The sequence below is a fragment of the Streptomyces paradoxus genome (genome assembly GCF_014202475.1).
Taxonomy (GTDB): Bacteria; Actinomycetota; Actinomycetes; order Streptomycetales; family Streptomycetaceae; genus Streptomyces; species Streptomyces paradoxus.
This window is the reverse complement of sequence record NZ_JACHGV010000014.1, coordinates 1-56310: the sequence shown is the minus strand read 5'-3', so window position 1 is coordinate 56310 and position 56310 is coordinate 1. Positions and strand designations below refer to the sequence as shown.

The 56310-nt window shown below is 72.8% G+C and carries 51 protein-coding genes and 2 pseudogenes (1 of these 53 only partly in view); 17 read left to right on the top strand and 36 right to left on the bottom strand.

The features are described 5' to 3' along the window. Nucleotides 1-883, top strand: the 3' portion of a protein-coding gene (locus tag HNR57_RS33420; protein ID WP_184566123.1) for a serine hydrolase domain-containing protein. It extends 569 nt beyond the left edge of the window; only the last 883 of its 1452 coding nucleotides appear in the window; its start codon lies beyond the left edge, outside the window; it ends in the stop codon at nucleotides 881-883. Here the strand turns inward: HNR57_RS33420 and HNR57_RS33415 are convergent. The 6 genes from HNR57_RS33415 to HNR57_RS33390 form a co-directional block, all read right to left on the bottom strand. Beyond that, entirely contained in the window at nucleotides 875-2521 is a 1647-nt protein-coding gene (locus tag HNR57_RS33415) for a serine/threonine-protein kinase (RefSeq protein ID WP_184566121.1), read from the bottom strand. The genes HNR57_RS33420 and HNR57_RS33415 overlap by 9 nt on opposite strands. A gap of 341 nt (nucleotides 2522-2862) precedes the next feature. Then, nucleotides 2863-3822, bottom strand: coding sequence for a threonine/serine dehydratase family protein (locus HNR57_RS33410; protein WP_184566119.1), 960 nt, complete (start codon nucleotides 3820-3822; stop codon nucleotides 2863-2865). Nucleotides 3823-4160: 338 nt separating this feature from the next. Further along, a complete protein-coding gene (locus HNR57_RS33405; protein WP_313675473.1) occupies nucleotides 4161-5249 on the bottom strand; it encodes a polyprenyl synthetase family protein in 1089 nt (362 codons plus the stop codon). Continuing rightward, a complete protein-coding gene (locus tag HNR57_RS33400) occupies nucleotides 5246-6301 on the bottom strand; it encodes a tetratricopeptide repeat protein (RefSeq protein ID WP_184566323.1) in 1056 nt (351 codons plus the stop codon). Before HNR57_RS33400 ends, HNR57_RS33405 begins: the two co-directional genes overlap by 4 nt. A gap of 172 nt (nucleotides 6302-6473) precedes the next feature. Further along, a complete protein-coding gene (locus HNR57_RS33395; RefSeq protein ID WP_184566117.1) occupies nucleotides 6474-7151 on the bottom strand; it encodes an AIM24 family protein in 678 nt (225 codons plus the stop codon). Between the two features lie 76 nt (nucleotides 7152-7227). Further along, entirely contained in the window at nucleotides 7228-8511 is a 1284-nt protein-coding gene (locus HNR57_RS33390; protein WP_184566116.1) for a CAP domain-containing protein, read from the bottom strand. Between the two features lie 265 nt (nucleotides 8512-8776). On the opposite strand from HNR57_RS33390, the gene HNR57_RS33385 reads away from it, so the two are divergent. Next, nucleotides 8777-10018, top strand: coding sequence for an SGNH/GDSL hydrolase family protein (locus HNR57_RS33385; RefSeq protein ID WP_184566114.1), 1242 nt, complete (start codon nucleotides 8777-8779; stop codon nucleotides 10016-10018). 27 nt (nucleotides 10019-10045) lie between these two features. Here HNR57_RS33385 and HNR57_RS33380 read toward each other — a convergent pair whose 3' ends face one another. The 4 genes from HNR57_RS33380 to HNR57_RS33365 form a co-directional block, all read right to left on the bottom strand. Next, nucleotides 10046-12982: a helix-turn-helix transcriptional regulator gene (locus tag HNR57_RS33380; protein WP_184566112.1), complete on the bottom strand. Its 2937-nt coding sequence runs from the start codon at nucleotides 12980-12982 to the stop codon at nucleotides 10046-10048. Between the two features lie 112 nt (nucleotides 12983-13094). After that, on the bottom strand, nucleotides 13095-13448 hold the full coding sequence (locus tag HNR57_RS33375) for a UBP-type zinc finger domain-containing protein (protein ID WP_184566110.1): 354 nt from the start codon (nucleotides 13446-13448) through the stop codon (nucleotides 13095-13097). Next, the gene (locus HNR57_RS33370; protein WP_184566108.1) at nucleotides 13445-14890 is read right to left on the bottom strand and encodes an ATP-binding protein; all 1446 of its coding nucleotides are present in this window, start codon (nucleotides 14888-14890) and stop codon (nucleotides 13445-13447) included. Before HNR57_RS33370 ends, HNR57_RS33375 begins: the two co-directional genes overlap by 4 nt. Continuing rightward, the gene (locus tag HNR57_RS33365; RefSeq protein WP_184566106.1) at nucleotides 14887-16563 is read right to left on the bottom strand and encodes an NAD(P)/FAD-dependent oxidoreductase; all 1677 of its coding nucleotides are present in this window, start codon (nucleotides 16561-16563) and stop codon (nucleotides 14887-14889) included. The genes HNR57_RS33370 and HNR57_RS33365 overlap by 4 nt, the downstream gene beginning before the upstream one ends. A 174-nt stretch (nucleotides 16564-16737) precedes the next feature. On the opposite strand from HNR57_RS33365, the gene HNR57_RS33360 reads away from it, so the two are divergent. Next, a complete protein-coding gene (locus HNR57_RS33360) occupies nucleotides 16738-17619 on the top strand; it encodes a universal stress protein (RefSeq protein ID WP_184566104.1) in 882 nt (293 codons plus the stop codon). Nucleotides 17620-17632: 13 nt separating this feature from the next. Here HNR57_RS33360 and HNR57_RS33355 read toward each other — a convergent pair whose 3' ends face one another. The 3 genes from HNR57_RS33355 to HNR57_RS33345 form a co-directional block, all read right to left on the bottom strand. Next, nucleotides 17633-18865 carry a DUF4032 domain-containing protein gene (locus tag HNR57_RS33355; protein WP_184566102.1) on the bottom strand — a complete coding sequence of 411 codons (1233 nt, stop codon included), beginning with the start codon at nucleotides 18863-18865 and terminating at the stop codon, nucleotides 17633-17635. A gap of 41 nt (nucleotides 18866-18906) precedes the next feature. Continuing rightward, nucleotides 18907-19653: an MBL fold metallo-hydrolase gene (locus tag HNR57_RS33350; RefSeq protein ID WP_184566100.1), complete on the bottom strand. Its 747-nt coding sequence runs from the start codon at nucleotides 19651-19653 to the stop codon at nucleotides 18907-18909. A 122-nt stretch (nucleotides 19654-19775) separates the two neighbouring features. Beyond that, the gene (locus HNR57_RS33345) at nucleotides 19776-20399 is read right to left on the bottom strand and encodes an alpha-ketoglutarate-dependent dioxygenase AlkB (protein ID WP_184566098.1); all 624 of its coding nucleotides are present in this window, start codon (nucleotides 20397-20399) and stop codon (nucleotides 19776-19778) included. Nucleotides 20400-20501: 102 nt separating this feature from the next. On the opposite strand from HNR57_RS33345, the gene HNR57_RS33340 reads away from it, so the two are divergent. Together HNR57_RS33340 and HNR57_RS33335 are read left to right on the top strand one after the other, a co-directional pair. Further along, on the top strand, nucleotides 20502-21137 hold the full coding sequence (locus HNR57_RS33340) for a TetR/AcrR family transcriptional regulator (RefSeq protein WP_184566096.1): 636 nt from the start codon (nucleotides 20502-20504) through the stop codon (nucleotides 21135-21137). Between the two features lie 17 nt (nucleotides 21138-21154). After that, nucleotides 21155-22828: an FAD-binding dehydrogenase gene (locus tag HNR57_RS33335; RefSeq protein WP_184566094.1), complete on the top strand. Its 1674-nt coding sequence runs from the start codon at nucleotides 21155-21157 to the stop codon at nucleotides 22826-22828. A gap of 19 nt (nucleotides 22829-22847) precedes the next feature. On the opposite strand, the gene HNR57_RS33330 is transcribed toward HNR57_RS33335, so the two are convergent. Further along, nucleotides 22848-23198: a DUF488 domain-containing protein gene (locus tag HNR57_RS33330; RefSeq protein ID WP_184566092.1), complete on the bottom strand. Its 351-nt coding sequence runs from the start codon at nucleotides 23196-23198 to the stop codon at nucleotides 22848-22850. A gap of 146 nt (nucleotides 23199-23344) precedes the next feature. On the opposite strand from HNR57_RS33330, the gene HNR57_RS33325 reads away from it, so the two are divergent. Further along, the gene (locus HNR57_RS33325; RefSeq protein WP_184566090.1) at nucleotides 23345-23788 is read left to right on the top strand and encodes a DUF6098 family protein; all 444 of its coding nucleotides are present in this window, start codon (nucleotides 23345-23347) and stop codon (nucleotides 23786-23788) included. Between the two features lie 23 nt (nucleotides 23789-23811). Here the strand turns inward: HNR57_RS33325 and HNR57_RS33320 are convergent, their stop codons facing one another. Both HNR57_RS33320 and HNR57_RS33315 read right to left on the bottom strand, forming a co-directional pair. Beyond that, the gene (locus HNR57_RS33320) at nucleotides 23812-24066 is read right to left on the bottom strand and encodes a WhiB family transcriptional regulator (RefSeq protein ID WP_062931244.1); all 255 of its coding nucleotides are present in this window, start codon (nucleotides 24064-24066) and stop codon (nucleotides 23812-23814) included. Between the two features lie 102 nt (nucleotides 24067-24168). Beyond that, nucleotides 24169-25386 (bottom strand): saccharopine dehydrogenase family protein, encoded by a 1218-nt coding sequence (locus tag HNR57_RS33315; RefSeq protein ID WP_184566088.1) that lies wholly within the window; start codon nucleotides 25384-25386, stop codon nucleotides 24169-24171. A gap of 124 nt (nucleotides 25387-25510) precedes the next feature. Here HNR57_RS33315 and HNR57_RS33310 point away from each other — a divergent pair, with 124 nt between their 5' ends. After that, nucleotides 25511-26218, top strand: a complete 708-nt coding sequence (locus HNR57_RS33310; protein WP_184566086.1) for a TetR/AcrR family transcriptional regulator — start codon at nucleotides 25511-25513, stop codon at nucleotides 26216-26218. A gap of 4 nt (nucleotides 26219-26222) precedes the next feature. On the opposite strand, the gene HNR57_RS33305 is transcribed toward HNR57_RS33310, so the two are convergent. After that, nucleotides 26223-27122, bottom strand: a complete 900-nt coding sequence (locus HNR57_RS33305; protein WP_184566084.1) for a LysR family transcriptional regulator ArgP — start codon at nucleotides 27120-27122, stop codon at nucleotides 26223-26225. Nucleotides 27123-27191: 69 nt separating this feature from the next. Between HNR57_RS33305 and HNR57_RS33300 the strand changes: the two genes are divergently transcribed. Both HNR57_RS33300 and HNR57_RS33295 read left to right on the top strand, forming a co-directional pair. Continuing rightward, nucleotides 27192-27809 carry a LysE/ArgO family amino acid transporter gene (locus tag HNR57_RS33300; protein WP_184566321.1) on the top strand — a complete coding sequence of 206 codons (618 nt, stop codon included), beginning with the start codon at nucleotides 27192-27194 and terminating at the stop codon, nucleotides 27807-27809. Nucleotides 27810-27889: 80 nt separating this feature from the next. Beyond that, entirely contained in the window at nucleotides 27890-29182 is a 1293-nt protein-coding gene (locus HNR57_RS33295; protein ID WP_184566082.1) for an MFS transporter, read from the top strand. Nucleotides 29183-29186: 4 nt separating this feature from the next. On the opposite strand, the gene HNR57_RS33290 is transcribed toward HNR57_RS33295, so the two are convergent. The 3 genes from HNR57_RS33290 to HNR57_RS33280 all read right to left on the bottom strand — a co-directional run bounded on the left by HNR57_RS33290 (nucleotide 29187) and on the right by HNR57_RS33280 (nucleotide 31698). After that, nucleotides 29187-29642: a cyclic nucleotide-binding domain-containing protein gene (locus tag HNR57_RS33290; protein ID WP_161368419.1), complete on the bottom strand. Its 456-nt coding sequence runs from the start codon at nucleotides 29640-29642 to the stop codon at nucleotides 29187-29189. Between the two features lie 295 nt (nucleotides 29643-29937). Next, nucleotides 29938-31407 carry an aminotransferase class I/II-fold pyridoxal phosphate-dependent enzyme gene (locus HNR57_RS33285; protein ID WP_184566080.1) on the bottom strand — a complete coding sequence of 490 codons (1470 nt, stop codon included), beginning with the start codon at nucleotides 31405-31407 and terminating at the stop codon, nucleotides 29938-29940. Nucleotides 31408-31476: 69 nt separating this feature from the next. Beyond that, complete coding sequence (locus HNR57_RS33280) at nucleotides 31477-31698, bottom strand: hypothetical protein (RefSeq protein ID WP_184566078.1); 222 nt, start codon at nucleotides 31696-31698, stop codon at nucleotides 31477-31479. Nucleotides 31699-31969: 271 nt separating this feature from the next. Here HNR57_RS33280 and HNR57_RS33275 point away from each other — a divergent pair, with 271 nt between their 5' ends. The 6 genes from HNR57_RS33275 (at nucleotide 31970) to HNR57_RS33250 (ending at nucleotide 36162) form a co-directional block, all read left to right on the top strand. Further along, nucleotides 31970-32404, top strand: a complete 435-nt coding sequence (locus tag HNR57_RS33275) for an ATP-binding protein (RefSeq protein ID WP_062924912.1) — start codon at nucleotides 31970-31972, stop codon at nucleotides 32402-32404. Between the two features lie 199 nt (nucleotides 32405-32603). After that, complete coding sequence (locus HNR57_RS33270; protein ID WP_184566076.1) at nucleotides 32604-33467, top strand: SigB/SigF/SigG family RNA polymerase sigma factor; 864 nt, start codon at nucleotides 32604-32606, stop codon at nucleotides 33465-33467. 29 nt (nucleotides 33468-33496) lie between these two features. Then, nucleotides 33497-33760 (top strand): DUF5133 domain-containing protein, encoded by a 264-nt coding sequence (locus tag HNR57_RS33265; RefSeq protein ID WP_184566074.1) that lies wholly within the window; start codon nucleotides 33497-33499, stop codon nucleotides 33758-33760. Nucleotides 33761-33871: 111 nt separating this feature from the next. Then, a complete protein-coding gene (locus HNR57_RS33260) occupies nucleotides 33872-34729 on the top strand; it encodes an ANTAR domain-containing protein (protein ID WP_184566072.1) in 858 nt (285 codons plus the stop codon). Between the two features lie 133 nt (nucleotides 34730-34862). Continuing rightward, a complete protein-coding gene (locus HNR57_RS33255; protein WP_184566070.1) occupies nucleotides 34863-35699 on the top strand; it encodes a DUF1206 domain-containing protein in 837 nt (278 codons plus the stop codon). A 28-nt stretch (nucleotides 35700-35727) separates the two neighbouring features. Then, on the top strand, nucleotides 35728-36162 hold the full coding sequence (locus tag HNR57_RS33250; RefSeq protein WP_062924908.1) for a hypothetical protein: 435 nt from the start codon (nucleotides 35728-35730) through the stop codon (nucleotides 36160-36162). 25 nt (nucleotides 36163-36187) lie between these two features. Here the strand turns inward: HNR57_RS33250 and HNR57_RS33245 are convergent, their stop codons facing one another. The 9 genes and pseudogenes from HNR57_RS33245 to HNR57_RS33205 form a co-directional block, all read right to left on the bottom strand. Further along, entirely contained in the window at nucleotides 36188-38431 is a 2244-nt protein-coding gene (locus tag HNR57_RS33245; protein ID WP_184566068.1) for an FUSC family protein, read from the bottom strand. A gap of 84 nt (nucleotides 38432-38515) precedes the next feature. Then, entirely contained in the window at nucleotides 38516-39886 is a 1371-nt protein-coding gene (locus tag HNR57_RS33240; RefSeq protein WP_033309384.1) for an NAD(P)/FAD-dependent oxidoreductase, read from the bottom strand. Nucleotides 39887-40103: 217 nt separating this feature from the next. After that, complete coding sequence (locus HNR57_RS33235; RefSeq protein WP_184566066.1) at nucleotides 40104-41831, bottom strand: PP2C family protein-serine/threonine phosphatase; 1728 nt, start codon at nucleotides 41829-41831, stop codon at nucleotides 40104-40106. After that, a pseudogene (locus HNR57_RS33230) lies at nucleotides 41828-42451 on the bottom strand (SpoIIE family protein phosphatase); the annotation flags it as partial. The pseudogene HNR57_RS33230 and the gene HNR57_RS33235, both read right to left, overlap by 4 nt. 408 nt (nucleotides 42452-42859) lie before the next feature. Next, nucleotides 42860-43330: pseudogene (locus HNR57_RS33225) on the bottom strand (ATP-binding protein); the annotation flags it as partial. Then, nucleotides 43330-43770, bottom strand: a complete 441-nt coding sequence (locus tag HNR57_RS33220; RefSeq protein WP_184566064.1) for an anti-sigma regulatory factor — start codon at nucleotides 43768-43770, stop codon at nucleotides 43330-43332. The gene HNR57_RS33220 and the pseudogene HNR57_RS33225, both read right to left, overlap by 1 nt. Next, a complete protein-coding gene (locus HNR57_RS33215; RefSeq protein ID WP_184566062.1) occupies nucleotides 43770-44189 on the bottom strand; it encodes an STAS domain-containing protein in 420 nt (139 codons plus the stop codon). The genes HNR57_RS33220 and HNR57_RS33215 overlap by 1 nt, the downstream gene beginning before the upstream one ends. Then, nucleotides 44186-45073 (bottom strand): STAS domain-containing protein, encoded by an 888-nt coding sequence (locus HNR57_RS33210; protein WP_184566060.1) that lies wholly within the window; start codon nucleotides 45071-45073, stop codon nucleotides 44186-44188. The genes HNR57_RS33215 and HNR57_RS33210 overlap by 4 nt, the downstream gene beginning before the upstream one ends. Nucleotides 45074-45338: 265 nt before the next feature. Beyond that, the gene (locus HNR57_RS33205; protein ID WP_184566058.1) at nucleotides 45339-45740 is read right to left on the bottom strand and encodes an STAS domain-containing protein; all 402 of its coding nucleotides are present in this window, start codon (nucleotides 45738-45740) and stop codon (nucleotides 45339-45341) included. A gap of 348 nt (nucleotides 45741-46088) precedes the next feature. Here HNR57_RS33205 and HNR57_RS33200 point away from each other — a divergent pair, with 348 nt between their 5' ends. Next, nucleotides 46089-46460, top strand: a complete 372-nt coding sequence (locus tag HNR57_RS33200) for a PRC-barrel domain containing protein (protein ID WP_184566056.1) — start codon at nucleotides 46089-46091, stop codon at nucleotides 46458-46460. Between the two features lie 49 nt (nucleotides 46461-46509). Here the strand turns inward: HNR57_RS33200 and HNR57_RS33195 are convergent, their stop codons facing one another. Both HNR57_RS33195 and HNR57_RS33190 read right to left on the bottom strand, forming a co-directional pair. After that, nucleotides 46510-46944 carry an ATP-binding protein gene (locus HNR57_RS33195; protein WP_184566038.1) on the bottom strand — a complete coding sequence of 145 codons (435 nt, stop codon included), beginning with the start codon at nucleotides 46942-46944 and terminating at the stop codon, nucleotides 46510-46512. Nucleotides 46945-47061: 117 nt separating this feature from the next. Continuing rightward, the gene (locus tag HNR57_RS33190) at nucleotides 47062-48960 is read right to left on the bottom strand and encodes an AMP-dependent synthetase/ligase (RefSeq protein ID WP_184566036.1); all 1899 of its coding nucleotides are present in this window, start codon (nucleotides 48958-48960) and stop codon (nucleotides 47062-47064) included. A 151-nt stretch (nucleotides 48961-49111) separates the two neighbouring features. On the opposite strand from HNR57_RS33190, the gene HNR57_RS33185 reads away from it, so the two are divergent. Further along, nucleotides 49112-49345 carry a DUF6480 family protein gene (locus HNR57_RS33185; protein WP_107460137.1) on the top strand — a complete coding sequence of 78 codons (234 nt, stop codon included), beginning with the start codon at nucleotides 49112-49114 and terminating at the stop codon, nucleotides 49343-49345. 28 nt (nucleotides 49346-49373) lie between these two features. On the opposite strand, the gene HNR57_RS33180 is transcribed toward HNR57_RS33185, so the two are convergent. From HNR57_RS33180 to HNR57_RS33160, 5 genes are all read right to left on the bottom strand, one after another. After that, complete coding sequence (locus HNR57_RS33180; protein WP_184566034.1) at nucleotides 49374-50462, bottom strand: glutamate--cysteine ligase 2; 1089 nt, start codon at nucleotides 50460-50462, stop codon at nucleotides 49374-49376. Nucleotides 50463-50572: 110 nt separating this feature from the next. Next, a complete protein-coding gene (glgB, locus tag HNR57_RS33175; RefSeq protein WP_184566032.1) occupies nucleotides 50573-52780 on the bottom strand; it encodes a 1,4-alpha-glucan branching protein GlgB in 2208 nt (735 codons plus the stop codon). A gap of 3 nt (nucleotides 52781-52783) precedes the next feature. Continuing rightward, nucleotides 52784-54145, bottom strand: coding sequence for a maltokinase N-terminal cap-like domain-containing protein (locus tag HNR57_RS33170; protein WP_184566030.1), 1362 nt, complete (start codon nucleotides 54143-54145; stop codon nucleotides 52784-52786). Between the two features lie 28 nt (nucleotides 54146-54173). Then, on the bottom strand, nucleotides 54174-55892 hold the full coding sequence (gene treS, locus HNR57_RS33165; RefSeq protein ID WP_062924895.1) for a maltose alpha-D-glucosyltransferase: 1719 nt from the start codon (nucleotides 55890-55892) through the stop codon (nucleotides 54174-54176). Next, a partial coding sequence (locus HNR57_RS33160; protein ID WP_184566028.1) for an alpha-glucosidase C-terminal domain-containing protein occupies nucleotides 55889-56310 on the bottom strand: 422 nt, incomplete at its 5' end. The genes HNR57_RS33160 and treS, both read right to left, overlap by 4 nt.

Genomic DNA, 56310 nt, shown 5'->3' with positions numbered 1-56310 from the left:
GATCGGCGAGGTGGCCTGGCGGTGCGACCGCACCGGCCGCGAACTCGGCTTCAGCGGTCTGCACGCCACCACCGACGCCGTGGCCCGCCTGGGCCAGTTGTATCTGCGCGACGGGCTCTGGGAGGGCGAACGGCTGCTGCCGCGGGGATGGGCGGCCCGTGCCTCGCGACCCCGGATACCCACCGCCGGGGCCATGGGAGACGTGGACCGGCAGGACTGGGACCAGGGTTACGGCTACCAGTTCTGGACGTCCCGGCACGGCTACCGGGGCGACGGCGCGTACGGCCAGTTCTGCCTGGTGCTGCCGGAGCAGGACGTGGTGATCGCGTCGACCGCGGCGACCGAGCGGATGCAGCAGTACCTGAACCTCGTCTGGGAACATCTGCTGCCCGCTTTCGGCCCCGGGCCGCTGACCGGACGTGAGGCCGCCGACGCGGAGCTGGCCGAGCGCCTCGGCCGGCTCGCCCTGCCGCCCGCCCCCGGCCGCTCCGCGCCCCCGGACCGGGACCGGGACTGGGCCACCGCCACGTTCGCGCCCCTGGCGGGGTCGGGGCCGGTCCGGTCCGCCGGGCTCACCCGGGACGGGGACGGCTGGACGCTCACACTCACCGGACAAGGGGACCGGCCGGACCGGCCGGACCGGCTCGGCCTGCGCCTCGCACCGGAGGGCTGGACGGTCGCCGAGGAACCCGTCCCGACCGCGGTGAGCGGCGGCTGGACCGACGCCGGCACGCTGGCCGTCGAGGTGGTGTTCCTGGAGACCCCGCACCGTCTGGCGCTGACCTGCTCCCTGGCGGACGGGACGCTCACCGCGCACTGGCTCACCGAGCCGCTGCACGGCGACCGGCTCACCGGTCTGCGCGCCCCGCGCGGCTCAGTCTGACTCCACCCGGAAGGTCTTGAAGAACGTGCGCAGGGCCTGCTGGTTGGCGGCGTCGTCCCAGTCGGCGTCCGGGGTCGTCCAGCGCAGCGAGAAACTCCGGCCGCCGCCCAGCAGGATGCCCCGGCCGAGAGTGTGCACCCGGGTGCCGTCGATGTCTGCCGTCCACTCCATGTCGGCGGCCTTGCGGCCCAGGTACGTCGTCGCGCGGATCGCCCCGATCCGGTCGTAGTCGTCGGCCTGCTTGAGGTTGGGCTCGACGTCGTCCCGCCACACGGCCACGGGGTCGGGTCCCGCCTGCTCGCTGTAGGTGACGGCCAGCGTCCGGCCGTCCCCCTCGCCGCCGAAGACGACCCGGTACGCATCGCCGTCACGGTCGGTGTCCAGCCGCTTGAAACCTTCGGGGAGCGCGACGGAGAAGCCCTCCGGCGCCCGGTAGCGCTGGAAGCCGGGCGGCAGGGCCGTGGCCGGGGCGGACGGCGTGGGCGTGGGAGTGGAGGACGGGGACGACGGAGTGGGGGTGGGGGAGGGGGACGGGGGCGGGCTGGGCGGTCCGGAAGGATCGGGACCGTCGCCGCCGGTGCTCTCGCCCGGCGTGGCGGCGGAGGCCGGCGGCCGGGCCGGCGATTCGGCCGCGTCGCTGCCGCCGTCCGTGCCGGGCAGCCCCTGGGTCGCGGCGAGCACGGCGACCGCGACGGTGACGACCGCCAGGGCCGTCCCCGCCACCATGGTCCGTCTGCTCCACGCCGGGCTCCCCGGGCGCAGCGCGGCGTAGGCGCCGCGCAGCCGCGGGACCGGCGCCGAGGCCAGGGCCGCCTCGGGGTCCTCGCTGAGCGCGCGGGTCAGTGCCTCATGCACCACCGGGCGGGTCAGCCGCTCCCGTGAGTCCTTGCGGAGCAGTCCCTGCACGGCCTGCGTGAGCGGTCCGGCGCGCACCGGCGTGCGCAGCGGCAGCCGGTCCACGCCCTTCAGCGTGTTCTCCGGACGCCCCCGGTCCCGGAACGGCGGGCGCCCCTCGACCATCGTGTACAGGATCGCGCCCAGCGCCCACAGATCGGCCGCGGGACCGATGCGCTGGTCACGGGCCTGCTCCGGGGACGCGTACGCCGGTGCCGTCAGACGGGGCGCGAGCGTCGCGCCGGCCAGGCCGAAGCCGGTGACGACGACCGAGTGGTCCTCGCGCACGAACACCTGGCCCGGGCTGAGCTCGCCGTGTGTGATGCCCTGGGCGTGCGCGGCGTCCAGCACGTCGAGCAGCTCCAGGCCGATACGCGCCGCCCGCACGTAGTTGAACGTGCCCTGTTCCGAGAGGAGTTCGCCGAGCGGAGTGCCGTCGATCCACTCGTTGACGGTCCACAGGGCGCCGGCCTCCTCCACGGCGTCGACGACCGTGGCGATCCGGCCGGGGCACAGCAGCGCCATGTTCTCGGTCGTGCGCAGCAGGCGGGCGGCGGCCCGGCGCTCGGACCCGCGCGGGTCCTCCGGAAGCCCGACCTGGGTCACGAGGCACGGGCGGGAGAACTCGCCGTTCCCGGTGTCCTCGGCGTACCAGCAGATGCGGTTGGTCTCCCGCTGGATGATCTCGAGCAGCCGGTACCGGCCGGCGACCAACTGGTGTGTGGAGACGTGCGCCCTGCCCATGGCCATCCCTCGCTGGAAACCTGGCTCTCACCTTTTCCAGAGGTACGGGGGGTGAGCCCGCCCGCGTTCAATCCGATCGCAACTCCGTGTTCATTCTTGTCTTTTGTTCAAGAGATGGGGTCAAGTGTGCGAGGGAAAACGGTCTTTCGCGCGCTCTGGTGCGGTTCACCTCGGCTGCCCGGGGCTGCCACGGGCGCGAGGAATTCGCCCGCGGCAGGCCTGGATTAGTAAATTACGGCCCGGCCTGGAGGTAACCGTCGGTAAATGCGGACGTGTACAACGTCTGAACTCGGAGCCCTCCGATGAATTCCGCGACGGATTCCCCGACAGCGGCCGGAGCGTCAGCGCAGACCGAAGCGGCGTGACCAGTCGAACAGGTCGCCCGTCGTCACGTTGCCCCCGCACACCACCAGGCCGAGCCGGGCACCGTCGCCGACCCGCTCCAGGACCTGCCGGGCGGCGGGAAGCAGGCAGCCGGCCGCCGGTTCGGCCCACACCTTGGCGTGGTCGGCCAGGTCGAGGGAGCCCTGCACGGCCTCCCGGTCCGGGACCACGAGAACCTCCGTGACCAGGGCCGAGACATGGTCGTAGGTCAGCTGCGACACGGACGGGGCGCTGAGGGTGGAGACGATCGACGACAGGGCGACCGGCAGCGGGCCGCCCGCGGCCAGCGCCTCGGACATGGCCTGCGCGCCCTCGGTCTCCACGCCCCACACCCGCACCCCCGGCCGGCAGGCCCGCAGCGCGGCGGCGACACCGGCGATCAGGCCGCCGCCCCCGATGCTCACGAGGACGTCCGTGAGCTCACCGGCGTCGGCGGCGAACTCCAGCCCGACCGTGCCCTGCCCGGCGATCACCACCGGGTCGTCGAAGGGGTGGACCAGGGTCAGCCCCTCCTGCTGGAGCCGTGTCATGAGCGCGAACGCGCCGTCCATGTCGTCGGTCAGCCGCACCGACGCCCCGGCCGCCTCCGCGATCTCCACGGCGCGGGCGGGTGCCGAACGCGGCATCACCACCGTGGCCTTCACATCGAGGGCCGCGGCCATGACCGCCAGGGCGATCCCGTGGTTGCCGCCGCTGACCGCCACCACCCCGGCGGCCCGTTCGGCTTCGCCCAGCGACAGCAGCTTCGCCGTCGCCCCGCGCGCCTTGAAGGAGCCGGTGCGCTGCAGCAGTTCCAGCTTGGCGGTCACCGATGCGCCGAGCAGCTCAGACAGTCCCGGGCTGTCCACCGTCGGGGTGCGCACCACGTGCCCGGCGATCCGCCCGGCCACCGCCTCGATCTCCGAGATGCCGATCATGGCAGCCATCCTTCCGGCGCGGGGTCGAGGAACGCGCCGTGTCGAACCCTGACGCGCGGAAGGGGGCGAGGTCAAAAGCGGTGCGAGCGGTGGAGCGCGGGCCGGCGGATCCGGCAGGGCGGATCGGTGGCCGTGGGGGAAGTCCCCGCTGTCACGGGGGCCCATCGCACGAACCGCCCCAGCCTGACCCGCAGGCCGTTTCACATCGGCTCAGGACCGCCTTGCCCGACCCGCAGGCCATCTCGCGTTCACTCACGTGTCGCCTCCGGTGCCTGCCCCGCGCTGTCGGCCTCGCCGGAGCACCCCCGCCCGCCCGGAGGGCGGTCCGTTCGCGCCGGTCAGGTGTCGCGCCGTACCAGGTAGGCGAGCAGCGACCGCAGGTCGCCGGTGGCGTGCGCGGCCAACGGCGCCCCGGCGAGCGCCGCCTCGACGGTGCCGATGTGCCGCCGGGCCTCCGCCAGCGCCGCCGAGCGGCCGCCCGCCTCCTCGATCAGCGCCGCCGTCTCCGGCGCGTCACCCGTCTCCAGAAGCGCGGCGACACGGCCACCCAGCGGGGAGCCGAGTGCCACCAGCACCGGGAACGTCTTCTTCCGCTCCCGCAGATCGCCGTGGACCGGTTTACCGGTGACACCGGGATCGCCCCAGATCCCCAGCACGTCGTCGACGATCTGGAACGCGACTCCGAGGTGCCGGCCCGCCCGGTCGAGCGCGGCGGCCGTCTCGGGGCCGGCACCCCCGAGCACGGCACCCAGCGCTGCCGCGCAGCCCAGCAGCGCACCCGTCTTGCGTTCCGCGAGCGCCCGGTACTCGTCCGGCCTCACCCGCTCCGGCCCCGTCCACGGGCGGTCGGCGAACAGCAGGTCGTCCGCCTGCCCGCGCACCAGGTCACCCAGCGCCACGGACAGAGTCCGTACGGCTCCCGCGCCTCCCGGCTGCGCGGCGAGGGTCTCGACGGCCAAGGCGAACAGCGCGTCGCCCGCGAGCACCGCGGGCCCCGTGCCGTAGGCCTTCCACACGGTCGGGCGGCCCCGCCGGTCCGCGTCGCCGTCCATGATGTCGTCGTGCAACAGGGAGAAGGTGTGCACCAGTTCCACCGCGACGGCCGCAGCCACCCCGGCCCGCCCCGGAGCACCCGCCGCCTCCGCCCCGAGCACCGCGAGCGCCTGCCGTACGCCCTTGCCGCCGGAGGCGACGGCCGGCGCACCGCCGACCTCGCACCAGCCGAAGGAGTACGCGGCCATCTCGCCGACCCACGGGTGCAGCCGCCCGACGGCTTCCTCCAGGGCCGGCCGGACCAGGGCGCGGCAGCGGTCGAGGACCCGGAGGGCGCCGTCCGCGCCGGTCGCCGGATCGCGCCGCGCGGCCGGTGGCGCTGCCGTCGCGGTGCCCCGACGGGCCGCCTCCAGTGTCGTCGGCAGCGCCGTCACCGTGCCGCCTCCGTCGCCCGCCCGGCGGCCGGTATGCCGAGTTCCTCGTGGGCCCGGGCCACCATCCGCCGGGCGTGCTGCAGGCCGATGCGCTCCAGCAGGCCGGCCAGATCGGCCAGCTCGGCCGCCGTCTCGTCGGGGTCGCGGCCCAGGCGGGCCAGGGACTTGGCGAGCCCCAGCCGCGACAGTGCCTCCCCGCGCGGCTCGCTCATCTCGCGGAACTCCTCCAGAGCCTGCTCGTACATCTCGCGCGCCTGCGCGTAACGCCCCGCGCGGTACAGGACGTTGCCGCGCATCTTGTGGTTGTAGGCCAGCGCGCTGGACAGCCGCATCGCGCGGCACGTCGTCTCCGCCTCGCTCAGCAGCTCCAGGGCCCGCTCGGTGTCGCCGTCGCGCACCGACACCACATCGGCCAGCCCGCGCAGCGCCCAGGCGTGGCCGCGCCGGTCGTCGGCACGAGCGGCGATCTCGGCGGCCTCCTCGAACAGCGCGTACGCCGTGTCGTAGCGGCCGGTGTTGCGGTGCATCTGCGCGATGCCCTCCAGCGCCCACACCGTGTGCCGCGCCTCCCCGCGCCGCCGGGCCTCGGCGAGCAACTGCTCGTGCAGCCGCCCGACGGCCTCGTAGTCGCCCTGGATGCGGCCGGTCTCGGCCAGGCCGGCCAGCGAGTAGCCGCGGACGACGATGTCCCCGCCCTGTTCGCCCAGGTCGGCGGCGAGCTGGAGCAGCCTGCGGGCCAGCGGGAGCGCGCCGCGCTGCCGGGCCAGCGTGCCGCCGCTCCACAGGGCCCAGGCCATTGCCCCGACGTCCCCGGCCTGCCGGGCCGCGCGGTAGCTCGCCTTCCACGCACGGTCCGCGTCCTCGACCCGGCCCAGCCGGCGGTGCGCCTCGGCCACCGCGAGCCCGGAACGCGCCGCCTCGCCGGGCTGTCCGGCGCGCTCGGCCGCTCTCAACTGCTCGGTACCGGCGGCCAGGACGTCGGTCAGTGAGGAGTTGACGGACAGAGTGGTGAGCGCGCCCTGGTACTCCGGGGCGAATGCCTTGCCGTACATCGAAGCCTTTCGGTCCATATACGCCCCATGTATACACAGTGCGTATACATGACGTGTATAGAAGGGTGGAAACCTGCCCTGGCCACAAGGGCCAGGGCATCACCTGTTGCCGATCAAGACGTCGGCGGCACGGACCGGGTTGCCTCTGAGGCGCAGATCACCTGACGGGCATTCAGTGCTGGCCGGCTTTGTGCGGTGTCGCCTCGCTCGGCCGGACGACGACGTACCCCTCGCCCTGGAGCAGCAGTTGCACGGCTTCGCCGGAGCCGCCGCGCAGCATGGAGCCGATGGACTGGGAGCGGTGCAGCGAGGTCTGCAGGCCCGCGGTCCAGCCGACGATCGCGTCCGTGTCGACGTACACCGGGTACTGCGGCGAGACGGGAATGACCAGGGGATTGCCCTCGCACACCAGGCCCAGCTTGCCGTGCCCCGTGAAGACGCTGTTGAACAGGCCGCCGCCGGTCATGCCGGCGCCCTTCACGGTCGCGATGCGGTACGACAACGTGGCGTCGAAACACAGGACGTTGCGGCCGTTGACCGTGAACTCGTCGCCGGGCTCGACGTCGACGATGAAGCAGTTCTGCGCCTCGTGCGCGAACCAGGCCTCGCCCTGTCCGCGCACCGCCATCAGCGGCAGCCCCTCGCCGGTGACGGCGCGCTTGAGCATGCCGCCCACGCCCTGGCCCTTGCGCTCGAACTGGAGGTTGCCGCGGTAGGAGATCATCGCGCCCTGCCGGGCGAGCATCTCACCGTTCACCGTGTACCGGACGCACTTGGAGTTCTCGATCGACATGCCCGGCGCCACGGCCGGCTGCACCATGTGCTCACTGGAAAAGAGGTCACCCTTCATACCGGCATCCTCGCCCGGAGCGTCTCCCTCCGCCAAGATCGGGCGGGAGGCCCGGCCTGCGGCGCGGTCGCCGGGGTCAACCGCCGAAGAGCTGCGTCCAGTACGTGCCCGCCCGGCCGCCGCCGGCGAAGCCGATGCCGATGTGGGTCAAGCCGGGTTTCAGGATGTTGGCCCGATGGCCGGGGCTGTTCATCCAGCCCTCCACGACGTCGGCGGGGGAGCGCTGGCCGCAGGCGATGTTCTCGCCGATGGCACGCCGGGTCGAACCGGCCGCGGCGGCCCGGTCCCAGGGCCGGGAGCCGTCGGGGGCGGTGTGCGCGTAGAAGGCGCGGGCCACCATGTCCGCGCTGTGCGCCTGGGCGGCCGTGGTGAGCAACGGGTCGGGGGCCAGGGGCGGGAGCCCGGCCCGGGCTCGCTCCCGGTTGGTGAGGTCGGTGACGGCCGCCGCCGTGCCGGCCAGCCCGTCCGGCGTGAACGGCCTGGCCCACAGCGCTGTCCAGAAGGTGTCACCCGACGGCCCGTCGTGCACGTAGGCCAATCCGGCGTGGGTGAACGCCGGGTCGTGCAGGGTGCGCCGGGGCCCGTCCGTGCGCACGCAGTACGCGACGAACTCGGCGGCCGTGCGCGGTCCGGACACCAGGTGCTCGCCGATGGCGAGGTACGTGAATCCGGAGCCGACGACGCGCTGGTAGACGGAGACGCCGTCGCGCGTCTCGACGCCGAGACGCCCGGCGGCGGCCATGGCGGCGGCGTGCTCCCGGGCCGCCGACACCAGGCGGGCGTCCAGGCAAAGGGGTGGTGAACCGGCCGCGCTCCGGGCCGAGTTGACCAAGGACAGGAAGCCGTCGGGATCAGGCGCGGGGGAGGCGCCGGGCGGTGTGCCGTCCATGACGTCGACGCCGAAGTCCCGGGCGAGTCCCGCCAGTCCGTCGGCGTACCCCTGGCCCAGGGCGCGCAGCTTCCAGCGGCCGCCGCGCCGGTAGAGCTCCGCGAGCAGCAGTACCGTCTCCGGCCCGGGGCGCGGCGGGGTGAAGCGGGCGAGCGGGCTGCCGTTCGCGTCGGCGACGTGGAGCGTGGGGGAGGGGAGGCCGCCCAGAGCGGTTGCCGGATCGGCGGGGCTGACGACGACGGTGACCCGGGTCGCGCCGGTGCGCAGTCCCGGCGGATCCACGGTCAGCGTGTCGCCCCGCAGCACGGCTCCCGGCGCCGACGGCTGGTTGTAGAAGACGAAGTCGCCGTCGTCCCGTACCTTTCCGCCGTCGTCCGTCACGAGCGCGGACACGTCGAACGGCCCGGGCACCCGGACGCTCACCGCACCGCCCGGGAGCGTCAGATTTCCCCCGGGAACCAACTCGTTCATCGTGCCGCCCTGCCCTCCCCGCGCGGGACCGGTTGCCCGGACAACGGCCGCCGGGGCACGGGGGTTCCCGCGCCGCCCCGTCGTGGTCGCCCCGACCGAGGCCGCGTGTGTCGTGCGCGGTGGCTTCGCCCCGTCCCGTCCCCGGCCGGCGGCGCGGCACGCCCGGCGGCACCACCCCCCGCGGCCGCCGACGAGAGCACCACTACCGTGTCGTACACCCGTGACACCGCCCGCACCGGACCGACCGGCCGAAGGAGCGCCGACGATGCCCCGCACCGCACGCCCCCGCGGCCGTGCCGCCCTGGCCGCCCTCTCCACCTGCGTCGTGCTGGGCTGCGGGACCGGCTCGGTACCTCCGGGGGACCAGCCGAGCCCGCCGCCCGGCGCCCCGGCGGCGGCCGGGCGCGGCGTGGTCACCTGGGCCTCCTCCGCGGGCCACGTCGGTGAGGCGGCGGACGACCGCGGCTACCGGATGATGGTGCACACCAGCGTCGGCGGCACCGGAGTCAGGGTGCGGCTGTCCAACGCCTTCGGCGACGAGCCGGTGACGTTCGGCAACGTCCACGCGGGACTGCAACGCCGCGGCGCCGCACTCGTCCCCGGCAGCAACAGGCGCCTCACCTTCGACGGCGCACGCTCCGTCACCGTTCCGGCCGGCGGCATCGTCTACAGCGACCCGCTGCCCGGCCACGTCCCGGCCGGGCGCACCCTCGCCGTCAGCCTGTACGTCCCCGAGGCGGACGGCGCGCTCACCGGGCACTGGCTGGCGATGCAGACGTCGTACACCACGCATGGCGACCACGCCGCCGAGGAGGGCTCGGCGAACTGGAAGCAGCGGACCCGCTCCTGGTTCTACCTCGACGCCGTCACCGTACGGCCCCGCGAGGGGACCGGTGCCGTAGCCGCCCTCGGCGACTCCATCACCGACGGCTGGCAGTCCACGACCGACCGGAACCGCCGCTGGCCCGACTACCTGGCCCGCCGCCTGGCCGCGTCCGGCACCACGGTGGAAGGCGTGGCCAACGCGGGCATCGCCGGGAACAAGGTCCTCCTCGACGGTCCCGGGCAGAGCGCACTGAACCGCGTGGAGCGGGATGCGCTCTCCCTCCCGGGCGTCCGCACGGTGTTCCTCTTCCAGGGCGTCAACGACATCAAGGCCGAGCCCGGTGCCACGGGCGCCGGGCTGATCGCCGGGTACCGCACGCTGATCGACCGGGCGCACGCGGCCGGGAAGTGCGTCGTCGGCGCCACGATCGCCCCCTACAAGGGCTGGCAGGAGTGGGACCCCGCCGGGGAAGCGGTGCGACGGCAGGTCAACGCCTTCGTACGGAACAGCGGCGAGTTCGACGCGGTCACCGACTTCGACCGCGTCCTGCGCGACCCCTCCGACCCCGAACGGATGCGCCCGGCCCTCGACGGCGGCGACCACCTGCACCCCAACGACAAGGGGATGCGGGCGATGGCCGACGCCGTCGATCTCGGGAGCCTCGACTGCAAAGCCGGCTGACACCGCCCACGGCGCAAGCCCGGCCGGTCAGCCGGACGTCGACGGCTCAGGGGTGATCAGCCCCTCGCGGTAGGCGATCGCCACGGCCTCGCCGCGGCTCGACGCGCCCAGCTTGGCGAGGATGTTGGAGACGTGGACGCTCGCCGTCTTGCCGCTGATGAACAGCTCCTCGCCGATCTGCCGGTTGCTGCGGCCGAGAGCGAGCAGCCGCAGCACGTCGTGCTCGCGCGCGGTGAGCACGGCCGCCCCGCCGTCGCCGCCGGGCCTGTCCGACAGCCGGCCGCGACGGACCAGGGCGTCCGCCTGGTCCCGCAGGGGCGCGGCGCCCAGGAGGTCCGCGGTCTCCCGGACCGCCCGGGCCTCGGCCGCGGCCTCCTCGCGCCGCCCGGCCGCCACCAGGGCCTCGGCGTACCGCAGCCGGCACCGGGCCCGCTCATAGACGTCGCCGTAGCCGAACGCGGTCACCGCCTTCGCCCAGGCCGCGACATCCGGCCCGGACCGCGCCCGGACCCACTCCGCCTCGGCCCGCGCCAGCCACGCCTGCCCCTCGGGGCCCTGGGCGGCGCCGTTCTCGCCCCGGGCCGCAGTGGCCCGCGCCAGTTCCACCAGTTCCGACGCGGTGTCCGTCCAGCGGCGTGCCCCGGCCTCGTCCCCGGTCAGCCGCAGCCCGGCGGCCGCGTCGGCCAGCGCCGCCAGCGCCAGGGCGGCGAGCCGGACCGTCACATCGGGACGGGCGCCCGTCTCGTCGGTGAGAGCCGTGACCGTGGACCGCATCCACCGCACCGCGTCTTCCGGATCACCGCGCAGTGCCGCGGCATCGGTGAGCACGATGCCCGCGACCAGGGAGGCCATCCAGTCGAACGGCCCCTCCAGCAGGGCACGCGCCCGGTCGGCCGCCGCGACGTCACCCCGCGCGAGTGTCACGAACAGCGCGGGGCCCATCGTGTACCCGCCGGCGGCCGGCAGCACCTCGGCGTCGGCCGCCGCCGCGCGCACGCACTCGTCCCAGCGGCCCAGCACATTGAGCACCAGCAACCGCAGGTAGCGCATCTCCAGCGGATACGGCGACGACAGCAGCCCGGCGCGCCGGGCCCGGTCCAGGCCCTCCGTCAGGAAGGGCACGCACTCCGCCAGGGCACCGGACTCGTAACAGCCCATGGCCAGGTTGAACAGGGCGCGCAGCTCGACGGGCGCGTTGCCCGAACTCCGGGCCAGTTCCCGGGCCTTGAGCAGCCGCTGCCGGCCCTCCGGGCCGCGCCGGCCCTCGCCGTCGAAAACGGCCAGGGAGATCAGCAGGTCCGCCTGGGCGTCGGTCACCCGCAGCCGCTCCGCCACTCCCAGAGCCCGGCGGGCGACCTTCAGCGCGGTCTCGTTCTCCCCGACGTGGCGTGCGGCCAGGACGTGCGTGGCCGCCGCCCACACCCACGTGTGCGACGCAGGCTCCTCGGGGATCATCGCCAGGGCCTCGCTGCTGTAGGCGAACGCCGCCGTCAGGCTGTCCACCCGCAGCAGGTCCCCGGCGAGCGTGTAGCGGACCCGGGCGGCGAGTTCGGAGTCGGTGTCCTGGCCGAGCTCCGCCAGCGCGGAGCGCGTGAGGGAGACCGCGCGGTGCAGCTGCCCGGCGTGCGCGGCCGCCGCGGAGGCCCGCAGGGTCAGCGTCACCCTGTCGGCACCCCCGCCCGGCGGACGGGCCTCGGCCGCGACGGCCGGCCACAGGTCGAGGGCCGCTTCGAGATGCCGCTGCTCCTCGGCCGGCGCGCCGACCTGCTGGGCGTGATCGGCGGCCTCCAGAGAGGCGGCCAGCGCCTCGGCGAGGTCATGGCTCTCCCGGTAGTGGTGGGCGCGCTCGGCGGCGCTCTCGGCGAGGTGCCCGCGTCCGGCGAGCAGCCGCGCGAACGCGCCGTGCAGCCTCGCCCGCTCCCCGGGCAGCAGATCGGCGTAGACGGCCTCGCGGGCGAGGGCGTGCCGGAAGGAGTACGTGTCGTCGTCCCCGGCGACGAGCAACTGCCGCCCCACCGCGTCACGCAGGGCCGACTCCAGCTCCGTCTCCGGCAGCCCGGCCGCGTCCCGCAGCAGGTCGTGGTCCACCCGGCGCCCGGCGACGGCGGCGGTCCGCAGCACCTGCTGCGCGGTCTCGGAAAGCTGCTCGAAACGGATCAGCAGTACGTCGGCGAGGCCGCTGGGCACCCCGCCGGACTCCGTGTCGGTGGCGGCCAGCAACTCCTCCGCGTAGAACGCGTTCCCCTCGGCCCGCTCCACGATCCGCCGCACCGTCGCCTCCGGCAGCGGCCTGGGCTCCAGGGCGCGCACCAGCCGGTCAACATCGGGGTCGGCCAGCGGCCGCAGCTCCAGCCGCTCGACGACGGGCAGCCGGATCAGCTCCGCCAGCAGGGGCCGCAGCGGATGCCGGCGGTGCAGGTCGTCGGCCCGGTAGGAGGCGAACACCGCCAGCCGGTGCCGGAGCACGCCCCGGCCGAGCAGGAACCGCAGCAGGTCCCGCGAGGACTGGTCGGCCCAGTGCAGATCCTCCAGCACGAGCAACAGCGGCGCCACCTCCGCGACATCGGCCAGCAGCCCCGCCATCCCCTCGAACAGCCGCAACCGCCCGTCCACGTCCCGCACGGAATCGGACCCGGCCCCCAGCAGCCGCTCGACCACGGGATACGCGGTCAGGGCAGCCGAGAACCGCTCGTCGGCGGCCAGCACCCCCAGGATCTCGGTGAACGGCAGATACGGCAGCCCGACGCCACCGAGATCCACGCAGTGCCCGGTGACGACGGTCATGCCCGCCGCGGCGGCCCGTCCCCCGACCTCGTCGAGCACCCGGGTCTTGCCGACGCCGGCGTCCCCGGCGATCAACACGGCCCGGGCCTCACCGCGTCGCGCACGCTCCAGCACACCGGAGAGTCGCGTGAGTTCGGCATCCCGCCCGACGACGGGCGTGGCCGATGAGCCCTGCTGCACGGAACCAACTTTCTTCTCAGAGGCGCGGCGTCGACATGGTGCGGCTCCGCCGCGTGCGCGCGATCGACCACCCACGAGGCGCGGCCGCCACGCGCCGGAAAGCCTCGATTTCCTAGGCGCGCAGAATCCTCGCCCAGTCGCCGGGCACCCGCCCCGCCGGCCCCGGCGCAGGCTGGTCGGCCGGATGACTCACCGGCTCGGCCAGCTCCGGCCCGCCCTCGTACAACTCGTTCGTCTCGTAGTTCCAGTACCAGTCCTCACCCGGCTCGAAGCTCTGCACGAACGGATGTCCGGTCTCCCGGAAATGCCCCGTCGCGTGCTTCGCCGGCGAACTGTCACAGCACCCCACGTGCCCGCACTGCGCACACCGCCGCAGATGGAACCACCACCCGCCCGCCGCGTCGCACTCCGCGCAGCCACTGCCGCTCGGCGCGGCACCCGGGTCGATTCCGTTCTCCGCACTCATGCCGACTCCTCCTCGACCGCTGTCAGCGGAAGCAGTACCTGGAAACGCGTGTCGCCCGGCTCCGACTCCACCTGGATGCTCCCGTGGTGCTTGTTGACCACGATCCGCCAGGAGATGTCGAGCCCGAGCCCGGTCCCCTCACCCACCGGCTTGGTGGTGAAGAAGGGGTCGAAGATCCGCCCCCGGTCCTCCGCCGGGATACCGACGCCCGTGTCCCGGAACTCCACCAGCAGCCGGTCGTGGTCCGAGGCCGTCCGCACCGTCAACGTCCCCTGTCCGCCCGCACTGTTCATCGCCGCGACCGCGTTGTCGACGAGGTTCGTCCACACCTGGTTGAGCTCCGCCGGATACGCGGGGATCTTCGGCAGCGTACGGTCGTAGTCCTTGACGACCTCGATCTGCTTGCCGATCTTGCCCGACAGCATCAGCAGGGTGGAGTCGAGGAGTTCGTGCACGTCGGCGTGCTGGAAAGGCGCCCGGTCCAGCTGCGAGTACTGCTTCGCCGCGTCCACCAGGTGCGAGATGCGGGCGGTCGAGTCGTTGATCTCGTCCATCAGCAGCTCGGTCTCGACGGTGTAGTTGAGCCACCCGATCGCGCTCGGCAGGATGTCCTCGTCCACCGCCGCCTTGACCTGGTCCAGCCAGTCGACGTCGAGACCGGCCTGGACGAAGGTGGGCGCGATCCGCCAGCCCTCCGGGATGCCCTGGTCGTCCAGCCAGTCGGACACGGCGTCCTCCCGGTCGGAGGCCTCCAGCGGACTCAGCGCCGGTGCCTTCGCGACCCGTTCGGCCGTGCGCTCCTGGATGTCGATCAGGTTGGCCATGACCTCGGGGGAGTACGAACCCTGCGCGATGATCGCCAGCTTGTGCCGCATCTTGCCGACCCGTTCCCGCAGGGTCGCCGTCGCCCGCACGGCCGCCGCGGCGGGGTTGTTGAGTTCGTGCGTGAGCCCCGCGGACAACGAGCCGAGCGCCAGCAGCCGTTCCCGCTGGCCGATGGCCCGCTGCGTGCTCTTCGAACCGAAGAACAGCCCCTCCAGCAGATGCACCGCCATCGGGAACCACTCCTGCATGATCCCCGCGAACGTGTCGGCGGGCAGCACGAAGAACCGCGTCGGCTCGGTGACGCGCATGGAGTTGTTGTAGACCTGCCGCACCCGGTCGCCCAGGTACGCCTGCATCGATCCCGCGTACACCCCGCGCTGGGAGGTCCGGGTCACCTCCACGTCGTCCCCGCCGACCCGGCGGTACAGCACCACGGTGCCTTCGAGCATCACGTAGAAGCAGGTGGCGGGCTCGCCCTCGGTGTACACGGGCCCGGGCTCGAACCGCTCAACGCGGCCCTCGGCGCACAGCCGGCCGAGCTGCTCGGGCGTGAGCTTCTCGAACAGGAACAGCGCCCCGATCTCCTGCGGGTTGCACGGCCCCGGCCGCCCGCTCACGACTGCTCCAGGTACCGGTGGACGAGCATCACGGCCATGGCTCCCTCTCCGACGGCGGACGCGACCCGCTTCGCGGACTCGGAGCGGGCGTCGCCCGCCACGAACACGCCGGGCACATTGGTCTCCAGGTGGTACGGCGGCCGGTCCAGCTCCCAGCCCTCCGGCGGGCGGCCGTCGGCGCTCAGATCGGGTCCGGCGAGGATGAACCCGCGCTCGTCCCGCAGCACCGTCCCGTCCAGCCAGCCGGTCAGCGGGGCCGCGCCGATGAACACGAACACCCACTGGGCGTCGACCTGTTCGGTCTGGCCGCTGTCTACGTCCCGCAGGGTCAGCCGCTCCAGCCGGCCGTCGCCGTGCGCCTCCTCGACGACCGTGCGGGCACGCACATGGATGTTGGGCGACTCCTCGATCTGCTGGATCAGGTAGTGCGACATCGACGCCGCCAGCGACTCGCCGCGCACCAGCAGCGTCACCGACTTGGCGCCGCGGGACAGGTACATCGCCGCCTGCCCGGCGGAGTTGGCGCCGCCCACGATGTACACGTCCTGGCCCTGGCAGGCGGGGGCCTCCGTCAGGGCGGACCCGTAGTACACCCCGCAGCCGGTCAGGTCCTCGCAGCCGGGCGCCGCCAGCTGCCGGTAGGACACACCGGTCGCCAGGATCACGCTGTGCGCGGCGACCGCCGAGCCGTCGGAGAACCGCACGATCCGGGCGGCGCCGTTGACCTCCAGGGCCGTCACCTCGCGGGCGGTGAGGATCTCGGCGCCGAACTTCGCCGCCTGCCGCCGCGCCCGGTCGGTGAGCTGTGCTCCCGACACGCCGTCGGGGAAGCCCAGGTAGTTCTCGATGCGGGAGCTCTGCCCGGCCTGCCCGCCGGTCGCCGACCGCTCCACCAGCACGGTCCGCAGCCCCTCGGAGGCGCCGTAGACCGCCGCGCCGAGCCCGGCGGGGCCGCCGCCGATGACGACCAGGTCGTAGAAGTCGGCCGTCGGGGTCGTCGCCAGACCGACTCGGGCGGCGAGGTCCACGGCCTCCGGCTCGACCAGCGGTGTCCCGTCCGGGGTGATCACCACCGGCAGCCGCATCCCGTCCTCGCCGGCCGCGGCCAGCAGCCGCCGCCCCTCCGGCTCGTCGGCGGAGTACCAGCGGTACGGCACCTGGTTGCGGGCCAGGAACTCCCGTACGTCCGAGGAGCGCGACGACCACCGGTGCCCCACCACCTTGGTGCTGGGCACGGGCCGGAAGTCGCTGGACCGCCACGCCTGGAGCAGATCGTCGAGGACCGGGTACAGCTTCTCCTCGGGCGGGTCCCACGGCTTGAGCAGGTAGTGGTCGAGGTCGACGACGTTGATCGCGTCGATCGCGGCGTTCGTGTCCGCGTAGGCGGTCAGCAGCACACGCCGCGCGCCCGGGTAGACGTCCAGGGCCTGTTCGAGGAACTCGATGCCGTTCATCTGCGGCATCCGGTAGTCGGCCAGGATCACCGCCACGAGATCGCCGCGCAGCTTCAGCTCCCGCAGCGCGTCCAGCGCGGACTCGCCGGACTCCGCCCGCACGATCCGGTACGACGCGCCGTACCGCCGCCTCAGGTCGCGGGCCACGGCCCGGGAGACACCCGGGTCGTCGTCCACGGTCATGATGACGGTCCGCGCCGAATCGGCGGCCTGTGCCATACGTCCCCCACGCCGGGCGGTCGACTCACGGCGCGGCGCCCCGGAGCACCGCGCCGACCTCCGCCCATCGTATGTTCGATCGCTGCGCAGCGCTCCGATACGGAGATCCGCAGCGGCGGGCGTAGTGAAGACTGGGCGTCAGCAGGTAGTGATCGTGACTAGGGAGGCAGCGGGATGACACGCCCGATCACCGCAGGGGTCGACGGATCGCAGGAGAGCCTCGCGGCCCTCGCCTGGGCGGCGCGGGAAGCCGTACGGCGCGAGCGGCCGCTGCGCGTGGTGCACGCCTGGAAGTTCCAGCCGCAGGAGGCGCTGGAAGCGGGGATCGAGGGGGACGCGGACAGCCAGGGCGAGTGGGTGCACAGCGCGGTGACCGAGGCCGTCGGGACGGTCACACAACGGCATCCGGACCTCGCGGTGACCACCGATGTCATCGAGGGCCCGGTGGCCGACACCCTGGTCGCCGCCGCGGCCGACGCCGAGACCCTGGTGCTCGGCTCACGCGGGCACGGCCGCATCGTCGGATTCCTGCTCGGCTCGGTCGGCCAGCAGGTGATCGCCGCGGCCACCCGCCCCGTGGTGCTCGTCCGGGCCGGTGACCAGCCCTCGTCCGAGGCCGCCGGGCGCGAGATCGTCGTCGGACAGCAGGGCGACCCGGAGGACAGCGCCGACGCGCTGCGCTTCGCCTTCGAGACGGCCGCCGCGCGCGGGGCGACCGTACGGGTCGTACGGGCCTGGAACCTGCCGCCCGTCTTCGCCTACAGCCCCGGCTCGCTGAAGCTCCTCGACGAGGCCGGCGGCCTGGAGCCCTACGAGAAGAAGAGCCTGGCCGCGGCGGTCCGGCCCTGGCGGGAACGCTTCCCCGACGTGCCGGTCGAGGAGCACGTGGAGATGGGCAGCGCGAGCCAGGTGCTGCTGTCGGTGGCCGGGACGGCCCAGCTGATGGTCGTGGGCCGCCGGGCCCACCGCACGGCCGTCGGGGCCCGCATCGGCTCGGTGGCCCACGGGATGCTGCACCACGCGGACTGCCCGGTGGCGGTGGTGCCCCACCTGTGAGGGCTCCGGCCCCTCACTCCGCCGTCGGCTGCAGCGTCTTGCGCGCCGTCGGCAGGATGTTCTCGATGTAGTCCTCGACCACCGCGTCGAGACCGATGTCGTGCTGGGCCCGCTCGGACAGGTACCAGCGGTGTTCCAGGAGCTGGTGGTAGATCTCCGCCGGGTCCATCGCGCCGCGCAGTTCGACGGGCACGGCCCGCACGGTCGGGCGGAACACCTCCCGCACCCAGCGGTGGGCGAGGACCTCGGGACGGGCCCCCAGGGGGTCGCCCGGTGCGTAGTCGTCCTGGGTCGCCATCCAGCTCTCCAGGTCGTTCAGCAGCCGCCGGGCCTGGTTCTCCTCCGTGTCGAGACCGGTCAGGCGCAGCAGCTGCCGCTGGTGGTGGCCCGCGTCGACGACCTTGGGCACGAAGCTGACCGTGTCGCCGTTCGAGGCGTGCTCGATCTGCATCTCGGCGACGTCGAAACCGAGGTCGTTCAGGCGGCGGATCCGGCGTTCTATGTAGTGGTACTTGCCGGCCGGGTAGACGGAGGCCCGGGTCAGCTCGTCCCACAGGCCGCGGTAGCGGGCGCAGATCTCCGTGCCGAACTCGATCGGGTCCACGGACGGGTGCAGCGCCCCCGACGCCTCGAGGTCCAGCAGCTCCCCGCTGATGTTCACGCGGGCGAGGTCGAGGTCGTACTCGCGCTGCCCCTGGCTGAGCTGCGGATGCAGGTCACCGGTCTCGGCGTCCACCAGATAGGCGGCGTAGGCGCCCGCGTCCCGCCGGAAGAGGGTGTTCGACAGCGAGCAGTCGCCCCAGGCGAACCCGGCCAGGTGCAGCCGCACCAGGAGCACGGCGAGCGCGTCCATCAGCCGGTGCATGGTGGCCGGGCGCATGGTCGTCTCGAACATCGAGCGGTACGGCATCGAACCGCCCAGGTGCCGGGTGACCAGGACGCTCTCCAGCGGTGCTCCGCTCGCGTCGGTGCGGCCCGTGACCACGGCCAGCGGGTCCACCGAGGGGATGCCGAGCCGGTCCAGGTCGCGCAGCATGTCGTACTCGCGCAGCGCCGGGCGCTCGGCCAGCTCCTTGACGGCGATCACCTCGTCGCCCGCCCGGGAGTAGCGCACCACGTGCCGGGAGATACCGCGCGGCAGCGGCACCAGGTACTCCTCCGGCCACTCCTCCAGGGGCACGTCCCACGGCAGTTCCAGCAGGAGCGCGGGGTGCTCCGGGTTGGTCGCGCTGATCTGCAGTGCCATGGGCCGGGTGTCCTTGTCTCGCCGCCGATCGTCACATCAGATTAGAGGGCGCGTTCCCGGGCCCGCAGAGCGGCGTCCCGCACCGGCCCGCGGTGCACCGGCCCGTGCCCGGGGAGCAGCAGCTCGCCCTCCAGCTCCGCCAGGACGTCCAGGGAGGCCAGGGCGCGCGGCCGCTCGTGGTGGAACATGTCCGGCAGCAGCTGCGGCCCCTCGACCCGCGAGGTGGGGTGCCCGCTGACCAGGGCGTCCCCGGAGATCAGCACGCCGGTGCCGGGCAGGTGGTAGGCGCAGTGCCCGTCGGTGTGGCCGGGTGTGTGCACCGGCACCGGCCGCCCGGGCAGGTCCAGGGCGCCCGCCGCCGGGAACGCCTGCGGAGCGGTGACGGGGACGTCGGCCGTGCCGCCCGAGCGCAGGGCGTGCACCGCCCACGGCAGCACCCCCGGGCGCCAGCCGTTCTTCAGCACCGTCCCGATGGACACCTGGTGGAGGAACTCCCGGCGCGCGTGCGGCACTTCGGCCTCGTGCAGGTGGACGGGCATGCCGTAGGCGGCGCGCAGGTACTCGGCGTTGCCCAGGTGGTCGTTGTGGGCGTGTGTGATCAGCACGGCCGCCACGGCCTCCGGGGAACTGCCCACCTCGGCGAGGGAGGCCAGGAGCTGTTCCCGGTCACCGGGGTAGCCGGTGTCGACCAGCGTGACGGCGTCCCCTTCCGTGAGGATCACCCAGTTCGTGTTGGAGCCGTGCACCAAGTAGGTGCCGTCCGCGACGTGGTGTACGTCCGCCCGCATGATCGCCCGCCTCGTGTGGTCCCGCTACCGGTCCGACGGGAGAAGGAAAGCAGACCCCGCCGCGCACGGAATCGCCGGGTCCGCCCCAACGGGAGCCGTGCGGCGGGTCGTTCGGTGCGCCCTCAGCGCACGCCGTGCGGACGGAACTGGATGCTGATGCGCGGCCCCGTCGCGCGCGTGCTCTTGGGGATGGTGTGCTCCCAGGTGCGCTGGCAGGAGCCGCCCATCACGACGAGGTCGCCGTGGCCCAGCGGACGGCGGACGGTGTCGCGGCCACCCCCGAGGGGGCGCAGCAGCAGGTCCCGGGGCGCTCCGACCGACAGGATCGCGACCATCGTGTCCTCGCGCGCACCGCGCCCGATCCGGTCGCCGTGCCAGGCCACACTGTCCCGGCCGTCGCGGTAGTAGCACAGCCCGGCCGTGGTGAACGGCTCGCCCAGCTCCTCGCCGTAGTGGGTGCTGAGCGTCTCCCGGGCTTCGGTCAGCACCGGGTGCGGCAGCCGGTCGTCCACGCCGTAGAAGGCGAGCAGGCGGGGGACGTCGACCACGTTGTCGTACATCTTGCGCCGCTCCGCCCGCCACGGAACCTCGGCCGCCAGCTGTTCGAACAGCGCGTCCGAGCCGTGGAGCCACCCGGGCAGTACGTCGAGCCAGGCACCGAACCCCAGGTGGGTGCGGGTGATCCCGTCCAGAGGGCCGAGGTGCAGCTCGTCGGCCTGGTCGAAGAGGGAGCCCTGGAGGTGCATGCACCCAGCGTACCTCCGAATCGAATATGTGTTCCATGGGGACTCGGCCTTTCGATGCATTGGTGTATCCAATACAGTCGTGTATCGAAAGGAGGGCCGGGCATGGCTGTCGAGGGCAGCGGGCGCGTGACGAGGCGCCGGGTCCACACCCGCGCCAACCTCCTCGACGCGGCGTTCTCGGTGTTCGCCGCCAAAGGCTTCGGGCACGTCTCGATCGAGGAGGTCTGCGAGGCCGCCGGCTACAGCAGGGGCGCCTTCTACTCCAACTTCTCCAGCCTCGACGAGCTGTTCTTCGCCCTCTACCGCCAGCGCGCCGACCTGATCGCCGAGCAGGTGTCCGGCGCCCTCGCCCTCGACGGGCCCGACCTCGACGTGCCCGCCGCCGTGGACCGCGTCACCGACGTGCTGCTCCTCGACCGTGACTGGCTCCTGGTGAAGACGGACTTCCTCGTGCACGCCGCCCGCGACCCCGAGGTCGCACGGGGTCTGCTCGAACACCGCGCGCGGCTGCGGCAGGCCATCGCCGACCGGCTCGGCCGGGCCCGCGGGCACACCGCGCTGCCCGCCGTACTGGGCGACACCGACGGCGCCGCCCGCGCCGTGGTCGCCGCGTACGACGGCGTCACCACGCAACTCCTGCTGGACCGGGACGTGGAACACGCCCGCGCCTGGCTGAAACAACTGCTCACGGCCCTGCTGACCGACGGCAGCGGCACCCTCGCCCACTCGAAGAACTGAAGAAGGGAACGGCCGCCATGGATGCCGATGTCATCGTCGTCGGAGCGGGTCTCGCCGGTCTGGTCGCGGCGCACGAGCTGACCAGCAGGGGCCGCCGGGTCGCCCTCGTCGACCAGGAGAACGCGGCCAACCTCGGCGGCCAGGCCTTCTGGTCCTTCGGCGGGCTGTTCCTCGTCGGCTCGCCGGAACAGCGGCGCCTGGGCATCAAGGACTCCTTCGACCTCGCCTGGAGCGACTGGCGCGGCAGCGCGGGCTTCGACCGGCTGGAGGACGAGGACTCCTGGGCCGTGCGCTGGGCCCGCGCCTACGTCGAGTTCGCCGCGGGGGAGAAGCGGTCCTGGCTCGACGGGCACGGCATCACGTTCCTGCCCACCGTCGGCTGGGCCGAGCGCGGCGACCTCACGGCACACGGGCACGGCAACTCCGTGCCCCGATTCCATGTCGCCTGGGGCACGGGCACGGGCGTCGTCGAACCGTTCGTGCGATACGCCAAGCAGGCCGCCCGCGACGGCCTGCTCACCTTCCACCACCGTCACCGCGTCGACGCGCTCGTCGTCGAGGGCGGCACCGCCCGGGGCGTGCGCGGCACGGTCCTGGCCGAGGACCCCTCACCCCGGGGTGTCGCCTCCAGTCGCGACGCGGTCGGCGAGTTCGAACTCACCGCCCAGGCCGTCATCGTCACCAGCGGCGGCATCGGCGCGAACCACGACATCGTCCGCCGCCACTGGCCCGAACGCCTCGGCACCCCGCCGCGCGAGATGGTCACCGGCGTCCCCGCCTACGTGGACGGGCGGATGCTCGACATCAGCGCCGAGGCGGGCGTGCGGCTGGTCAACCGCGACCGCATGTGGCACTACACGGAGGGCCTGCAGAACTGGGACCCGATCTGGCCCGGCCACGGCATCCGCATCCTGCCCGGACCGTCCTCGATGTGGTTCGACGCCCTCGGCCGCCGCCTGCCCGGTCCCTTCCTGCCCGGCTACGACACCCTCGGCACCCTGAAGCACCTGCGCACCACCGAGGACATCGCCGGCTACGACCACTCCTGGTTCATCCTCTCGCAGAAGATCATCGAGAAGGAGTTCGCGCTGTCGGGCTCCGAGCAGAACCCCGACATCACCGCCAAGGACCGCGCCGGATTCCTCAAGGAACGCATCCTCGGCAAGGGCGCGCCCGGACCGGTCGACGCGTTCCTGCGCAAGGGCGCCGACTTCGTGACCGCGGCCGGCGTCGAGCAGCTCGTCGAGAAGATGAACGAACTCACCGACAAGCCGCTCCTCGACGCGGCCGGCATCAAGCGTCAGATCGAGGCCCGCGACCTGCAGATCGCCAACCCCTACGCCAAGGACGCCCAGGTGCAGGGCATCCGCAACGCCCGCCGCTACATCGGCGACCGCCTCGGCCGGGTAGCCACCCCGCACCGCATCCTCGACCCGGCGGCCGGGCCGCTGATCGGCGTCAAACTGCACATCCTCACCCGCAAGACCCTCGGCGGCATCCAGACCGACCTCGACTCCCGCGCCCTCGGGACCGACGGCAAGCCGGTCGAGGGGCTGTACGCGGCCGGTGAGGTCGCCGGATTCGGCGGCGGCGGTGTCCACGGCTACAACGCCCTGGAGGGCACCTTCCTCGGCGGCTGCCTCTTCTCGGGGCGGGCGGCGGGCCGGGCGGCGGCCAAGCAGACCGCCTGACCTCGCCTGACGGCCCGTCTCACGCCTGGAGGAGGCGGGCCAGGACCGTCGCGTGGCTCTCCTGCGGCGTCTTAGAAGCGGTCAGCAGCGTCACATCCCCCTCGCGGAGCAGTTCACGCACGCCGTCGAGGGCCTCGGCGGCCTCGTCGGCGGCGAGTTCCGCCTCGTACCGCTCGGCGAACTCCTCGTAGGAGCCCTCGCCCGCGTGGTACCAGCGCCGCAGCTCCGTCGACGGGGTGATCGCCTTCGGCCACTCGTCCACCCGGGCCGCGTCCTTCGCCAGCCCGCGCGGCCACAGCCGGTCGACCAGGACCCGCACCCCGTCCTCCGGCTCGGCAGGATCGTAGACACGGCGCACGCGCACGCCCATGGTCGGCTCCTCTCCTCGGCGGTCCGGGGGTGCCGCGAGCCTAACCCCGGCCGGGTGTCCGCACCGCCCGGAGCCGAACGGCCGGTTCCGCTCGTGCCGGGCGGGTACTCCGTCGCCTGACCACGCCGAGGAAGGGAGGTCATGACATGAGTGCCCCCGACGACCTGCGGCTCGTGCGCACACTCGACGAACTCGCCGAGATCGTGGAACACCGCCAGGGCTTGTACGTCCGCTGGTCGCGCGGCCCGGAGATCGATCTCCGCGAGGTGTCCAGCACCGATGATCTGACGGGTGTGTCCCTGCCGGGGCTGTCCGCCAGCCCGCTCGGCGTCGAGGAGTGGTGGGAGGACCGGCCGGTCCGCGTGTGGGTGGCCCGCCGCCTGCACGACTACGCCCATCTGCCGCACGACAAGGGGCCGGGCGTCCACCCCTGGGTGCTCGCCGGCAAGGAGGCCGCCCGTGGCCCCGACAACGAACCGCTGGTCACCGACGTCCACCCGCTGTGCCGGATCGACCAGAAGGTCATCGACGAGGCGAAGGCGGAGGTGGCCCGGCAGGAAAACCCCTGGGGACCGCTGCGGCGCAGCTGAGTCCCCAGGGGTGGTGGCCGGTGTCAGCCGGAGCGGCGGCGGGCGGCCGTGCGGCGCTTCAGCGCACGCCGTTCGTTCTCGCTCGTCCCGCCCCACACGCCGATGGACTGCCCCGTGTCCAGGGCCCATTGCAGACACTGCTCCTGCACAGGGCAGCGCCGTCGGCACACTCCCTTGGCCTGCTCGGTCTGCAGCAGAGCCGGGCCGGAGGTGCCGATCGGGAAGAAGAGCTCGGGGTCCTCGTGCCGACAGGCAGCGTGGTCTCGCCAGTTGTCCATCGAAGTCACCTGCATCGCAGTAGAAACGTGCTCTCTCGGATGCTTACTCCTCTTCGGGTCACCTGTCGACGGTTTGTGAAACAGGGCGTTCCCGGACAGTCTTCACTGCTCCCGCATGCCCCAGGGGGAGCCGTAGTCCGTCAGCAGGTCCAGGAAGGGCCGCGCGGGGAAGGCCTCCGGGCCGAGCACGCCCGCACCGGACCAGGCGCCCGTCGCGAGGAGTTCGAGCGCGACCACGGGGTTGACCGCCGTCTGCCACACCACGGCCTGGGAGCCGTACTCCGTCATGGACCACTGGTTGTCGACCACGTGGTAGAGGTACACCTCACGGGGCTCGCCGTCCTTCACGCCCCGCACCCAGGTGCCCGCGCACGTCTTGCCGTGCATCCGCTCGCCGAGCGTCGCCGGGTCGGGCAGACACGCGGCGACCACGTCCCGGGGCGAGACCGCCACCGGGCCGTCCGGCCCGGGCACGGTCACCGGGCCGGTGCGGTCCAGGCCCAGCAGGTGCAGCGTCTTGAGCGTCTCGACGAACTCCCGGCCCAGGCCGTACTTGAAGGTCACCCGGCGGGCGTCGACCCAGCGCGGGACGAGCAGCACCTCCTCGTGCTCCACGTTGACGCACTCGACCGGTCCGATGCCCTCGGGGAAGTCGAAGACCTCGGGCTCACTGAAGGGCTCGGTGGTGAACCAGCCCTTGCCCGTCTCGTAGACGACCGGCGGGTTGAGGCACTCCTCGATGGTGGTCCAGATGCTGAACGAGGGCGCGAAGTCGTAGCCGTCGACGGTCAGGTTCGCGCCGTCGCGGATGCCGATCTCCTCGATCTCGTCGAAGAGTTCGTCGGCGGCGTGCCGCGCGAACACGTCCGACAGGCCCGGCTCCACGCCCATGCCCACGAGGGCCAGCAGCCCCTCCTTCTCCCAGTCGGCGGCCTGCGCGAACTGCTCGTCGCCGAGCTTGACCCCGCATTCCTCGTACGGCCGCTCGGCGTGCGGGCGGGACAGCGACATCGCCATGTCGACATAAGTGGCGCCCGCGGTGCGGGCGGCGCGGAACAGTGGCATCACGAAGCGGGGGTCGGTGGCGTTGAGGAGGACGTCGCAGCGGTGCCGGGCCAGCAGGCGGGTCACCGCCGCCTCGTCGCCCGCGTCCACCTGCTCGGCGGTGAACCGCGCGTCACCTCCCAGCGCCGCGACCGCCGCCTCGGCCCGCGCCGGGTCGTAGTCGGCCACCACCATGGTCTCGAAGAACGGCCTCCGGGTCGCGATCCGGGTGATCGCCCCGCCCACACCACCGGCACCCACGAGCAGTACACGCATGACAGAAACTCCCTATTTGCGAAGAACGCGACGCGCCCTTGGGGAGATACAACGCCGCCCTCCGTCATAAGGTCAATGGCGTTGGCATAAGGATCGGGGCCGGTCCCCGGGGAAGGAGCCCGTCGTGCCCAAGCCCGTGGTGCCCGAGGAGAAACGCCGCCGGCGCAGGCCCACCAAGAGCGGCACGGTGCTGTCCGAGGAGCTGATCGTCGAGACCGCGCTGCGCATGCTGCGCGAACACGGCAGTGCGGGCCTGACCGCCCGTCGGCTGGGCCTCGCCCTGGACGCCGACCCGAGCACGCTCTACCGCTACTTCCGGGGCATGGACGACCTGACCCTGGCCATCGGCGACGCGCTCATCGGCCAGGCCCTCCAGGGCTGGCGGCCCACGGGGGACTGGCGGGCGGACCTGCGGTCCTTCGGGCTGCGCATCCACGCCGCGTACCTCGCCCATCCGCAGGCGGCCCTGCTGACCACGAACCGCGTCACGGGCCGGGCCCATGAGCTGGCCGCCGACGAGGCCGTCCTGGACGTCCTGCGCACGGCCGGTTTCCCGCTGTCCGACACCGTGCGCATCTACCACGCGTTCATCGACCAGACCCTGGCCTTCGCCGCCCTGGACGCAGCCTCCCTGGCCCTGCCCAGCGACTCGCTGCACGCCGACGAGGACATGTGGCGCTCGACGTACGCCCGCCTGCCCGCCACCACCCATCCCCGCATCGCCGAGGCGGCGCCCCTGCTCGCCACCCGCATGCTCACCAGCGCCTATCCGGCGGCCCTGGAGATGCTGCTGGACAGCGCGGCGGCCCGCCTGGAGGCCGTCCGGGACTGAGGTGTCAGGGCCGCAGCGCCTCCGCCGCGGTCGCCGTCACCGCCTCCGCGACCTGCGCCAGCGCCGGCGAGTCGAGCTTCCACTGCTGCCAGTACAGCGGCACGTCGACCGTGTGGCGCGGGGCGATGCCGACGAGCCGGCCGTCGCCCAGCAGCGGATCCGCCTGGGGCTCGGGCACCAGACCCCAGCCCAGTCCGGCGGCCACGGCCTCGACGAAGCCCTCCGAGGTCGGCACATAATGCCGCAGCGCGCTCGCCCGGCTCCGCCCCCGGGTCAGCCCGCGGACGAAACCGTCCTGGAAGTCGTCGCGCCGGTCGAAGACCACCACGGGCGCCTGAGTGAGCGCCTCCCTCACGGATCCGCCGAGGTGGCGCGCGGCGAAGCCCGGCGCTGCCACGGGAAGGTAGCGCATCCGCCCGAGCGAGCGCACGGAGCAGCCCGGCACCGGATCCGGTGATGAGGTCACCGCCGCCATCACCGTGCCCTCCCGCAGCAGGGCGGCCGTGTGGTGCTCGTCCTCGCGGCGCAGCTCGAAGTAGAGCCGAAGCTCTTCCGGAACGCGCGTCAGGACGGGCAGGAACCAGGTGGCGAGCGAGTCCGCGTTCACCGCCACGGACACCCGGGTGGGCTCCCCGTCGCCGCTCAGTCCGAGCTCCGCGTACGCGTCGTGCTCCAGCCGCGCCACCTGGCGGGCCAGCCGCACCAGCACCTCGCCCGACTCGGTCGGCCGCACCGGCTTGGTCCGCAGCAGCAGGACGCGTCCCGTGCGCTGCTCCAGTGCCTTCACCCGCTGACTGATCGCCGACGGCGTCACATGCAGCGCGGCCGCCGCCGCGTCGAACGTACCCTCGTCCACGACGGCGAGCAGGGTCCGCACCTGGTCCAGCGGGAGATCCGTCATCATCACATCTGCTAATGATACGTAAGAATCCTTAGCTGGACCCGGCTGATGAGCATCCGTAGCGTCGAGGCCATGACCAGCACCTTCACCGCCGGCGCCGCCGGTTTCGGCACCGGCCTGTCCCTCATCGTCGCCATCGGAGCCCAGAACGCCTTCGTCCTGCGCCAGGGCATCCGCCGGCAGGCCGTCCTCGCCGTGGTCGCCATCTGCGCCCTGTCGGACGCGGCGCTCATCGCGCTCGGGGTCGGCGGGGTCGGCGCGGTGGTGGTGCGGTGGCCGGGGGCGCTGACGGCGGTCGGCTGGATCGGCGGCGCGTTCCTGCTGGTCTACGGAGCCCTGGCCGCCCGCCGCGTGTTCCGCCCCGGCGGCGACGCGCTGCGAACAGAGGGAGAGGCGGCCGGATCGGTGCGCCGGGCCGTGCTCACGTGCCTGGCGATGACCTGGCTCAATCCCCACGTCTACCTCGACACCGTGTTCCTGCTGGGCTCCGTCGCCGCCGACCGCGGTTCCCTGCGCTGGACGTTCGGCCTCGGCGCCGTGCTGGCCAGCCTGTGCTGGTTCACGGCCCTCGGGTTCGGCGCCCGGATGCTCGGCCGGTTCCTCGCCAAGCCCGCGGCCTGGCGCGTCCTGGACGGCCTGGTCGCCGCCACCATGATCGTGCTCGGCGCCGTGCTGATCACCGGAAGCTGAGACCGGCCGCCGGCCCGGCCGCAAGGAGTGCGATAGTGATCCCCGCCCGAAAGATGTAGCGAGCATCGAGGAAGGGGCGCGTGGACGCGAGGGAGAGCACGACCGAAGAGCGGGAGCCCGAACCTACGGCGACCCGGCGGCGCGGCCGGCGGCGCTGGGCCATGGACACCCGCCCCCTGCGCCGGCCCGCCTACCGGCGGCTGTGGGGCTCGACCATCGTCACGGCCGTCGGCAGCCAGCTGACCGCCGTCGCCGTCCCCCAGCAGATCTACGACATCACCGGCTCGTCGGCATGGGTCGGTGCCGCGAGCCTGGCCGGCCTCGTGCCCCTGATCGTGTTCGCGCTCTGGGGCGGGGCGATCGCCGACACCATGGACCGGCGCAAGCTGCTGCTGATCACCAACAGCGGCATCGCCGTCACCTCGCTGCTGTTCTGGCTCCAGGCCTTCGCGGGCCTGGAGTCGGTGGCCGCGCTGATGCTGCTGCTCGCCGTGCAGCAGGCCTTCTGGGGCCTGAACGCCCCGGCCCGCAACGCCTCCATCGCCCGGCTCGTCCCCGAGGACGAACTGCCCGCCGCCGGCGCCCTCGGCTCGACCGTGATGCAGACCGGGCAGGTGGCGGGTCCGTTGCTCGCCGGAGCCCTCATCCCCGTCATCGGGCTGCCCGAGCTGTACCTCATCGACGCGCTGGCCCTGTGCGTGACGGTGTGGGCGGTATACAGGCTGCCCTCGCTGCCGCCCCTGGCCGGTACGGCCGTGCGCCGCGCGGGCGTCAAGGAGATCGCCGCCGGCTTCCGCTACATCTCCGGGCACACCGTGCTGCTGCTGTCGTTCCTCGCCGACATCATCGCCATGGTCCTCGGCATGCCCCGCGCCCTGTTCCCGCAGCTCGCCTCCCAGACCTACGCCCCGTACGGCGAAGGCCTCGCGCTCGGCCTGCTGTTCGCGGCGATCCCCGTCGGCGCCGTGCTGGGCGGGCTGTTCTCCGGCACCTTCTCCCGGGCCCGGCGGCACGGCTGGATGGTCATCGGCGCGGTCGTCGCCTGGGGGCTGGCCATCACCGGCTTCGGGCTGAGCCGCAGCCTGTGGATCGCGGTGGCGTTCCTCGCCCTCGCCGGGGTGGCCGACATGGTCTCCATGGTCTTCCGCGGGGCGATCCTGCTGTCCGCCGCCACCGACGAGATGCGCGGGCGCATGCAGGGCGTCTTCACCGTCGTCGTGGCGGGGGGCCCGCGCCTGGCCGACGTGCTGCACGGCACCGCGGGCTCCGCCTTCGGCCCCCGCACCGCCGTCGCGGGCGGCGGACTGCTGGTCGTCGCCGTGATGCTGGTGCTGGCCGCCGCCGTACCGGCACTGCGGCGCTACCGCGTCTGAGGTCTCACAGGGCTCCGCGCCGGTGCAGCGTGTACTGCTCCATCAGCTTGCCCCGGGTCATCTCCAGCCGGTGCGCCAGCACCTCGGCCACGTTGCGCACCAGCATCATCCCCAGCTCCGGGTCCTCCTCGCACAGCCCCAGCACGGCCTGGGCGTCGAACTCGTAGGCCCGCACCGGGCTGAACGCCACCGCGCCGAAGTCCCAGGTGTACGGAGGGAACAGCCAGGACCAGCCGAGCAGGTCGCCCGCGCCGAGGCTGGCCACGGTCACCCGCTGCAGGGAGTTCACCTGCTGGTCCAGCGAGACGGCGCCCGATCGGATGACCCAGAAGCGGTCGGCCCTGCCGTCCGCCTCGAAGATCCGGGCGTCCTCGGGGAAGGACACCTCCCGGGCGAGGGTCATGAGACGCTGCCGCTGGGGCGGAGGCAGGGCGGTCAGGAGTTTGATCGCTTTGGTCATGCGGAGCTCCTCGCCGGGCGGTCGACTGCGGTGCTGTCGCTGGGGGTGCACGGACCCCTATGCCCATTTCAGCCGCTGGCGGGGCCCTGGGCACCTCGGTGTACGCGACTTCTTCCGGTCGATGGTCCGGGCATGAAAAAGCCCTGGCTGGACGGGGGAGACCAGCCAGGGCCGTCAACAGTGGCGAACGGAGGACGAGGGGTCGACTCCGTCACCACGTATGAATGAACGGTAAACCATTTCGGCGGCGAGTGCGCCCCATGGACCGGGTGGCGTGACCTGTTTCACGCCCGGGTCACTGCGCGAGCACCCGGACCGTCTCCAGTTCCGGGTCCTCCGGGTCGGGCAGGTGCATGCCCGCCTCCAGCCCCGTCCGCAAGTACGACAGCACCGGCTCGGTCAGACGCTCGCCCGGGAGGACCGCGGGGATGCCGGGCGGATACGGCGTGATCATCTCGGCCGCGACCCGCCCGGCCGCCTCGGACACCGGCACGCCTTCGGCCGGCCCGAAGAACGCGTCGCGGGGCAGCACCGCCTGCTCCATCCGCAGTTCCGCCGGCGACGGCACCTCCACCCTCGGCGCCCTGGGCAGGTCGCCGGCCGCCCGGGCGAGGTCCCGCAGTGCCTCCAGCAGCTCGCCGGTGGTCTCCCGGTCGTCGCCGTGGGTGATCTGCGCACCGATGCGGCGGTGATCCACCAGGTGCGCGTCGATGTGCCGGTGCTCGCGCAGCCAGTCCGCCGCCTGGAAGCCCGTGATTCCGAGGCCGGTGAGGTCGATGACGCCGGGCAGCGGGTCCAGGTCGTCGGCCAGGCCCGTGCCGCAGAAGTCGTTCCGGTCGTTGACGTGCAGTCCGTCGATCTCCTCGATGGCGGCCCGCACCTCGGCGGCGAGCTCCAGCGCACCGCCCATCAGCTCCTTGCCGTGCAGCGCCATCTGCCGCCGCCAGCCGTCCAGGCCGGCGAAGATCAGCACCGAGGGGCTGGTGGTGCCCAGCAGGTCCGCGCGCATGCCCAGCAGCTCCGGCGGCACCAGGTCGCCCTGGAGGTGGAAGACGGAGCCCTGCTCCAGGCCGCTGCCCATCTTGTGGATGCTCGTCACGCAGATGTCCGCGCCCGCGTCCATCGCCCACGACGGCAGGTCCGGATGGAACGGCAGATGCGCGCCCCACGCCTCGTCGACGATCAGCGGCCGCGAACGCCGGTGACAGACATCGGCGATCGCCCGCAGATCCGCGCAGCCGCCGTAGGGCGTGGGACTCGTGACCAGCGCGCCGCGCGCGTCCGGATGCGCGTCGAAGGCCCGGTCGAACTCCTCGGCGGACGGGGGGTGGGCGAGGTTCCGCTCGGCGTCCCACCGGGGCTCGACCCAGACGGGCTCGACGCCCGAGATGATCAGCCCCGCGACCACCGACTTGTGGGCGTCGCGCCCGATCAGCAGCTTCTCGTGCGGGCCCGCGACCGACAGCATCGCGGCCTTCACCGAAAGGGAACTCCCGCAGGTGCTGAAGTAGGTGTGCTCGGCGTGCACCGCGTCGGCCATCAGCTCCTGGGCGCGCTGCAGCACCCGGCCCCGGGTCAGCCGGTCGTCCAGACCGCCCGAGGCGAGCACGTCCCCGTGGAACACCGCGTCACCGAGGATCTCCCGGACCGCCGGATCCGCCCCGCGGGCCTGCTTGTGCCCGGGCGGCGTGAACGACAGACGCCCCTTGCGTCGGTACTCGTCCAGGGCTTCCAGAACCGGTGCTCGCGCGTGGTCGACTGTCATGCACACCGGGTTCCCGGCGTGTGCCCTCGCAATCCGGCCGGGCCCGCAGCGGCACCGGCCTGCGCCCGGTCAGCTCCTTAGGGCGTGTTTGCCCGGGGCCACGATCTCGTCCAGCACCCGCAGCACCGCCTCGTACGACATCCGCCGCACGGTCGCGTCCCGGGCCCCCTGCGGATCCGTCGCGTCCAGCTCCTCGCTCCTGGTCCGCCACGTCCGCTCCTCCTGCACCGCGCACTCCCTCGCACGCTGGATACGCCGCAACAACTCGTCGGAATCCACCACATCGGTCATGCACACCGCCTACCCGTCCAGAGCACGGAGATGACATCGAGTCACGGCCGTCCGGGGTGTTTTTCGGGTCTTCCCGCCGGCCCGGAGGTTTGCAGGTGCGGGGAGAGGTGAGCCGAAGAGTAAGACCGCGGCGCTCGCGCGGTGCGCCCCCCGGATGTCGCGGCAGGTCGAGGCAAGCAGTGGGTCCGCGGACCCCGGGCAGGCCCTTGAGGGCGGCCCCGGAACGCGGTCCGGACCCGCTTTCCGTCCGTGCTGTTCAGGGAGCTGCAGAATGTGCGAGGAGCACATGATCGATTCAGTGTTCGAGCCGCCCGGTGCCCACCGGGCCCGGCCGTGCAAACCCGCCGAGGCACGCCGGGCGGTGGAGCGGGCCGTGGCCGAACGCTGCCGGGCCACCCACACCCCGTGCGACACGGACGCCCTGTCCGACGCACTGCTCGTCGCCTCGGAACTCACCACCAACGCGATCCTGCACGGCGGCGGCGTCACCGACTTCCAGGTGGACGTCGACGGCCCCGGTGTGCGCGTCTCGGTGAGCGACCGCAGTGACGCGCTGCCCGTGACCGCACCCCGCACCGATCCGCACGGCCGGCTGCGGCACGGCGGCCACGGCTGGCCCATCGTCTGCCGGCTCGCCCGCGACGTCCGGGTGTCGGACCTGCCCGCCGGGGGCAAGTGCATCACCGCTGTCGTCCCCCTGTCCTGAACGCCCGTGAGCCGGCACTCGACAGATTGCACTGCAAAGCGGAGTTTGTTCCACCGGGGTCAGGGCAGACGCAGTTTCGTGCTTCGGACCGGAGGCGCGCCAGCGGGAGCGGTATGACTGCCCCGGAGGCCTCCAGGCGATCCGGGCAGCGTCCTTCCCGCGGTCAGTCCCTGAAACCACCGTTCAGGAGCGAATCCGCATGCTCATCGAAACGCCCACCCATCGTCCCGGCACGCCCGAAACGACGCCCACCGCTTCCCGGCGGCGTCACGACGACGCCCCCGACACCGCCGCCCTCTTCGCCCGGATGGCGGAGCTGGAAGAGGGCCCCGAGCGGGAGGCCGTCCGCGACGAACTGGTCACCCTGTGGCTGCCCATGGCCCACCGCATCGCCGGCCGCTTCCGCGACCGCGGGGAGTCGATCGAGGATCTCCGTCAGGTCGCCGCACTGGGCCTGGTCAAGGCCATCGACCGGTTCGACCCGAGCCGGGGTGCCTTCGAGAGTTACGCCGTCCCCACCATCACCGGCGAGGTCAAGCGGCACTTCCGGGACCGCATGTGGGCCCTGCGGGTCCCCCGCCGTGTGCAGGAGCTGCGCAACAAGGTGCGGGTGGCACGCCGTGAACTCACCCAGAACCCGGGCAGCCCCGAGCCTTCCGTGACGGACCTCGCCACGCACACCGGCCTCAGTGAGGAAGAGGTCAACGCCGGGCTCGAGGCCCTGGACAGCTTCAGCACCCTGTCGCTGGACGCCGAGCTGTCGGCCGACGACGACGGCTACAGCCTCGCCGACACCCTCGGCGCGGCCGACTCGTCCTACGACGTCGTCGTGGACCGCGAGTCCGCCAAGGAAGGCCTGCGCCGGCTGCCGGAACGCGAACGGGCCATCCTCTACATGCGCTTCTTCGAGGACATGACCCAAAGCCGTATCGCCGACCACCTCGGCATCTCCCAGATGCACGTCTCCCGCCTCATCAGCCGCAGCTGCGCCCGCGTGCGCGACGAGGTCCTGGGGCAGCGGCCGGGCAGCCGGGGGAGCGGCGGCACCTCCACGACGGCCTGACCATCCGACCCCACGAGGAGCGAACGACCATGCTGAGGCCCCACCCCGACGTGCTGCGCAGACTCGTCGACGAGTACGAGGCCCTGGCGGCCGTCGAGGCCGCTCGCGGACCGGCGGAGCTGAACCCCCGGGCACGCGACCTGGCGTACACGCTGTGCGTGTCCACCGGCACCCGGGACGTCAAGCGCGCCCTGGAGGCCGCCCACCGGTGGCTCGCGGCCGCACCCGCACCGGCACGCGAACCCGTGGCGCCGATGGCCGGAAACCGCATGCCGGCCACGGAGCCCGCCTGATCCCCGCGCGCCCCTGACGCCGGGGGAGACGAGGCGCGACGAGGCCCGGCCGACGGCACAAGCCGCGGCCGGGCCCCTGCGCTTCATGACGACGACACCCCTAGGAGTTCCATGTCCACAGCGGGGCGGGCGGCAGCCGCCGACGACGGCGAGCTGGAGCGCCTGCGCGCCGAGCTGCGCGACCTGCGGGCCCGGGCCCGGGTGCGCCCGCTGATCTCGCAGGCGCAGGGCATCCTGCAGGAGCGGTACGCGCTCCCGGACGGGGAGAGCGCGTTCGCGCTGATGCAGCGGGCGTCCCAGCGCTACAACGTCAAACTGCACACTCTGGCCGGAGTCCTCGTGACCGCACCGCGCCCTGACGGGCCGGACGCCCTGTGGTTCCCGCGGCGCGTCCGCGGGCCGGAGCCCGAGCTGACCTTCACCCGGGCGCACCGGTCCGGGTCCGGCAGCCGCGGTGCCGTCCTGAAGGCCGTGCTGCGGTCCACCCTGACGGTGACCGGCACCGACATGGGCAACGTGCAGCTCACCGATCCGGCCCGGGGAGGGCTGCGCATGGAGCAGCACACCGGCCTCACGCCCGACTTCGTCGACTTCTTCGCCCACGTCGGCGAGGACGGCACGTCCTGCGCCCAGGCCGCCCGGGACATCGCCCAGGTCACCGTGCGTGACGTGGAGAGCGATCCGGTGTTCACCGAACCGGCCCGTCGGGCCATCCTCGCGGCGGGCAGCAGGGCCTGCCACAGCGTCCCGCTGACGACCGAGTCGGGGCTGTGCGTCGGCATGGTCTCGGCCCACATGGACCGGCCCCTGGACCCACTGACGACCGCCCAGACCAAGGCCCTCGACACCGTGGGCGGCCAGGCCGGCCGCTGGCTCGCCTGGCACGACCGCACGGTGGTCCTGGACGCCCTGGAGCACCTGCACACCCTCGGCCGCGCCGGCCGCGGTTCGAGGCTCCGGCGATCCTGAGCGCGTCACGGGAGGGGCGCCGCCGTACGGCTGTGGAGACAGCACCCGGCGCGGAACCGGAATCCGCTGGTCCGGGCGTTGTGCAGGGTGTGTGAACGCCGACCCGGGGCATCCGCACTGCCGGGAGGTCGACATGAACACGAGTGCGATGGCACAGAGCGGTCGGTTCCGGGCCCGGCGTATGGCGCGGGGTTCGGTGACCGAGGGGGCGGCACGGGCGGGTTTCGCCGCCCGGGGCGTGATCTATCTGCTCGTCGGAGCGCTGGCCCTGCAGATCGCCTTCGGCGACACCGGCCGGCAGGCCGACCGCGGGGGAGCGCTGCAGGAACTGGCGCAGAAGCCGTTCGGCGCGGTGCTGCTGTGGGCGCTGGGTATCGGGCTCGTCGGCATGGCCTTGTGGCGGCTGTCCGAGGTGCTCTTCGGCTCGGTCGGCAAGGACGGCCGCAGCGCCCGCAAGCGGCTGATGGCGACGGTCCGCTTCGCGTTCTACGTCTTCGTCGCCTACTCGGTGCTGACGTTCGCGATCAGCCGCCATCAGAGCGGCGGATCCAGCGACGAGCAGTCCCGGGACGCCACGGCCAGGGCCCTGGAGATACCCGGCGGCCAGTGGCTGGTCGGCGCCGCCGGCCTCGCGGTCATCGGCGCCGGCGGCTGGATCGCCGTCCGCGCGGTGCTGCGCAAGTACCACGACAAGCTCCGGCTGGGGCAGATGAGCCGGCGGACGCGGCAGCTCGTGGACGTCACCGGCGTCGTCGGCGGCGCCGCCCGCGGGCTGGTGTTCGCGGTGGCGGGGATCTTCGCCGTCCGCGCCGCCGTCGACTACGAACCCGACAAGGCCAAGGGCCTCGACGACACCCTGCGCTCCTTCGCCGACACCCCGCTCGGGCCCTGGCTGCTGGTGTGCGTCGCTGCCGGGCTGGTGCTCTTCGGAGTGTTCTCGTTCGCCATGGCCCGGTGGCGGCGCGTCTGAGCCGCGTCTCGTGGGGAACACGAAGCGAATGAGCGATTCCGAGATTCCGCATGGCGACGGCCGGCCCGTGGACGTGTACCTGGACCTCCTGCGCATCCGGATGGACACGGAGGACTACCGCCTTCTGATGCGCGCGGTGGAACCGGTCCTCGAGGCGATCGAAGAGGAACGCCTGTCCAGCCTCGACTTCGCGCTCGACTCCGGGCCCGACGACGAACTGCCCCAGGAGGTCCGTGACGAGGTGGCGCTCGTCATCGCCACCGCCGTCACCGGCCGCCTGGACAACGAAGTGGTCGAACTCCACGTCGACGACACCGGCCCGGTCCGGATCGTCACGGACGCCACCACCGCGTCCGACCCGATCCGCCTCGGCGAGATAGCCGACTACATCCGGGACCGGCACAAGCAGACCGAGGAACTGAGGGGCATCGCCGAGGTGAGCGGGCTGCCCACGGACTTCTGACGGCGGCCGTCAGGCCGCCGGCGGGTCACCCCTTGGGCGCCGCGACCGGCACGCCCAGCGGCCGGGCGAGGCCCACCACGGCTTCGTCCAGCCGCTCCAGATGCCGCAGCACGCGGTCGGTGATGCGGCCGTAGCGCGGTGTGCCGGCGTCGGATCCCAGCAGGGAGGCGATGCTCGGCCCGGTCTCGACCTGCGCGCCCGTGTGGTCGTCGGCGACCCGGGCCGCGATGACCCCGATGTTGCGTACCGTGCGCCCGGCGGCCCCGCGCAGTCGCGGGTCCGCCGCGATCGAGGGGTGCGTGGGCAGCAGCTCGGCCGTCGCGGCCAGCGTCCGCGCGTGATACGCGCACGTCTCCAGCAGCGCCACCACGTACCGGGCCGTGTGGCGCCGGGTCCGCAGCGGGGTGACCGGATGGATCAGCGGCTGGGTCGCGGCCCGCAGATCGGCCAGCGCCTGGTCGAGGTCGCGCGCCTTGTCCAGCAGTTCGTCCGCCGGCCCGCCGCTGAGCTGGCCGACCGCGGCCTCGGTGACCTCGGCCAGCCGCTCCAGAACCGTGCCGAGCAGTTCGTTCGTACGTCGGTCCGTCTGAACGGGCAGGACCAGCGCCGCCGCGACCACCCCGCAGGCCGCGCCGAGCGCCGTCTCCTCGATCCGCAGCACGAGCACGTCGAGGCTGTAGGTGTGCAGCAGCGTGTACAGCAGCCCCAGCATCGCCGTGACGAAGAACGACATCAGCGTGTACGACAGCGGCGCCGTGTAGAACATCGCGAAGATCAGCACCAGGACCAGGGCGAACGCCGTCCAGGTGTGCCGACCGACCAGCCCCGCCAGAACGATGCCGGCCACCACGCCGAACACCGTGCCCAGCAGCCGCCGGTACCCCTTGACCAGGATCTCGCCCGTCGACGCCGTGTTGAGGAAGACGATCCAGCACGTCAGCACCGCCCAGTACCAGCGCTGCGTGGACAGCAGTTCGCCGCCCACGATGGCCAGCGAGGACCCGACGGCGACCTGCACGGCCGCCCGCGTGGTGGGCCGCCGCAGCCCGGTCTGCTCCTCCGGCGACGCTTCCTCGCCGCCACCGTCGATCGCGGCGTCCTCGGCGTCCAGTTCCTCGCGGGACCGGGCCGTCGCGGGGCTGTCGTCCGACTCGTCCTGCGGGCCGTCCAGTGCGATCCGCAGCCCGAGCACCGCGCGGGCCGACTCACCGATGCCGCGGAAGACGTCCTGGACGGCGGCCGACGCGGGCGGCAGATTCTCCTCGTCCCGGTAGCCGAGGAGCCGGTTGCGCACATGCGCCAGTCCGGTGCCCGTGTCGCCGCTGCCGGCCCGCAGTACCAGGGCGTGCAGCGCCTGCAGATCGCGGCGGAGCGTGGCGCCCGCCTCGTCCGGCAGCTCGGGCCCGGCCACCGACGGGGCGGGCGCGCCCGGCAGGTGCAGGGTGAGCGTGTCGGCCCGTTCGGCGGTCCGGGCGGTCAGCAGCAGCAGGCCGAGCCGCTCCGCTGCGATCTCGGCGTCCGCGATCCTGCGCTGCACCAGCCGCGCCGCCGACTCGTCCGGGGTGCCCTCCTCCAGCCGCCCCTGGATCATCATCGCCGTCTCGTGGAGCCGCGCGGTGCCCTCGCGGACGGCCTCCAGCGCCTTGTCCATCTCGTCCGCGGGAGCGTCGAGGAGTTCGACCTGCGCGGCCACCAGCTGGGCCAGCCGTGCCCGGAAGGCCAGGCGCAGCCGCAGCAGCACACCGGTGGGCGTCGCGGGTACGACCGCGAACCGCATCAGGGCACTGGAGCAGAACGCCACGGCCAGGGCACCGCACAGCGCGGGCAGGGTGGAGGCCGTGGCGCCGACGAACAGGGACAGGAAGTAGATCTGGAAGCCGATCAGCCCGAGCGCGGTGCCCCGGTCGCCGAACCGGCGGCCGTAGACCGCGCAGAAGATCAGGACGACGAAGAAGACGTCACCGACGAAGAGCCGCGCGTTGAGCACCGCGCCCAGGGACACCGAGGCCAGGGCCACCGGCAGCCCCAGCGCCAGCGTCACGGCCTGCGCGGCCGGCTGCTTCTCCCGGATGGCGAAGGTGGCGACCATCGCCGCCATGGCCCCCGCCACCAGAACGTGCACATCGGCCCGCAGCAGGGAGAGCACGGCCAGGGTCAGGGCGATCGCGCCGACCGTCCGCAGCCCGGCCGTCAGACGCAGCAGCCCGGGGTCGGACGCCGCGATCCGGTCCCGCAGCCGTGCCCGCACCGAGCGTCCCGCTGCCCTCACGCCGCCGCACTCTCTCCCGACTCACACCAAGATCCGTATCTCAGCTTGACATGCCACGGGCGGACGCTCCCGTCCGGCCCGGTCCTACTCCGGCCGGCCGGACCCCTCGACCTGGGCCCGCACCTGCTCCGGCGTCAGATAGGCGTCCGTGTACTCGAAGTCCTTCAGCCGCGCGGCCTTGCGGGCCTGGAACCCCGTCCGTACGAAGTCGTCGCCGGCGACCGCGTTGAGCAGCCAGTTCGTCATGACCCGCGTCTTGGCCACGTTGGTGCGCAGCGCCGACCAGTGGTAGCCGCGGGCCACGGCCTGGGCGGGCAGCCCCCGCAGTTCGATGCCGAGCGGCTTGGAGACCGCGTCGGTGCCGCCGAGGTCGACGACGAGGCCGAGGTCCTTGTGGACGTACGGCTTCATCACCTGGCCCCGCAGTGACGCGATGACGTTGTCGGCGACGTGCCTGCCCTGCCGCAGGGCGTGCTGCGCGGTGGGCGGGCACATGGCCCCGTCGCCCTTGGCCAGGTCGGGCACCGCGGCCGAGTCGCCGAGCGCGAAGACCCCGTCGTCGCCCGGCAGGTTCATCTCGGGGGCGACCGCGAGCCGCCCCTTGACCGTCTCAGCGCCGAGCGTGGCGATGAGCGGGCTGGCCACGACCCCGGCGGTCCAGATGAGCGTGCGCGTCGGGATCACCCGCCCGTCGGTGAAGGTGACCTCCTCGGGGCCCGCCTTGGCGATGGAGGTGCCCAGGGAGATCTCGATGCCCCGCCGGCGCAGGATCTCCTGCGCGCTGCTGCCGAGCTTGTCGCCCAGCTCCGGCATCAGCTTCGGCGCGATGTCGATCAGATGCCACTTGATCAGACCCGGGTCCAGCCGCGGATAGCGCTTGACCGCGGCATGCGTCAGCCGCTGCAGGCAGGCCGCGGTCTCGGTGCCCGCGTAACCGCCGCCGACCACCACGAACTGCAGCCGCGAGGCCCGCTCCACGGGGTCCTGGCTGGCGTCGGCCAGGTCCAGCTGCGAGATGACGTGGTCACGGATGTACGCCGCCTCGGCGAGCGTCTTCATCCCGAACGCGTGGTCCGTCAGCCCCGGGATGTCGAAGGTCCGGGTGATGCTGCCGGGCGCCAGCACGATGTAGTCGTAGGGCTCGTTGACGATCTCGTCGGTGATCGTGCGGATGACACACACCTTGGACTTGAGGTCCACCCCGATGGCGCCGCCCGGAATGATCCGCGTGCGGTACTTCTTGCTGCGGCGCAGCGAGACGGCGATCGACTGCGGCGTCAGCACGCCGGAGGCGACCTGGGGGAGCAGCGGCAGGTAGAGCTGATAGGCGAACGGCGTCACCAGCGTGACGTCGGCCTCGTCCGGGGAGAGTTTCCGTTCCAGACGGCGGACGCACTCCACGCCGGCGAAGCCTGCGCCAACCACCAGGATCCTGGGTCGTGTCACGGTGTTCATCCCTTTCTGCGGCTCCAGGCGGTCTGCCTCGAACGCCTTCCGACTGCCCCTGGATCGCTGGTTCGCACCCTTTCGATCCCACCGTGTGTCCGACAGGTGCGCCAGTCGGACACGGCGGGCAGACGAACGCGTCGATCACCACCATGCCCGCACCGTGGCCGAAAAGCACCAGGCAGGAGTGAAGAACGCGTGCACACCCGGCAGGCCGGACCCGCCGTCAGGAGCCGACGCCACCTTGGACATGACACAGCAACAGGCACACGTCGTCGTCCCGCTCGGAGTCGCTCAGCAGCGGATGCAGCAGCCGGTCCGCCGAGCCCTCCAGGTCGGCGTCCAGCTCCGCGGAACGGAACCCGCCGAGCGCCGAGGCCAGCCGCTCGATACCCGGGTCTATGCCCTGCGCGCGCCGCTCCACCAGCCCGTCCGTGTACAGCGCGAGTGTCGAGCCGGGCGCCAGCTGCTCCGTGTGGTCGGCGATCTCCTGGGTGAGCGGGATGCCGAGCATCGCGCCGGGCTTGGCGTCGAGGGTGCGCACGGTGCCGTCGGGCAGGCGCAGCACCGGCGGCGGATGCCCCGCGGCGGCCCAGGTCAGGGTGGGCTCGTCCGGATGGAACCGGGCGATGACGGCGGTGGCGTACAGGTCCGGCTGGAGATGGTGCAGGAAGCGGTGCAGCCGGGTCAGCAGGCGGCCCGGGCTGTCGCCGTCGACGGCGTACGCCCGCAGCGCGGTGCGCAGCTGGCTCATCATGACCGCCGCGTGCAGACCGTGTCCGGTCACGTCGCCGATGACGGTGATGAGACCGCCGTCCCGCTGGGGGAACGCGTCGTACCAGTCGCCGCCGATGTTCAGCCCGTGCGTGGCCGGAAGGTAGCGCGCGGCCAGGCTGAGGCCCGGGGTGGCGGGCAGGTCGGTCAGCAGGGCGCGCTGCAGCGTCTCGGCGATGTCGCGGTTGTGCTCGAAGCGCCGGGCGTTGTCGATGGCGATGCTGGCCCGCCGGGTGAGCTCGATCAGCATCACCGCGTCGTCCGGGTCCCAGCGCCCGCCGGGCGGCGACAGGGTCAGGACCCCCAGCGGCGCCCGCCGCGTCGGCAGCGGCACGCACAGCAGCGGCCGCCCGGGATCCAGCGCCGACGGCGGCTGGTCCTCGACGCCGGGCAGGTTGCCGGGGTGGTCGGCGGCGTACTGGGGCCGCCCGGTGCGGGCCGCGACCACGGCGGCGGCCGGATGCGGCGCCGACCGGTGCTTGTCCTCCTCGTGGTCGAACAGCCAGACGTCGACGCTGCTCGCGTACTCCGGCACCAGCAGGTCCGGCAGCCGGCGCACGATCTCCTCGTGGTTCAGCGACGCCGTCAGCACGGCACTCGCGTCCGCGAGGAAGGTCAGCCTGCGCCGGGCGCTCTCCGCCTCGTTGCGGGCGCTGCGCTCGGCGGCGAAGGCCTCGCGCTGGGCCCGCCCGGCCGCGTCCAGCTCGGCGTGCAGGGCCAGCACGCCCTGGTTGGTCTGGTGCAGCTCCTCGCGGTGGAAGGCGACCAGGTCCTCCTGCTCGGTGAGCTTGTCCAGCACGACGGCCGTGTCCTCGTCGGCGCCGAGCAGCGCCTCCGACAGGGCGGCGGGGTCGTCGGCGACGGTGCCGTCCTCGGCGGCCTCGGCCGTCTCGGGACAGGGGACCGTGACCTCCCAGAGCGGCTCCCCGGCGGCGCAGGCCTCCGGCGACGGGGTCACCGCGACGTGCAGCAGTCCCTCCTCGGCGGGGGAGCCCGCCAGGTGCGTGGTGAGCCGCCAGGTGCCGCCCTTGGTGAGGCACTGCCGCAGGTGGGCGCTGAGGGCGGCGGCCAGCCGGGTCCGTTCGACGGTGGGCACACCGTACGCGGCGGCCAGGCGCGCGAGTGCGATACGGGCGCGGGCCGCGTCGGTGACGGTGGTGATCTGCCAGGTGCGCATCATGGGTGTTCCGGCGGGGTCGAGGTCAGCACGGCCACGGCGGTGTCGTCCCGCACCGGCCGGGCGGGACTGCTGGCGTCACGTATCGCCAGGGCGGCCGTCACGGCCGGGTCGGTCGCGTGCAGACCGGGGTCGGACGGCGGCGTCCAGCGGCTGGGCAGGCCGTCGGTATGCAGGATCAGTATCGGGTCGCCCGCCCAGGCGGCCTCTTCCTCGCGGAAGGTGCCGGGCCGGTGGACCCCGACGATGCCGGGCCGGGACAGCAGGGGGTGCCAGGTGCCGTCGGTGCGCAGCCGCGCCCCGACGTTGCCGATGCCGGCGAACCGCAGCCGCCCGGACGTCAGGTCGAGCTGGGCCAGGGCGAGGGCCGCGCCCCGGGTGCCCCTCAGCGCGTCGTGCAGCCGCCGCAGCGACTCGGCGGGGGAGAGGTGGGCCCAGCGGTGCAGGGCCGTGACCGCGGCGGACGAGGCCCGCGCGGCCTCCGGCCCGTGCCCCAGCCCGTCCGCCAGCATCAGCGTCACCCGGTCCCCGGCCCGGACCCACCCCCAGGCGTCCCCCGAGTACTCGGCCCCGCCGTAGGGGATGTTCACCCCGCCGGCCCGTACACCGGCCATCGGCACGGAACGGTTCTGCGAGGCGGCCCCGGGGCCCGGGGCCGTTGCCGCGAGGTCGTCCCGCTCGGCCTGCGGGGCACTGCCCGTGGACCCGCTGTCGGTCGGAGGGCCGGCCTGGTCGCCGGGCACGGTGGCGCTTGCCGGGGCGAAGGGAGCCCGTAGGGACACCGCGTCGATGCCCGGAGTGCCGTCGGCTGCCGGGGCAGCCCGGAGGCCGGGCCGGTTTCCCGGCGTGCCGGCGTCCGGGAGGTCGTGGCCCGGTGCTCCGTGGAGCCCCGGCTCCGTCTCCCGCGCACGGCCGGCCGGCGCCGGGCCCGGTCCCGGGAAGCCCGGCGCGGCGCCGGGCACCGCCGCGTGGCCGGTCAGGCCACCGCAGGTCACCGCGCCGAACGGCGGCTCGCCACCCTGCCACCGTCCGCCGGCGGACACCCCGCCTTCGGGCCGCACCGGCGCCTCACCCACCCGTGGGGCCGCACTCAGGCGCGCCACCGCGACCGTGCCGCGGCCGGGAACACTGTGCAGGGTGAAGTCGTCAGAGAGACGCAGACATGTGCCCAGGCCCGCGCCGAGCGAGCGGGTCGTGGAGAAGCCGTCGCTCAGGGCCTCGGGGACGTCGTGGATGCCCGGGCCGTGGTCGATCGCGGCGATCTGCACCACCCTGGACTCCCCCCGGCCCTCCCGCAGCACGGGCGGGGCGACGACGTCGATGAGCACCTGACCGCCCTCCGCGTGCTTCAGCAGATTCGTGGCGAGCTCGGTCGCGACCAGCGCGGCCGCCGCGGTCCGCCGCTCGTCCAGCCCGGCCAGCGCGGCGGCGCCCTCCGCCGCGACCCGGGCGTCGCGCACCCGGGTCGCGTCGCGCACCGGCACGTCCCACACCCGCGGCATCAGGCCCCCTCGCGTGGACGAGGCGGCCTGCCCACCCAGCAGGTCACCCGCACCGTGGTGCCCGAGCCCGGCGTGGTCTCGATGTCGAAGTCGTGCACCAGGCGCCGCGCGCCGCTCAGCCCCATCCCCAGACCCCCGCCGGAGGTGTAACCGTCGCTCAGCGCCAGGTCCAGGTCGGCGATGCCCGGCCCCTCGTCGGTGAAGGCCAGCCGCAGCCCCTGCGCACCCGCACTGCCGACCTGCGTCGCCTCCATCTGCCCGCCACCGCCGTGCACCAGGGTGTTGCGGGCCAGCTCGCTGGCCGCGGTGATGAGCTTGGTCTGGTCCACCAGCCCGAAGCCGAGCCGGGCAGCGGCCTGCCGTACGTGCTGTCGCACCCACACCAGGTCCATGTCCGACCGGATGGGAAGGCAGGCCTCCACGCCCGCGGCAGTGTGCATCACGGACTCTCCTGACGCGGGCCGCCGGGGCGGGGCACCGGGGCCTGCCGCGTGAGGAGCTCCATGCCCGCCTCGGTGCTGAGCGCGGTTCTCAGCCCCGGCAGCGTCAGCCCCAGCTCGACCAGGGTGATGGCGACGGCCGGGCGCATACCGGCCACCACGGTGCGCGCGGCCAGCAGCTTGGCCTGTGCGGCGATCTCGGCCAGCACCCGGCCGAGGAAGGAGTCGACGATCTCCACACCCGAGATGTCGATGAGGACCCCGCGCACCCCGGTACGGGAGATGGTCTCGGCGAGGTCCTGCTGGAGCTGCTGCGCCGTGCTGTCGTGCAGGTCCCCCTGGAGCGTGACGAGCAGGACGTCTCCGAGCCGGAGGACCGGTACGTGGCCCGTCACGGGACGGGCGTAGGCGTCGTTCACCGCTGACCCGTACCCGGGCCCACGATGCCCGCGCCGAGCTGGTGGAGCGCGTAGCCCAGCGCGTCGGCCAGGTTCGCCCGTGTGATCACGTCCAGGTCCAGCCCGAGGTGCACGATGGTCTGCGCGATGGCGGGGCGGATGCCCGAGACGATGCACTCGGCGCCCATGAGCCGCGCCGCGGCGACCGTCTTCATCAGGTGCTGCGCCACCAGCGAGTCGACCGTCGGCACCCCGGTGATGTCGAGGATCGCGAAACGCGCGTGCTGCTCCACGACCGCGTTCAGCAGCGTCTCCATCACGATCTGGCTGCGGGCGCTGTCGAGCGTCCCGATGAGCGGCACGGCCACGATGCCGTCCCACAGCCGGATCACGGGCGTGGCCACCTCCAGCAGCTGCATCCGCTGCCGGTCGCTGAGCGCCTGCCACTCGCTCAGTGCCGTCTGCATGGCGACCAGCCGCAGGGTGCCCATCAGCACGGTCAGGGCGGTCGAACAGGCCCGAAGGTGCTCGGGCGGCGCCTGCTCCAGATCGGCGGCCAGCAGGTTCTCCACCGGCGGTCGCAGGGCGGCCAGCTCGCCGGAGACCTGAGTGTTGCTCAGTCCGGCCCGGGACCGGGCCGCGCCCATCCGGGCCAGTTGCTCGCGCACGCCGCTGAATCCAGCGGCGTCCGGGTCCTCCACCTGCTCCGAGTCGGCCACCTGGGCCAGTGCGTCCACGACGGCCTTGCCCGCTTCCACCGCCTCGTCGCGCGAGACGGTGAACACGGTGCGGAACAGAGGCTCGTCCGCCCATCGCTGGGCGATCTGCTCACGCCTGCGGTGCAGGAAGTCCCTGACCTCCTGGGTGGGCGTGGCGAGCTGTCCGTCCGCTTCGTGCTCCGGCACCTGGTTCTCTCCTCATCCGCGTTGCGTCGACCGAGCCCGCTTCTGGCAACGAGACGGCGATGTGACACTTGCCGGGCGACAACTCTAACCATGCGCCGACCTCGTACAACACTTGCTCCGGCGCAAGTGAGCCGGTTCAGGGGGGCGGCGGTCTGAGCCGCCGTCAGCGGCGTGCGAAGGGTGAGCCGTCGTCCGGGCAGGGCGGAGCGAGGGCGCCGGGTCACCGGCCTTCGCCGGCGCCCTGCCCTGTGGGGCACCCGGACCGTCAGACGCTCGGCCCCTCCGGCTCCCCGGGCAGGTGCGGCCCTTCGTCGACACGGGTCAGAGCCTCGTCGAGACTCTCCGATATCGGCACGGTGATGCTGACGCCGGTCAGGTCGAGGATGCGCCGCACGGCCGGCGCCGGACTGATGACGTGCACGCTGCCCTCGGTCTTACGGGTCTCCTGGTACACCCGCAGGATGATGTTCATCCCGGACGAGTCCATGAAGGGGACGGACGACAGGTCGAGCAGGAAATGCCGTCGGCCGTGGTGGAGTTGGTTGGCCAGATGGGCCTGGAACTCGGTCGCGGTGTCGACGTCCAGGTAGCCGTCGACCGTGATCAGGGCCACGTCCTCCCGGGGCAGCTCGACTTCCACGGACAGCGGGTTCTGGGCGAGGGGCACGGATACCTCCAACAAGTGCTACGGCCTGGGCTGGTCACCTCTGGGGGCGACCGCGGTGCGAGGGGGTCCCGGTCGTTCTCCGGACTCGAATTCCGTCTCTCATGCGCCTCCCTTCACCGACGGGCTACGGATGTCACCGCGCCCCCGCGATTACCCCGGAAACCGTCCTCCATGCCCCCTCCGGCCGGACATCGCCGGGACCGGCCGCCGGAAGTCGCGTCCGGTAGCAGGCGTGTGCGCCGAATGCGCTTGCGGCAGGAGGGTAATTGCTGCTGTGGGACGGGGCGGGCGCGAGGTGCCCGTCGAAGAAAGATGCGATCCGCACATCGCCAGGGAGGATGGAACAGCGTGGCCATCGACAGAATCTGGTCGTACGCGCCGGACAGCGGTCACACGCAGGGGCAGGACCTGACCGGTTTCGCCGTCGCCGCGACCGACGGCACGATCGGGCACGTGGACCGGGAGGCCGACCCGCACGGCATGCGGCACCTGGTCGTCGACACCGGCGTCTGGGTGTTCGGCCGCAGCGTCCTGGTGCCGGCCGGAGTCGTCACCGGCATCGACATACCGGGGAGGAAGGTCACCCTGGCGTGCAGCAGGGCAGACGCCAAGGCGGCGCCGCGCTTCCAGACCGACAGCGAGACCCGGGACCGGGAGTACCTGCGGGCCGTGGGCGACTACTACGACCGGCTGCCGCCACGCGAGACGGCCGCGGTCTGAGCCTGGTCCGGGCCGGTCACGGGCGCGGCGCGCCCGTGACGCTCCCGGCTCACCAGGGCATGAACACGTGCACGTCCTTGCCCCGGGCGTCGGCCACCACGCTGACCTGGTCGCACAGCGTGTGGATCAGGTGCCAGCCGATGCCCCCGCCGCCGCTGCGCGGATCGAAGGGGCGAGGGGCGGGCTCCGTGGTGCTCGTGTCGTGCAGGACCACATGGACCCCGTCGAAAGTCCGGCGCATGCGCAGCGCGAACGGACCCGGGGCGTACTGGACCGCGTTGGCGGCCAGTTCCGTCACCACCAGCAGGATGTCGTCCCAGTACTCGGGGGCGGAGGGCGGGGCGGAGCGTGCCAGATCACGCAGGAACTCCTCCGCGGCCAGCCGCGCGCCTGTCACGTCATGCGGCTCGCCCACGAAGCTGTTCGTGCGGCTCGGGATCTCCTCGGAGGTCAGGGCGTCGTCCCCACGCGGCTCGGTTGACATATCGCCTTTCCGGCCCGGGCGTCAGCTAGGGCTGTCGTCAGGGCTGTCGTCCTTTCTCTTGCGTCGCCACTGTTGCGTGTTCCCGAGGCGACGAGGCCTACGCGTCCGGCCGCACGCTCAGCGGAACACGTTGTCGGAATCGTCCCAGTTCGACGGTTCGTCCGGGGTGCTCGGCCGCCCGGGACGCCTGCGCGACTGGTACATCGCGTCGATCTCGGAAGCGTAGTGGCGCACGATCTCGTCCCGGCGCAGTTTCATCGACGGCGTCAGCAGCCCGTTGGACACGTCGAACGGCTCCGGCAGGACCCGGAACACCCGGATCGACTCCGACCGCGACACGGCGCTGTTGGCCGCGGCAACGGCCCGCGCGACCTCCTCGCGCAGCGCGTTCTCCTCCCGCGCCTCCCGCATCTCGCCCTGCACCGCGAGCGCCGCCCGCCAGTGCGCGAGGAAATCCGGGTCCAGCGTGATCAGGGCGCCGACACAAGGCCGGTTGTCCCCCACCACCACCGCCTGGTGGATGAGCGGGTGCATCCGCAGCCGCTGCTCCAGGGCCAGCGGGGCGACGCTCTTGCCGCTGCTGGTGATGATGATGTCCTTCTTGCGGCCGGTGATCGTCAGATAGCCCTCCGTGTCCAGCTGCCCGAGATCCCCGGTGGCGAGCCACCCGCCGCGCAGGGCGGCCCGCGTGGCGGCCTGGTCGCCCACATAGCCCTGGAACACCGAGGGACCCCGCACCAAAATCTCCCCGTCCTCGGCCACCTGGATCTCCATGCCCGGCAGGGCCTGCCCGACCGTCCCGGACTTCTCCCGGCCGAGCGGCTGCATCGTCACCCCGCCCGCGGTCTCCGTCAGGCCGTACCCGTCGTGCACGTAGATGCCGATGCCCTCGTAGAAGAGGGACAGCTCGCGGCTGAGGGGGGAGCCGCCGGACGTCGCCCGCCGCACCCGGCCGCCCAGCGCCGCCCGCAGTCTGCGGTACACCGTGCGCTCGTACAGGGCGTGCTGCAGCCGCAGGTCGAAGCCGGGCCCGCGGCCGCGGCCCAGCCGCTGGCGCTCCAGGGCCGCGGCGAAGTCCTTGGCGGTCTCGGCGGCCCGCTCGAACAGGGCTCCGTGGCCCCCCTGCTGCGCGGTGCGCAGGAAGTTCTTGTAGATCTTCTCCAGGACCGACGGGACCGCGTAGAAGTACGTGGGCCGGAACGACTGCAGCGCCGAGGACAGCGCCTCACCGCTCAGATCGGCCTGGTGTCCCATCAGCAGCCCGCCGCGTACGCACAGCCCCTGGATCATCAGTCCGTACACATGGGAGAAGGGCAGGAACGCGAGCACGGAGCCCTGCTCCCCGCGCGGGGCCGCGGTGTGCCCCCAGCCCGCCAGCAGCGTGTCGCAGGGGCCGGCGAGGTTGCGGTGGCTGAGCGCGCAGCCCATCGCATGGCCGGAGGTGCCGGAGGTGTAGGCGATGGCGGCCGTGGAGTCCGGCAGCACGATGCGGCGCATCGAGTCGACCGTCGCGAGCGGAATGGACTCGCCACGCGCGGTCAGCTCCGCCAGGGCACCCGCGTCCAGCTGCCAGACGTGGCGCAGCAGCGGCAGCGAGGCGCACACCGAGCCGACGGTCATGACGCCCTGCTCGTCCTCGACGACCACGGCCACACAGCCCGCGTCCCGCAGGATCCACTCCACCTGGTCGCGTGACGCCGTGGGGTAGATCGGAACGACCTCGGCGCCCACGGCCCACAGCGCGTAACACAAAATCGTCCACTCGAACCGGGTGCGCGCCATGATCGCCACGCGATGGCCCGGCGCGATGCCCGAGGCGATCAGGCCCTTGGCGGCGTCCACCACCTCGTCGCGCAGCTCGATCGCCGTCACCTCCTCCCAGGTCGCGGAGGCGGGGTCGGCCCGGCGGGCGAGCATCGGCCTGGCCGGTTCGCGGTCCGCCGTCGCGAAGACGCTGTCGGCGAGCCCGCCGGTCAGGGGCGCCACAGCCGGGGGAGCGAGGGCGAGGTCGCGCATGCACTGCTCCTGACGTGTACGGGGTGTGACATTGCCGACGGGTACCGTCATCGGCGGTGCTCGAATGTAGTCGAGTCGAGACCCTTCGGGGTCGGAAAATACGGAACTGGAACCGCTGATGATCTCGGCGTGATCGGGGGACCCGGACGACATGACGCACATCAGCCCCGATCCCGAACCCGAACGCACCCCAGGTCTGGAACCCGGCGGCGGTGTACCGCCGGGCGAGACCCCGCCCGCGGAGAGCAGCATGCCGGAGACGCTGCCGCGCGAGACGCACAACCCGACCAAGGGCTGGGCCAAGGCCCCGCTGACCGTGATCATCGTCGTCACCGTGCTGATCGCGGCGTTCTTCCTGGCCTACGCCCTCGTCCTGATCCTCTGAGCCCCCTGCCCGGGCATGCCGGGACGCCTCACCCCTGCGTGTGGCGGACGCACTCGGTGACGACGTCCCGCAGACTCCCCGTGCGCTCCATCAGCGCGCGCTGCACCTGAGCCCCGTTGCCCTCCCGCAGCAACGCGTCACAGCCGGCCTCGGCCCGCTCCAGATCGCCCGTACCGTCCAGGGCCTCCTCGACGTGTTCCAGCAGGGCGCGGACGACGGCTTCGGCGGGCATACGCCGCATGGTCTCGGGATTCAGCAGCTCGCCCTCCAGCCCGGACCGGGCCGCCTGCCAGTCGGCCAGCCGCAGCAGGCTGACACTGTGGTCGAGCGGCTCACGGCCGGCTCGCCACTCCCGCGCGGCGGTCTCGACCAGCCCCCGGACCAGTGTGGCGATCAGCACGGCCGTCCCGGAGTGCAGACAGACGTCCGAGACGCGGAGTTCCACGGTCGGGTACCGCTGGGACAGCCGCGCGTCGAAGTAGATCATCCCGTCGTCGAGGAGCGCCCCGGTCGCCACCATGTCCGCGATCAGCCGGTGGTACCGCTCGGCCGAGCCGAAGATCTCGGTCGGGCCGGCCGACGGCCAGCGCAGCCACACCCGGCTGCGGTAGCTGTTGTACCCGGTGTCCTTGCCCTGCCAGAACGGCGAGTTCGCGCTGATCGCCCGCAGCACCGGGAGCCAGGGCCGCAGCCGGTCGACGACGGCGACGCCCTCCTCGTCGGACTCGACCGACACGTGCACATGGCAGCCCATCACGAGCTGCTCCCGGGTGGCGATGCCGTACTGGTCCGCCATCCACTGGTAGCGCCGGCCGACGCCGACGGCCGGGCTGACCGGCAGCGGTGAGGTGGCGAGCGCCGCCACGGTGCAGCCGATCTCCTCCGCGTTCCGGGCCGCCTCCGTGCGGCAGCGGACGATCTCCGCGCGCAGGCTCTCCATGGACGACTGCGGATGGGTGGCGAACTCCAGCATCTGGTCGTGGAGTTCCTTCTCGAACACGTCCTGATCCGCGCCGTTCTTCTCCGCCCGGGCGAGCACCGCTGCGGACAGCGCCCGCGGTTCCCCGGTCTCCGGATCGACCAGGAGGAGTTCCTCCTCCACTCCCACGGTGCGCACCTGATGCCCGCCCTTCTGTGCCCTGCCGCGCCGCACCACCGGGTGCTCCCGGTGGTACGACCCCCAGTGCCCCTCTCAGCGGGTTGGACACCTGGTGGGGCAGCGGGACTTCACTCGGCGAACGGCGTCAGCCACACCGTGGCCAGCGGAGGCAGCGTGATCCGGACATGGCCGTCTTCCGGTTTGACCGGGTCCGGGTTGGTGACGCCACTGCCGCCGTAGCGCGTGTCGTCGGTGTTGAGGCGCTCCTCCCAGGCGACGACGTCCCCCGGCACCCACAGGCCGTGGTCCTGCCGGACGACGGGGGAGAAGTTCGACACCGCCAGCAGCGGCCTGCCCTCGGCGTCGTAGCGCAGGAACGCGAAGACGTTGTCGTCGGCCGAGTCCACCGCCACCCACCGGAAGCCCTCCGGGCGGGTGTCGCACTGCCACAGCGCCGGAGTCGCGCGGTACGCCGCGTTGAGGTCGCGCACCAGATCGCATACGCCCCGGTGGTCGCCCGCCGAGTGGTAGCCGTCGTCGAGCAGCCACCACTCCGGGCCGTGCTCCACCGACCACTCGGCGCCCTGCGCGAACTCCTGCCCCATGAACAGCAGCTGCTTGCCGGGGTGGCCCCACATGAACCCGAGGTAGGCACGGTGGGTGGCGCGCCGCTGCCACCAGTCGCCGGGCATCTTCGACACCAGCGCCTGCTTGCCGTGCACGACCTCGTCGTGCGAGATCGGCAGGACGTAGTTCTCGCTGTAGGCGTACACCATCGAGAACGTCATCTCGTGGTGGTGGTACTTGCGGTGCACCGGCTCGTGCGCGATGTACTCCAGCGAATCGTGCATCCAGCCCATGTTCCACTTCAGCCCGAAGCCGAGCCCGCCGGTCTCGGTCGGCCGGGTCACCCCGCCCCAGGCGGTGGACTCCTCGGCGATCGTGACCACGCCCGGGGCCCGCCGGTACACGGTCGCGTTCATCTCCTGCAGGAATCCCATGGCGGCCAGGTCCTCCCGGCCGCCGTAGGCGTTGGGCTCCCACTGGCCCTCCTCGCGCGAGTAGTCCAGGTACAGCATCGAGGCGACCGCGTCCACGCGCAGCCCGTCGATGTGGAACTCCTCGCACCAGTACACGGCGTTCGCGACCAGGAAGTTGCGCACTTCGGTGCGGCCGAAGTCGAACTCGTACGTGCCCCAGTCCGGGTGCTCCGCGCGCCGGTCGTCACCGGGCTCGTAGAGCGGCTCCCCGTCGAACCGGGCCAGCGCCCAGTCGTCCTTCGGGAAGTGCGCCGGCACCCAGTCCATGATCACGCCGATGCCCGCGCGGTGGCAGGCGTCGACGAAGAACCGGAAGTCGTCCGGCGTGCCCAGCCGGGCCGTCGGCGCGTAGAACCCGGTGACCTGGTAGCCCCAGGAGCCGTGGAAGGGGTGTTCGGCGACCGGCATCAGCTCGACGTGGGTGAAGCCCAGGTCCTTCACGTACTTCGGGAGCTCCTCGGCGAGCTGCCGGTAGGTCAGCCCCGGCCGCCACGACGCCAGGTGCACCTCGTACACCGAGAACGGCGCCTCGTGCACGGGCGTGTCCGCGCGGTGCGCCATCCACTCCGTGTCACCCCACTCGTAGTGCGAGGCCGTCACGATCGACGCCGTGTTGGGCGGCTCCTCGCAGCGGCGCGCCATCGGGTCGGCCTTGAGGAAGCGGTGGCCGTACCGGGAGTGGATCTCGAACTTGTACGCGGTGCCCTCGCCGACACCCGGCAGGAACAGCTCCCACACACCGGAGGCGCCCAGGGACCGCATCGGGAACTGCGTCCCGTCCCAGTGGGTGAAGTCCGTGGCCACCCGCACGCCCTGCGCGTTCGGCGCCCACACGGTGAACCGGGTGCCGTCGACGCCCTCGTGGGTCATGGGCTGCGCGCCGAGCGCCTGCCACAGCTGCTCGTGCCGCCCCTCGCGGATCAGGTGCAGGTCGAGCTCGCCGAGCGCGGGCAGGAAGCGGTACGGGTCGGGCGTCTCCTGCTCGCCCTCCTCGTACGCCACGTGCAGCGTGTACGCGGGAATCGAATCCAGCGGCAGCACGCCCGAGAAGAGGCCGTCACCCTCCGAGACGAGGGCGGTGCGCCTGCCGTCGATCACGACGCTCACGGAGCGGGCGAAGGGGCGCAGCGCACGGAACACGACCCCGCCCGGGACCGGGTGGGCGCCCAGCAGGGCGTGCGGATCGTGGTGGGCACCCGCCAGCAGGCGCCCGCGGTCCTCGGGGCTCAGGGCGGGTGCGGTCGTGCTCGGGACCGGGCCGGACGGCTCCGGGATTGAGGTGTCGCGCAGGGCCACGGCTCAGTCTCCTCTCACGGCGAGGCGCTCGATCGCCGCCATCGGTACAGGCAGCCAGTCGGGGCGGTGCCGTGCCTCGTACAGCACCTCGTACACGGCCCGGTCCGTCTCATAGGCGCGGAGCAGTCCGTGCTTCTTGCGGGGGTCCCAGCCGGCGCGGCCGGCGTAGCCCGCGCAGTAGGCCTCGCGGCAGCGGCGGGCCCACTCCGGGCGCCAGGGGCGGCGCTGCCGGGCGGCGTAGTCGAAGGAACGCAGCATCCCGGCGATGTCCCGCACGGGGGAGTGGGCGCTGCGCCGTTCGGAGAGCGGCCGGGACGGCTCGCCCTCGAAGTCGATGACGAACCACTCGCGCCCGGCCCGCAGCACCTGGCCCAGGTGCAGGTCGCCGTGGATGCGCTGGGCGGGCGGCCCCGGATCGCAGCTGGTGAGCGCGGCGAACGCGGTCCGCAGACCCGGCACGAACGGCCGTAGCGCGGGTACGCAGTGCGCGGCGGCGTCGAGCCGTTCGGTCATGGCGGCCGCCGTCTGCCCGTTCTCTCCGGGCCCGCCGACGGGGAACGCCGACGCCAGCGCCAGGTGCACCTCCGCGGTGGCCGCGCCCAGCGCCCGGGCCTGGACGGTGAAGTCGTCCCCGGCGGCCAGCGCGTGCAGCCCCAGCGTCCAGCCGTCGGAGGCGTCCCGCAGATACGGCTGGAGCACGCCGAGGGTGGCCTTGAACGGATGGTCCGTCTGGAACCAGGCCACGGGCGCGGGTACGCGGTGACAGCCCTGACGGGCCAGCGCACCCGGCACCTCCAGGTCCGGGTTGACGCCCGGCTGGATGCGCCGGAAGACCTTCAGGATGTACTCGTCGCCGTACACCAGCGAGGAGTTGGACTGCTCGGCGTCCAGCAGCCGCGGCACCAGCCCGGCGGGAACCCGGTGGTCCGGGTCGCAGTCGAAGCGCAGGGGGCCCGCGGAGCCCGGGTGCCGCAGCCGGTCCAGCAGGAGCTGGGCCGAACGGGGGTCGTGCAGCGCGTCGTAGACCGTCAGGCCGGCCAGCGGCCCGTCCTGCACCCGCCCGATGAGCGCCCGCCCGAGCCGCGGCGCCGGGTGCTCCCGTACGCCGAGCAGCAGCTGGTAGCAGTCGCCTGCCGGGAGAGCCCCGCCGGGCGAGGGCACGCCCGTGTGACCGGCGTGGACCAGCAGATGCAGACAGCCCGGGAAGAGCTCGGTCATCGACAGCAGGCCGAGCTCCGTGACGGGCCGGTCCTTGCCCGCGAACCAGCGCTGCCGGGGCAGCCACTCGCGCAGCAGCCCGCCGAGCGACTCCATGGGCTCGGCCAGGCGCGGGAGGTCCGGGGGCAGGGATGCGGTCTTCGGCATGGTCACGCCTCCTTGTCTCGGCGCAGGCTCACAGTCGCCGGCCGATGCGGGATGCGACTCGGGTGAGCCGGAACCAGTAGAAGCCGTGGCCCCCGAGGGTCAGCAGGTACGGCAGCTCGCCGATGGCCGGGAAGCGGACCCCGCCGAACAGCTCCACCGGGTGCCGTCCCGCGAACTCGCGCAGGTCCAGCTCGGTGGGCTGCGCGAACCGGGCGAAGTTGTTGACGCACAGCACCAGGTCGTCCTCGTACTCCCGCAGGAAGGCCAGCACCGCGGGGTTGGAGGAGGGCAGTTCGGTGTACGAGCCGAGTCCGAAGGCCGGGTTCTGCTTGCGGATCTCGATCATGCGGCGGGTCCAGTGCAGCAGCGACGACGGCGACGACATCGACGCCTCGACGTTGGTCACCTGGTGGCCGTAGACCGGGTCCATGATCGCCGGGAGGCAGAGGCGGCCCGGGTCGCAGGTGGAGAAGCCGGCGTTGCGGTCCGGGGTCCACTGCATCGGCGTGCGGACGGCGTCCCGGTCGCCGAGCCAGATGTTGTCGCCCATGCCGATCTCGTCGCCGTAGTAGAGGATCGGCGAGCCGGGTAGGGCCAGCAGCAGGGCGGTGAACAGTTCGATGGTGTGCCGGTCGTTGTCCAGCAGGGGAGCGAGCCTGCGGCGGATGCCGATGTTGGCGCGCATGCGGGGGTCCTTGGCGTACTCGGCCCACATGTAGTCGCGCTCTTCGTCGGTGACCATTTCGAGCGTGAGCTCGTCGTGGTTGCGCAGGAACATGCCCCACTGGCAGCCCGAGGGGATGGCCGGGGTCTTGGCCAGGATTTCCGAGACCGGGTAGCGGGATTCGCGGCGGACGGCCATGAAGATGCGCGGCATGACGGGGAAGTGGAACGCCATGTGGCACTCGTCGCCGCCGCTCGGGTAGTCGCCGAAGTAGTCGACGACGTCCTCGGGCCACTGGTTGGCCTCCGCCAGCAGCACGGTGTCCGGGTACAGGGCGTCGATCTCGCGCCGGACCCGCCTGAGGAACGCGTGCGTGGCGGGCAGGTTCTCGCAGTTGGTGTCCTCGGCGGCGTAGAGATAGGGCACCGCGTCCAGCCGGAACCCGTCGATGCCCAGGTCCAGCCAGAACTTCAGCGCGGCCAGGATCTCCTCCTGGACCCGCGGGTTCTCGTAGTTGAGGTCCGGCTGGTGCGAGAAGAAGCGATGGAAGAAGTACTGGCCGCGCACCGGGTCGAAGGTCCAGTTCGAGGTCTCCGTGTCGACGAAGATGATCCGCGCGTCCGGGTATCCCTTGTCGTCGTCGGCCCACATGTAGTAGTCGCCGTAGGGCCCGTCGGGGTCCTTGCGCGACTCCTGGAACCACGGGTGCTGGTCGCTGGTGTGGTTCATGACGAAGTCGATGATCACGCGCATGCCGCGCTGGTGGGCGGCGTCGACGAACTCCACGAAGTCCGCGAGGTCGCCGAACTCGGGCAGCACGGCCGTGTAGTCGGAGACGTCGTAGCCGCCGTCGCGCAGCGGGGACTTGAAGAACGGCGGCAGCCACAGGCAGTCGACGCCGAGCCACTGGAGGTAGTCGAGCTTTGAGGTGAGGCCCTTGAGGTCGCCGACGCCGTCGCCGTCGCTGTCCTGGAACGAGCGGACGAGCACCTCGTAGAAGACGGCGCGTTTGAACCAGTCGGGGTCCCTGTCCCGTGCGGGAGTGTCCTCGAAGGTGTCCGGTACGGGCTCGTTCACGGTCATGACGTTCCTGCCCCTCCGTTCGCGGGCGGGGACTGGACGTGGAAGACGTGCGCGGGAGCTCGCCCCGGCTCCAACCGCACGTAGTTGTTGCGCCCCCAGCGATACGTCTCGCCGGTGAGTTCGTCGCGTACTTCCGCCGACTCGTGCCAGTCGAGGCCGAGGTGCGGCATGTCCAGCGAGACCGTGGCCTCCTGGGCGTGGTGCGGGTCGAGGTTGGCGACCACCAGGACGACGTCGGATCCGTCGCGCTTGCTGTACGCGATGAGCGCGTCGTTGTCGGTGTGGTGGAAGCGGAGGTTCCTGAGCCGGTGCAGCGCGGGGTGCTCCCGGCGGATGGTGTTGAGCCGGGTGAGGAGCCGGGTGATGGTGCGGCCCTCGCGTTCGGCGGTGGCCCAGTCACGGTGCCTGAGCTGGTACT

Coding starts and splice junctions, on each gene's coding strand:
- HNR57_RS33330 (WP_184566092.1), bottom strand. CDS start 23,198: ATGGGCGTGCGCGTGCGCCGTGTCTACGATCCTGCCGAGCCGGAGGAC.
- HNR57_RS33265 (WP_184566074.1), top strand. CDS start 33,497: ATGCTGAGGCCCCACCCCGACGTGCTGCGCAGACTCGTCGACGAGTAC.
- HNR57_RS33350 (WP_184566100.1), bottom strand. CDS start 19,653: ATGCGGGCGGACGTACACCACGTCGCGGACGGCACCTACTTGGTGCAC.
- HNR57_RS33365 (WP_184566106.1), bottom strand. CDS start 16,563: ATGGCACAGGCCGCCGATTCGGCGCGGACCGTCATCATGACCGTGGAC.
- HNR57_RS33335 (WP_184566094.1), top strand. CDS start 21,155: ATGGATGCCGATGTCATCGTCGTCGGAGCGGGTCTCGCCGGTCTGGTC.
- HNR57_RS33280 (WP_184566078.1), bottom strand. CDS start 31,698: ATGACCGATGTGGTGGATTCCGACGAGTTGTTGCGGCGTATCCAGCGT.
- HNR57_RS33390 (WP_184566116.1), bottom strand. CDS start 8,511: ATGAACGAGTTGGTTCCCGGGGGAAATCTGACGCTCCCGGGCGGTGCG.
- HNR57_RS33220 (WP_184566064.1), bottom strand. CDS start 43,770: ATGCACACTGCCGCGGGCGTGGAGGCCTGCCTTCCCATCCGGTCGGAC.
- HNR57_RS33325 (WP_184566090.1), top strand. CDS start 23,345: ATGAGTGCCCCCGACGACCTGCGGCTCGTGCGCACACTCGACGAACTC.
- HNR57_RS33305 (WP_184566084.1), bottom strand. CDS start 27,122: ATGATGACGGATCTCCCGCTGGACCAGGTGCGGACCCTGCTCGCCGTC.
- HNR57_RS33385 (WP_184566114.1), top strand. CDS start 8,777: ATGCCCCGCACCGCACGCCCCCGCGGCCGTGCCGCCCTGGCCGCCCTC.
- HNR57_RS33290 (WP_161368419.1), bottom strand. CDS start 29,642: ATGACCAAAGCGATCAAACTCCTGACCGCCCTGCCTCCGCCCCAGCGG.
- HNR57_RS33355 (WP_184566102.1), bottom strand. CDS start 18,865: ATGGCACTGCAGATCAGCGCGACCAACCCGGAGCACCCCGCGCTCCTG.
- HNR57_RS33170 (WP_184566030.1), bottom strand. CDS start 54,145: ATGCCGAAGACCGCATCCCTGCCCCCGGACCTCCCGCGCCTGGCCGAG.
- HNR57_RS33345 (WP_184566098.1), bottom strand. CDS start 20,399: ATGCACCTCCAGGGCTCCCTCTTCGACCAGGCCGACGAGCTGCACCTC.
- HNR57_RS33415 (WP_184566121.1), bottom strand. CDS start 2,521: ATGGGCAGGGCGCACGTCTCCACACACCAGTTGGTCGCCGGCCGGTAC.
- HNR57_RS33240 (WP_033309384.1), bottom strand. CDS start 39,886: ATGAACACCGTGACACGACCCAGGATCCTGGTGGTTGGCGCAGGCTTC.
- HNR57_RS33395 (WP_184566117.1), bottom strand. CDS start 7,151: ATGAAGGGTGACCTCTTTTCCAGTGAGCACATGGTGCAGCCGGCCGTG.
- HNR57_RS33190 (WP_184566036.1), bottom strand. CDS start 48,960: ATGCGCGACCTCGCCCTCGCTCCCCCGGCTGTGGCGCCCCTGACCGGC.
- HNR57_RS33360 (WP_184566104.1), top strand. CDS start 16,738: ATGACACGCCCGATCACCGCAGGGGTCGACGGATCGCAGGAGAGCCTC.
- HNR57_RS33300 (WP_184566321.1), top strand. CDS start 27,192: ATGACCAGCACCTTCACCGCCGGCGCCGCCGGTTTCGGCACCGGCCTG.
- HNR57_RS33185 (WP_107460137.1), top strand. CDS start 49,112: ATGACGCACATCAGCCCCGATCCCGAACCCGAACGCACCCCAGGTCTG.
- HNR57_RS33315 (WP_184566088.1), bottom strand. CDS start 25,386: ATGCGTGTACTGCTCGTGGGTGCCGGTGGTGTGGGCGGGGCGATCACC.
- HNR57_RS33400 (WP_184566323.1), bottom strand. CDS start 6,301: ATGTACGGCAAGGCATTCGCCCCGGAGTACCAGGGCGCGCTCACCACT.
- HNR57_RS33340 (WP_184566096.1), top strand. CDS start 20,502: ATGGCTGTCGAGGGCAGCGGGCGCGTGACGAGGCGCCGGGTCCACACC.
- HNR57_RS33250 (WP_062924908.1), top strand. CDS start 35,728: ATGAGCGATTCCGAGATTCCGCATGGCGACGGCCGGCCCGTGGACGTG.
- HNR57_RS33275 (WP_062924912.1), top strand. CDS start 31,970: ATGTGCGAGGAGCACATGATCGATTCAGTGTTCGAGCCGCCCGGTGCC.
- HNR57_RS33255 (WP_184566070.1), top strand. CDS start 34,863: ATGAACACGAGTGCGATGGCACAGAGCGGTCGGTTCCGGGCCCGGCGT.
- HNR57_RS33260 (WP_184566072.1), top strand. CDS start 33,872: ATGTCCACAGCGGGGCGGGCGGCAGCCGCCGACGACGGCGAGCTGGAG.
- treS (WP_062924895.1), bottom strand. CDS start 55,892: ATGACCGTGAACGAGCCCGTACCGGACACCTTCGAGGACACTCCCGCA.
- HNR57_RS33410 (WP_184566119.1), bottom strand. CDS start 3,822: ATGATCGGCATCTCGGAGATCGAGGCGGTGGCCGGGCGGATCGCCGGG.
- HNR57_RS33235 (WP_184566066.1), bottom strand. CDS start 41,831: ATGATGCGCACCTGGCAGATCACCACCGTCACCGACGCGGCCCGCGCC.
- HNR57_RS33375 (WP_184566110.1), bottom strand. CDS start 13,448: ATGAGTGCGGAGAACGGAATCGACCCGGGTGCCGCGCCGAGCGGCAGT.
- HNR57_RS33285 (WP_184566080.1), bottom strand. CDS start 31,407: ATGACAGTCGACCACGCGCGAGCACCGGTTCTGGAAGCCCTGGACGAG.
- HNR57_RS33195 (WP_184566038.1), bottom strand. CDS start 46,944: ATGTCAACCGAGCCGCGTGGGGACGACGCCCTGACCTCCGAGGAGATC.
- HNR57_RS33270 (WP_184566076.1), top strand. CDS start 32,604: ATGCTCATCGAAACGCCCACCCATCGTCCCGGCACGCCCGAAACGACG.
- HNR57_RS33320 (WP_062931244.1), bottom strand. CDS start 24,066: ATGGACAACTGGCGAGACCACGCTGCCTGTCGGCACGAGGACCCCGAG.